Origin of the sequence: Halostagnicola kamekurae (assembly GCF_900116205.1) — an archaeon.
GTDB lineage: Archaea > Halobacteriota > Halobacteria > Halobacteriales > Natrialbaceae > Halostagnicola > Halostagnicola kamekurae.
This window is the reverse complement of the sequence record NZ_FOZS01000001.1, coordinates 450,113-507,783: the sequence shown is the minus strand read 5'-3', so window position 1 is coordinate 507,783 and position 57,671 is coordinate 450,113. Positions and strand designations below refer to the sequence as shown.

The 57,671-nt window shown below is 63.6% G+C and carries 48 protein-coding genes and 3 pseudogenes (2 of these 51 running past the window's edge); 21 read left to right on the top strand and 30 right to left on the bottom strand.

Annotation, left to right across the window (positions count from 1 at the left end; genetic code table 11):
• Window positions 1–311: the final stretch of an ABC transporter permease gene (locus tag BM348_RS02525; RefSeq protein ID WP_092901527.1), read on the top strand. It extends 1,339 nt beyond the left edge of the window; only the last 311 of its 1,650 coding nucleotides appear in the window; its start codon lies off the left edge, out of view; its stop codon occupies window positions 309–311.
• Between the two features lie 55 nt (window positions 312–366).
• A complete protein-coding gene (locus tag BM348_RS02520; RefSeq protein ID WP_217642001.1) occupies window positions 367–1,479 on the top strand; it encodes an ABC transporter ATP-binding protein in 1,113 nt (370 codons plus the stop codon).
• A 61-nt stretch (window positions 1,480–1,540) separates the two neighbouring features.
• Here the strand turns inward: BM348_RS02520 and BM348_RS02515 are convergent, their stop codons facing one another.
• The 5 genes from BM348_RS02515 to BM348_RS02495 form a co-directional block, all read right to left on the bottom strand.
• Window positions 1,541–3,370 (bottom strand): asparagine synthase-related protein, encoded by a 1,830-nt coding sequence (locus BM348_RS02515; RefSeq protein WP_092901522.1) that lies wholly within the window; start codon window positions 3,368–3,370, stop codon window positions 1,541–1,543.
• A 1-nt stretch (window position 3,371) separates the two neighbouring features.
• On the bottom strand, window positions 3,372–4,736 hold the full coding sequence (locus BM348_RS02510) for a lysine N(6)-hydroxylase/L-ornithine N(5)-oxygenase family protein (protein ID WP_092901519.1): 1,365 nt from the start codon (window positions 4,734–4,736) through the stop codon (window positions 3,372–3,374).
• Complete coding sequence (locus BM348_RS02505) at window positions 4,733–5,323, bottom strand: GNAT family N-acetyltransferase (RefSeq protein ID WP_092901516.1); 591 nt, start codon at window positions 5,321–5,323, stop codon at window positions 4,733–4,735. The genes BM348_RS02510 and BM348_RS02505 overlap by 4 nt, the downstream gene beginning before the upstream one ends.
• A gap of 195 nt (window positions 5,324–5,518) precedes the next feature.
• Complete coding sequence (locus BM348_RS02500) at window positions 5,519–6,739, bottom strand: glycosyltransferase family 4 protein (RefSeq protein WP_092901513.1); 1,221 nt, start codon at window positions 6,737–6,739, stop codon at window positions 5,519–5,521.
• A gap of 122 nt (window positions 6,740–6,861) precedes the next feature.
• Complete coding sequence (locus tag BM348_RS02495) at window positions 6,862–7,788, bottom strand: hypothetical protein (RefSeq protein ID WP_092903552.1); 927 nt, start codon at window positions 7,786–7,788, stop codon at window positions 6,862–6,864.
• 162 nt (window positions 7,789–7,950) lie between these two features.
• Here BM348_RS02495 and BM348_RS02490 point away from each other — a divergent pair, with 162 nt between their 5' ends.
• Together BM348_RS02490 and BM348_RS20505 are read left to right on the top strand one after the other, a co-directional pair.
• On the top strand, window positions 7,951–9,171 hold the full coding sequence (locus tag BM348_RS02490) for a glycosyltransferase family 4 protein (RefSeq protein ID WP_175507084.1): 1,221 nt from the start codon (window positions 7,951–7,953) through the stop codon (window positions 9,169–9,171).
• Between the two features lie 101 nt (window positions 9,172–9,272).
• Window positions 9,273–9,536, top strand: coding sequence for a hypothetical protein (locus BM348_RS20505; protein ID WP_139231125.1), 264 nt, complete (start codon window positions 9,273–9,275; stop codon window positions 9,534–9,536).
• On the opposite strand, the gene BM348_RS02480 is transcribed toward BM348_RS20505, so the two are convergent.
• From BM348_RS02480 to BM348_RS02470, 3 genes are all read right to left on the bottom strand, one after another.
• Window positions 9,426–10,658 (bottom strand): hypothetical protein, encoded by a 1,233-nt coding sequence (locus BM348_RS02480; RefSeq protein ID WP_092901504.1) that lies wholly within the window; start codon window positions 10,656–10,658, stop codon window positions 9,426–9,428. The genes BM348_RS20505 and BM348_RS02480 overlap by 111 nt on opposite strands.
• A gap of 94 nt (window positions 10,659–10,752) precedes the next feature.
• Window positions 10,753–11,868, bottom strand: coding sequence for a glycosyltransferase (locus BM348_RS02475; protein ID WP_092901501.1), 1,116 nt, complete (start codon window positions 11,866–11,868; stop codon window positions 10,753–10,755).
• A 150-nt stretch (window positions 11,869–12,018) separates the two neighbouring features.
• Window positions 12,019–13,503: an O-antigen ligase family protein gene (locus tag BM348_RS02470; RefSeq protein ID WP_139231124.1), complete on the bottom strand. Its 1,485-nt coding sequence runs from the start codon at window positions 13,501–13,503 to the stop codon at window positions 12,019–12,021.
• 233 nt (window positions 13,504–13,736) lie between these two features.
• Between BM348_RS02470 and BM348_RS02465 the strand changes: the two genes are divergently transcribed.
• The 3 genes from BM348_RS02465 to BM348_RS02455 all read left to right on the top strand — a co-directional run bounded on the left by BM348_RS02465 (window position 13,737) and on the right by BM348_RS02455 (window position 18,828).
• Window positions 13,737–15,254 (top strand): sugar transferase, encoded by a 1,518-nt coding sequence (locus BM348_RS02465; RefSeq protein ID WP_092901496.1) that lies wholly within the window; start codon window positions 13,737–13,739, stop codon window positions 15,252–15,254.
• A gap of 131 nt (window positions 15,255–15,385) precedes the next feature.
• Entirely contained in the window at window positions 15,386–17,191 is a 1,806-nt protein-coding gene (locus BM348_RS02460) for an ABC transporter ATP-binding protein (protein ID WP_092901493.1), read from the top strand.
• 122 nt (window positions 17,192–17,313) lie between these two features.
• On the top strand, window positions 17,314–18,828 hold the full coding sequence (locus BM348_RS02455) for a sulfatase-like hydrolase/transferase (RefSeq protein WP_092901490.1): 1,515 nt from the start codon (window positions 17,314–17,316) through the stop codon (window positions 18,826–18,828).
• Window positions 18,829–18,868: 40 nt separating this feature from the next.
• Here the strand turns inward: BM348_RS02455 and BM348_RS02450 are convergent, their stop codons facing one another.
• Entirely contained in the window at window positions 18,869–19,114 is a 246-nt protein-coding gene (locus BM348_RS02450) for a DUF7385 family protein (protein ID WP_092901487.1), read from the bottom strand.
• A gap of 235 nt (window positions 19,115–19,349) precedes the next feature.
• On the opposite strand from BM348_RS02450, the gene BM348_RS02445 reads away from it, so the two are divergent.
• Entirely contained in the window at window positions 19,350–20,168 is an 819-nt protein-coding gene (locus tag BM348_RS02445) for a CheR family methyltransferase (RefSeq protein WP_092901484.1), read from the top strand.
• 115 nt (window positions 20,169–20,283) lie between these two features.
• On the opposite strand, the gene mutL is transcribed toward BM348_RS02445, so the two are convergent.
• The 5 genes from mutL to BM348_RS02420 form a co-directional block, all read right to left on the bottom strand.
• Window positions 20,284–22,608: a DNA mismatch repair endonuclease MutL gene (mutL, locus tag BM348_RS02440; protein WP_092901481.1), complete on the bottom strand. Its 2,325-nt coding sequence runs from the start codon at window positions 22,606–22,608 to the stop codon at window positions 20,284–20,286.
• Window positions 22,601–25,312, bottom strand: a complete 2,712-nt coding sequence (mutS, locus tag BM348_RS02435) for a DNA mismatch repair protein MutS (protein WP_092901478.1) — start codon at window positions 25,310–25,312, stop codon at window positions 22,601–22,603. Before mutS ends, mutL begins: the two co-directional genes overlap by 8 nt.
• Window positions 25,313–25,420: 108 nt before the next feature.
• On the bottom strand, window positions 25,421–25,747 hold the full coding sequence (locus BM348_RS02430; protein ID WP_092901475.1) for a tRNA-binding protein: 327 nt from the start codon (window positions 25,745–25,747) through the stop codon (window positions 25,421–25,423).
• Window positions 25,748–25,796: 49 nt separating this feature from the next.
• Window positions 25,797–27,158, bottom strand: coding sequence for a bifunctional hydroxymethylpyrimidine kinase/phosphomethylpyrimidine kinase (gene thiD, locus BM348_RS02425; protein ID WP_092901472.1), 1,362 nt, complete (start codon window positions 27,156–27,158; stop codon window positions 25,797–25,799).
• Between the two features lie 64 nt (window positions 27,159–27,222).
• The gene (locus BM348_RS02420; protein WP_092901469.1) at window positions 27,223–28,296 is read right to left on the bottom strand and encodes an AIR synthase family protein; all 1,074 of its coding nucleotides are present in this window, start codon (window positions 28,294–28,296) and stop codon (window positions 27,223–27,225) included.
• A 1,113-nt stretch (window positions 28,297–29,409) separates the two neighbouring features.
• Between BM348_RS02420 and BM348_RS02410 the strand changes: the two genes are divergently transcribed.
• The 4 genes from BM348_RS02410 (at window position 29,410) to BM348_RS02400 (ending at window position 32,787) form a co-directional block, all read left to right on the top strand.
• The gene (locus BM348_RS02410; RefSeq protein WP_092903550.1) at window positions 29,410–30,876 is read left to right on the top strand and encodes an amidohydrolase family protein; all 1,467 of its coding nucleotides are present in this window, start codon (window positions 29,410–29,412) and stop codon (window positions 30,874–30,876) included.
• Between the two features lie 408 nt (window positions 30,877–31,284).
• The gene (locus BM348_RS02405) at window positions 31,285–32,049 is read left to right on the top strand and encodes a DUF6612 family protein (RefSeq protein WP_092901463.1); all 765 of its coding nucleotides are present in this window, start codon (window positions 31,285–31,287) and stop codon (window positions 32,047–32,049) included.
• 95 nt (window positions 32,050–32,144) lie between these two features.
• The gene (locus tag BM348_RS21055) at window positions 32,145–32,300 is read left to right on the top strand and encodes a hypothetical protein (protein ID WP_175507083.1); all 156 of its coding nucleotides are present in this window, start codon (window positions 32,145–32,147) and stop codon (window positions 32,298–32,300) included.
• Window positions 32,293–32,787, top strand: coding sequence for a DUF7384 family protein (locus BM348_RS02400; RefSeq protein ID WP_092901460.1), 495 nt, complete (start codon window positions 32,293–32,295; stop codon window positions 32,785–32,787). The genes BM348_RS21055 and BM348_RS02400 overlap by 8 nt, the downstream gene beginning before the upstream one ends.
• A gap of 19 nt (window positions 32,788–32,806) precedes the next feature.
• Here BM348_RS02400 and BM348_RS02395 read toward each other — a convergent pair whose 3' ends face one another.
• From BM348_RS02395 to BM348_RS02385, 3 genes are all read right to left on the bottom strand, one after another.
• The gene (locus BM348_RS02395) at window positions 32,807–33,703 is read right to left on the bottom strand and encodes a DUF5518 domain-containing protein (protein ID WP_092901457.1); all 897 of its coding nucleotides are present in this window, start codon (window positions 33,701–33,703) and stop codon (window positions 32,807–32,809) included.
• A gap of 105 nt (window positions 33,704–33,808) precedes the next feature.
• A complete protein-coding gene (locus BM348_RS02390) occupies window positions 33,809–34,357 on the bottom strand; it encodes an XTP/dITP diphosphatase (RefSeq protein WP_092903548.1) in 549 nt (182 codons plus the stop codon).
• 301 nt (window positions 34,358–34,658) lie between these two features.
• Window positions 34,659–35,312, bottom strand: a complete 654-nt coding sequence (locus BM348_RS02385; RefSeq protein ID WP_092901454.1) for a helix-turn-helix domain-containing protein — start codon at window positions 35,310–35,312, stop codon at window positions 34,659–34,661.
• A gap of 82 nt (window positions 35,313–35,394) precedes the next feature.
• On the opposite strand from BM348_RS02385, the gene BM348_RS02380 reads away from it, so the two are divergent.
• Window positions 35,395–37,077: an NADH-quinone oxidoreductase subunit D gene (locus tag BM348_RS02380; protein WP_092901451.1), complete on the top strand. Its 1,683-nt coding sequence runs from the start codon at window positions 35,395–35,397 to the stop codon at window positions 37,075–37,077.
• A 35-nt stretch (window positions 37,078–37,112) separates the two neighbouring features.
• Here BM348_RS02380 and BM348_RS02375 read toward each other — a convergent pair whose 3' ends face one another.
• The gene (locus BM348_RS02375; protein WP_092901448.1) at window positions 37,113–37,409 is read right to left on the bottom strand and encodes a DUF5808 domain-containing protein; all 297 of its coding nucleotides are present in this window, start codon (window positions 37,407–37,409) and stop codon (window positions 37,113–37,115) included.
• Between the two features lie 166 nt (window positions 37,410–37,575).
• On the opposite strand from BM348_RS02375, the gene BM348_RS02370 reads away from it, so the two are divergent.
• Complete coding sequence (locus BM348_RS02370) at window positions 37,576–37,935, top strand: MarR family transcriptional regulator (RefSeq protein WP_092901445.1); 360 nt, start codon at window positions 37,576–37,578, stop codon at window positions 37,933–37,935.
• A gap of 358 nt (window positions 37,936–38,293) precedes the next feature.
• On the opposite strand, the gene BM348_RS02360 is transcribed toward BM348_RS02370, so the two are convergent.
• From BM348_RS02360 to BM348_RS02350, 3 genes are read right to left on the bottom strand one after another with little or no spacing between them, the layout of a single operon-like run.
• Window positions 38,294–40,024 carry a bifunctional N(6)-L-threonylcarbamoyladenine synthase/serine/threonine protein kinase gene (locus BM348_RS02360; RefSeq protein ID WP_092901439.1) on the bottom strand — a complete coding sequence of 577 codons (1,731 nt, stop codon included), beginning with the start codon at window positions 40,022–40,024 and terminating at the stop codon, window positions 38,294–38,296.
• A 3-nt stretch (window positions 40,025–40,027) separates the two neighbouring features.
• Window positions 40,028–40,162, bottom strand: coding sequence for a 30S ribosomal protein S27ae (locus BM348_RS02355; protein WP_092901436.1), 135 nt, complete (start codon window positions 40,160–40,162; stop codon window positions 40,028–40,030).
• Window positions 40,163–40,495 carry a 30S ribosomal protein S24e gene (locus BM348_RS02350; protein ID WP_092901433.1) on the bottom strand — a complete coding sequence of 111 codons (333 nt, stop codon included), beginning with the start codon at window positions 40,493–40,495 and terminating at the stop codon, window positions 40,163–40,165.
• Between the two features lie 361 nt (window positions 40,496–40,856).
• On the opposite strand from BM348_RS02350, the gene BM348_RS02345 reads away from it, so the two are divergent.
• Complete coding sequence (locus BM348_RS02345) at window positions 40,857–42,683, top strand: asparagine synthase-related protein (protein ID WP_092901430.1); 1,827 nt, start codon at window positions 40,857–40,859, stop codon at window positions 42,681–42,683.
• A 115-nt stretch (window positions 42,684–42,798) separates the two neighbouring features.
• Here the strand turns inward: BM348_RS02345 and hisS are convergent, their stop codons facing one another.
• From hisS to BM348_RS02325, 4 genes are all read right to left on the bottom strand, one after another.
• Window positions 42,799–44,097, bottom strand: coding sequence for a histidine--tRNA ligase (gene hisS / locus BM348_RS02340; RefSeq protein WP_092901427.1), 1,299 nt, complete (start codon window positions 44,095–44,097; stop codon window positions 42,799–42,801).
• An 83-nt stretch (window positions 44,098–44,180) separates the two neighbouring features.
• On the bottom strand, window positions 44,181–44,771 hold the full coding sequence (locus tag BM348_RS02335) for a DUF7411 family protein (protein WP_092901424.1): 591 nt from the start codon (window positions 44,769–44,771) through the stop codon (window positions 44,181–44,183).
• Window positions 44,771–45,121, bottom strand: coding sequence for a DNA-binding protein (locus BM348_RS02330; protein WP_092901421.1), 351 nt, complete (start codon window positions 45,119–45,121; stop codon window positions 44,771–44,773). The genes BM348_RS02335 and BM348_RS02330 overlap by 1 nt, the downstream gene beginning before the upstream one ends.
• 150 nt (window positions 45,122–45,271) lie before the next feature.
• Window positions 45,272–45,727, bottom strand: a complete 456-nt coding sequence (locus BM348_RS02325) for a 30S ribosomal protein S19e (protein WP_092901418.1) — start codon at window positions 45,725–45,727, stop codon at window positions 45,272–45,274.
• A 129-nt stretch (window positions 45,728–45,856) separates the two neighbouring features.
• On the opposite strand from BM348_RS02325, the gene thiL reads away from it, so the two are divergent.
• Window positions 45,857–46,801: a thiamine-phosphate kinase gene (gene thiL, locus BM348_RS02320; protein ID WP_092901415.1), complete on the top strand. Its 945-nt coding sequence runs from the start codon at window positions 45,857–45,859 to the stop codon at window positions 46,799–46,801.
• A 98-nt stretch (window positions 46,802–46,899) separates the two neighbouring features.
• Here the strand turns inward: thiL and BM348_RS02315 are convergent, their stop codons facing one another.
• From BM348_RS02315 to BM348_RS02305, 3 genes are all read right to left on the bottom strand, one after another.
• Window positions 46,900–48,075 (bottom strand): site-2 protease family protein, encoded by a 1,176-nt coding sequence (locus BM348_RS02315; RefSeq protein WP_092901412.1) that lies wholly within the window; start codon window positions 48,073–48,075, stop codon window positions 46,900–46,902.
• 254 nt (window positions 48,076–48,329) lie between these two features.
• Window positions 48,330–48,569 (bottom strand): DUF7123 family protein, encoded by a 240-nt coding sequence (locus BM348_RS02310; RefSeq protein WP_092901409.1) that lies wholly within the window; start codon window positions 48,567–48,569, stop codon window positions 48,330–48,332.
• A 254-nt stretch (window positions 48,570–48,823) separates the two neighbouring features.
• The gene (locus tag BM348_RS02305) at window positions 48,824–49,657 is read right to left on the bottom strand and encodes a molybdopterin synthase (protein WP_092901406.1); all 834 of its coding nucleotides are present in this window, start codon (window positions 49,655–49,657) and stop codon (window positions 48,824–48,826) included.
• A 201-nt stretch (window positions 49,658–49,858) separates the two neighbouring features.
• Here BM348_RS02305 and pyrH point away from each other — a divergent pair, with 201 nt between their 5' ends.
• The 4 genes and pseudogenes from pyrH (at window position 49,859) to BM348_RS02280 (ending at window position 56,520) form a co-directional block, all read left to right on the top strand.
• Window positions 49,859–50,584 (top strand): UMP kinase, encoded by a 726-nt coding sequence (pyrH, locus tag BM348_RS02300; protein WP_050051238.1) that lies wholly within the window; start codon window positions 49,859–49,861, stop codon window positions 50,582–50,584.
• Window positions 50,581–52,269, top strand: a complete 1,689-nt coding sequence (gene lysS / locus BM348_RS02295) for a lysine--tRNA ligase (RefSeq protein WP_092901403.1) — start codon at window positions 50,581–50,583, stop codon at window positions 52,267–52,269. Before pyrH ends, lysS begins: the two co-directional genes overlap by 4 nt.
• A 103-nt stretch (window positions 52,270–52,372) precedes the next feature.
• A complete protein-coding gene (locus BM348_RS02290) occupies window positions 52,373–54,223 on the top strand; it encodes a site-2 protease family protein (RefSeq protein ID WP_092901400.1) in 1,851 nt (616 codons plus the stop codon).
• Between the two features lie 974 nt (window positions 54,224–55,197).
• Window positions 55,198–56,520: pseudogene (locus tag BM348_RS02280) on the top strand (ISH6 family transposase).
• Between the two features lie 10 nt (window positions 56,521–56,530).
• Here the strand turns inward: BM348_RS02280 and BM348_RS21760 are convergent.
• Together BM348_RS21760 and BM348_RS02275 are read right to left on the bottom strand one after the other, a co-directional pair.
• A pseudogene (locus BM348_RS21760) lies at window positions 56,531–56,804 on the bottom strand (IS6 family transposase); the annotation flags it as partial.
• Window positions 56,805–56,910: 106 nt separating this feature from the next.
• Window positions 56,911–57,435 (bottom strand): annotated as a pseudogene (locus tag BM348_RS02275) (PadR family transcriptional regulator).
• Window positions 57,436–57,554: 119 nt separating this feature from the next.
• Between BM348_RS02275 and BM348_RS02270 the strand changes: the two are divergent.
• Window positions 57,555–57,671, top strand: the 5' portion of a protein-coding gene (locus BM348_RS02270) for a heme-binding protein (protein WP_092901397.1). The gene runs 1,410 nt beyond the window's last position; 117 of the gene's 1,527 nt are visible here — the first part of the coding sequence; the start codon lies at window positions 57,555–57,557; the stop codon falls past the right edge of the window.

The window sequence follows — 57,671 nt, the reverse complement described above, 5'->3', positions numbered from 1 at the left end:
TGCGCCGCGTCGACAAGAGCTTGACCGAAGCCGCTCGGACGCTCGGCAGGACGCCGGCGAGGGCGTTCCGAGAAGTCACCCTCCCGCTGATCGCGCCGGGCGTGATCGGCGGTGCGGCGCTGGTCTTTCTCACCACGATGAAGGAGCTGGACACGACATTGATGCTTAACCCGATCGGCTTCGAAACGCTCGTCACCTACATCTGGAGCGTCCGCGAATCCGGATACTACGGGTTCGCGGCCGTCCCCGCGCTGGTGTTGATCGTCGTTTCGGCGCTCTCGATGGTCATCATCCTCTCACAGGAGGAGTGAACTCATGCAAGGAAACAATCACTACGATAGATCGCTCGCACCGACAGAGTCGGCGATGTCGTCCGCCGATCTCGACGACGACCCCGAACAGTCGACGGTGCTCGAACTCGAGGACATCGTGCGGTCGTACACGAGCGAGACCGCGGTCGAAGACCTCTCGCTGTCGGTCGGCACCGGGGAAGTGCTCACGCTTCTGGGACCGTCGGGCTGTGGGAAGACCACGACCCTGCGGCTGATCGGGGGCCTCGAGCGCCCCGACGCCGGCACCATCGAACTCGGAGACCGCGTCATCGCCGGCGACGACGGGACGTTCGTCCCGCCCGAGGAGCGCGGCATCGGGCTGGTGTTTCAGGACTTCGCGCTCTTTCCGCACCTGAGCGCCGCCGAGAACGTCGGCTTCGGACTGTCGGAGTGGAACGAGAGCGAGCGCCGGGCCCGCGTCGAGGAGCTGTTAGAGCTCGTCGACCTGGCGGACCACGCCGACGACAGTCCGAGCGAACTCTCGGGCGGTCAGAAACAGCGCATCGCGCTCGCTCGCTCGCTCGCGCCCGAACCCGACGTCCTCCTGCTCGACGAACCGCTCTCGAATCTCGACGTGAGCCTCCGCGTCTCGATGCGCGAGGAGATCCGCCGGATCATCGACGAGACGGGCGTGACGGCGATCTGGGTCACCCACGATCAGGAAGAGGCGCTGTCGGTCGCCGACCGCGTCGGCGTGATGCACGACGGCCACCTCCAGCAGGTCGGACGACCCGAGAAGGTCTTCGAGCGGCCGGCGTCGCGGTTCGTCGCCTCCTTCCTCGGTCGCGCCGGATTCCTCTCCGCGACGGCCGAAGACGACACGCTCGTGACGGACGTCGGTCGGCTCGACGCGGACGCGCTCGTCGGAGTCGAGCGATCGGACTGGGGGACGCTACTCGAGGAGGCGACAGTTGACGTATTGGTCCGTCCCGACGACCTGCGCGTGACGCCGACGACTGAGAACGAAGCCGACGGCACGATCACGCGACGCCAGTATCAGGGGCCGTCATTTATCTACCGCGTCGAGACCGAAGGCGGCGACACCGTGCAGTGTCTCCACGGCCATACGGAGGTGTTCGACGTCGGCGAGACGGTTCGGGTCGATCTCGTCGCGAACCACCCGCTGGTGTGGTATCCTCACGAGTAACGCACTCCCGACAGTTCGATTCTCGACGGCTCACTGCACTGACAACCCATTTCTCGAGGACTCACTCACCGACGACTCGCTCCGTCAGCGGCATCTCGAGCACGGTGACGAGCCGGTACAGTTCCTCCGCAGCGTCGATCTCACCCGCGCGATGGCGGCGATACGTCTCGCGGGCTGCGTCCATGTCGATGCCGGGGAGCCGACGGCCGACGGCTTCGTTCGCCTCGAGGCTTCGGCCCACGAAATCGTCGGTTCTGACGACTTCGTCGCGGTCCTGCCACGGGCCGTCCGTCCGGTAGGAGTTCGACCGGCCGAGTTTGTCGAGCTGATTCGTCACGCGAGCGCCGAGGACGTGTGCCGCCTTCGGGTACTCGATCGGGAGCCGGCTCGAGGCGTGGGGGAGTTCCGCGAGCGAGCTATCGAATTTCGCCATCGCCCGGTGGAGCGGGTCGTGGCGCAGCCGGTACTTCAGCGGCATCGAGAGCGCCAGATCGACCAGCCGCCGGTCCAGGAACGGGTTCCGCGTCGGCGCGATCTGGAGGGCGCTGTAGAGGTCGAAGCCGATCCCGTTGGTGATCGGGTACAGCGTCGAACTCAGACTCAGCTGTTCGACCGACTCGTAGTCGACGCCGTGATAGTCGACGCGGCCGTTCCGAGAGCGGACGTTCTCGGCCAGAACGTCCTCCAGCGGCTTCGACTCGAGAAACGCCGGCTTTCGCGTCGGTCCCGCGGCCACCTGGTTTGCCACGAAGTCGGCCGTCGTCGACGGCAGCCGCTCGAACGGGAGCCAGAACTGCACGCCGAAGGGCAGTCGGAGCGTCGCTTGCGGGACGCTCCACGAGCCGAAGAGGTCGTCGCTGTACAGGCCCGTCAGCAGCGTATCGACCTCCGCGTCGATCTCCTCGGCGAACCCGAGCGCGTGCCCGGTGTGAAACGGGCCGACGAACTCCTGGATCGGCGCCGCGCGCTCTAACAGCGTCGCGTGATAGTCCGGGCCGCGGTTCAGGAGGCGAAACGCCGCTCCCGCGGCGTCGGCCGCTCGCTTTGCGATCCGCGCCTCTCGATTCCACCCGTCTCCCAGATGAAAGGCCGTCGGCGGCTCGTCCGCGGCGGCGAGCACCGCACGAGAGTCGCTGCCGCCGCTCAGCAAGACGCCATGCTCGCGATCGTCGCTCGTCCGGTCGGCGACCGCCCGTTCGAACCGGTCGGCCAGTTCCCGCGTGAAATACGAGAGGGGTTCGTCCACCGGCCGGTATCGCGGCTCCCAGTAGCGGTGTTGCTCGGTCGTCTTCGACTCGAGATCGTAGGTCAGCACCGTCGCCGGCGGGAGCTGTTCGATCCCCTCGACCGGCGTTTTCGTCCCGAGCGTCCGCCGACAGTAGAGATACTCGGCCAGGTACCGCTCGTCGAATCGCGGCTCGAATTCCGGAACCAGCGGGACCGTCTGGACGCTCGTCGAGAAGGCGAACCCATCTTCCCCACTCCAGTAGTAAAGCGGCCGCGCGCCGAGTCGGTCGAGAAAGAACGAGACGGTACCGGCGTCAGCGTCGTATATACAGCCGACGAACTCCCCGTCGAGTCGGCTGATGAACTCGAGACCGTGTTCCGAATACTGCCTCGCACAGACACGCGCGGACTCGGCTGGGTCGACCGTCGTCCGAGCGCCGGCACCGTCGGTGACGCTGTAGACTTCTCCCCAGACCCACACGAGCCCGCCGTCTGCGGCCTCGACGGGCTGGTCCGTCGCCATGCCAGCGTGAAACGCCGAGCTGATGGTCACGCCTCGCTCGCGGTAGCGATCCGTGACTTCGCCGCCGTCGATCGTCGGCGGAACCGTCTCGACGTCGCAACTGCCGGCGGCCTCGCCGAACGCGCCAGAGATCCCGACCATCTCAATCGTCGGTCGGGATCTGCGAGCGAGTTTCCGGGAGCCGTCGAGCGCCGCGCCTGTCGACGAAATCGTCGACCGTGAAGCTCTGGAAGGTGTCTGCCCTCGTATCGTCGTATACGTCCTCGCCGACGATCTCGTTGACGATTGTCGCGTTCCGATAGGGACCCAGACCGAGATCGGGGGCGTTGACCCCGTGAGTGTGTAACTCCGCGTTCTGGACGAATATCTCGCCGGCACTCAGGTCGGTCTCGAGCCGGAAGTCTTTCGTGATCTCGAGGCGGCCGTCCTCATCGCGGTGGATCCGATCCTCGAGGGGCGCGAGAAACGGCGGGTCGGTGCGGTTGTAGCCCGTTCCCAGGATGACCACCTCGCTCTCGTGGACGAACTGTTCGGCTTCCTGCCACTGTTCGCAGATCAACTGGTAGCCGTCCGAGTCGGCGCGAGCGGGTCCGATGTCGGTGACCGCCGTCGCGGCGAGGAGCCCGACGTCCGGGTCGTCGTCTCCGATAGAACGCTGGTACAGCGCGTCGTAGATCTTCGCGCTCGTCGCCTCATCGATGCCCTTGTACAGGAGGCCCTGGTCGGCGAGGAGTTCGTCTTTGGTCTCCTGATCCAGATCGTAGAAGTACTCCGTGTAATCGGGCGTGAAGATCATGTGACCCAGCTTGGCGTCAGTCATCTGGAAGAATCCGCGGGACCGAGTGAGCCAGTCGAGGCTGTACGAGCGGTCCGCCTGTCGCTCGAGGAGATCGCGAAACACCTCCGCGGCGCTCTGGCCGGAGCCGACGACCGTGATCGAGTCCGCCTCGAGACAGCGCTCGCGGTTGTGGAGATAGGACGCCGAGTGGAACACGTCCCGCCCGAGGTGGTCCTCGAACTGCTCGGGGATGTGTCGCTGCGTCCCGATCCCCATGACGACGTCGTCGGCGACGTAGCTCGAGCGCTCGCCGGAGGTCGGATCGACCGTTTCCACGGCGAAGGCGTCGCCCTCGACCCTGACGTCGGTAACGCGCTGATCGAACTCGAGGGTCGGCAGTTGATCTGCGACCCACCGACAGTACTCGTTGTACTCGCGTCGGGGAATGAAAAACTCCTCGTAGAAGTAGAACTCGTACAGGCGGTTCCGTTCGCTGAGGTAGTTGAGATAGCTGTAGGGGTTCGACGGGTCCACCATCGTCACCAGATCCGCGAGGAACGGGACTTCGAGCGTGGTCTCCTCGATGAGCATCCCCTCGTGCCAGTTGAACTCCGGTTCCTGCTCGAGAAAGCAGACCTCGAGGTCGGCCGAGGCGTCCTCGAGGAGCGCGGCGAGCCCCAGATTGAACGGTCCGACACCGATTCCGAGGACGTCGTAGCCGTCGGTCACGGGTCTGCCCCCGCTTCGAACCCATCGCGTTCGCAGATCATGAGCAGACCCGTCTTATCGGGCAGGTCGACCTCGCGGACGGGGTCGAAGCCGCTCTTTTCGAAGACGCGAATAGCGCGGTCGTTTCGGACGTCCGGTTCCGTCACGATACGATCCGTTTCGGCGTGACGGAACTGGAACGCGACCATCGCCCGCACTAACGGCGTTGCGTACCCCTTCCCGAGGTATTCTTCGGGGCCGATGAGCAGGTGAAAGCCCTGGTCGGCCGGACGCGCGTCGTAGTAGTCCCCGATCCGATCTTCGTCCGCCCAGTAGGACTCCCAGTAGCTCATCGGCGTGTGGTCGAGGTAGCCGATGTAGAGCGTCTGATTGGGATCGGTCGCCCGCTCTCGAATCGTGTCTCGAACGACCGGAAGCGGATCGTTTTGCTCCCAGTACGGGAGTACGTGCTCGCTGTTCAACCAGGTGTGGAGTCGTCCCAGATCGCGCTCTATGTCCACCTCCCGGAAGCCGATCGATTTCCCGATAGCCGCTTCGGTGGTGAAATAACTGTACTCCGAACTGATACGTTCCCGTGGCCCAGTCATGCGTAAATAGATCGCTTTCCCGCCCGATCTGGGTGTCGTTCCGTGTGAATTACAGATTCCATACGCCTGCCCCGTTTGACTATGTGATTTTAGGCCATCCTCAAAACGATTGCGATTTTTAGGCCAACCAAAACAAAATCCGTGCCGAATTCGTGGCGGTGCTGACCAGAACCACCGAGCCTTGGTCGTTTCGTTTCACCGCGAGAGCGCCCGTTCGTACAGTTCGACGAGTTGCGGGACGACGACGTCGGCTCGATACGCTTCGGCCCGCCGTTTCGCGGCGGCCGAGATCGACTCCAGTTCGTCGGCCGCGAGGAGTTTTAGAACGGTTTCGACGAACCCGTCGACGGTTCCGTCGGTGGTTCGCCCGCCGTCGGCGACGATCGATTCGACGCTCCCGACATCGCTGGCGACGACCGGCGTCCCGGTCGCCAGCGCCTCGAGGAACACCCGCCCGAACGGCTCGTCCCACTGGCCGGGGTACAGGAACATGTCGTGGGCGGCGAACACGCTCGGCAGGTCCTCGTTCGGGAGCCAGCCAGTGATTGAGACGGCGTCTTCGAGCCCGTTCGCCGCCACCTGTCGTTCCAGATCGGACCGGAGCCCGCCGTCGCCGACGACGGTCAGGCGAAACCGCGCGGACGAGCGCCGGCACAACGCTGCAAGGATCGGAATCAATCGCTCGACTCCCTTATGGCTATCGAGCGAGCCGACGTACAGTAGTTCGTAGGGCTCGTCGAAGTCGCTCTCGTGGGGCCGGGAAAACCGGTCGTCGAGAATGTTCGGGATCACCTCGAGTCGATCCCGCGGGAAGCCGAAGTCGGCGTACGTCTCCCGTATGTGTGGCGACAGGGCGTGGTAGGCGTCGATTCGATCGGCGTTTCGCTCGCCGTCTCGAACCAGCTTGAGGTAGCCGAGTCGGCTCGCCGATCGGTAGAGCATGCCGTCCTCGTCGTGGCCGCCGCTGGTCGCGATCGAGCAGGTCGCACACTTCGCGAGCCCGTTTCCGGTACAGGGCTCCCGGTCCATGTAGCGGAGGTCGTTCTTCGCGCAGATTCCGCCGTAGGCGTTTAACGTCACGACGGTGGCCGCCGACGTCTCCGCGGCGATCTCTCCCAGCGCCGGGAGCGCGTTCATGACGTAGCTGTGGACGACGTCGTACGCCTCGAACTCCGCGCGTCGGTCCCGGAGCGCTCGATCCAGTTGGAGGCCCGTGTGGTACGGATAGCCCGAGCGCTCGAGGGATCGAATCGACAGGTCCGGGTGATCGCGCCCCGTCTCGGGCGGCGATTCCCGACAGTAGACGGTCACGTCGTGTCCTCGAGTCGCTAACTCGGAGACGATGCGGGAGGCGCTCTGGACCGCTCCCGTCCCCTCTCCCTGCGGATAGCTCGGGTGGATAAATCCGATTTCCATGCGTATCTCGTCCCGTCTCGTCGGCAACTGGCGACCGGAAGCCGATGGTCCGGCCGAGTCGTCGTCGGCAACTGACGACAGGAGCCGCTTTGCTCTATCGGTTTCACTCGCTCGAGTCGCCGTCACTCGGCGTATCCGAGACCGCGGAGCCGGTCGACGACCACATCGTCGGTCGCGCCGCGATCCCGGTCGGTCGGATCGTCCGCGCGAACCTCACGTCGAGGCCCGTTCTCGTGGACGAGCCACGGAACGTCGACTAGCTCCGGAGTGTAGATCCCGCGCGGATGGCCCCACTCCCGGATCGGGATCGGGGACGCCCGCTCGCCGACCATGTTCCCGTGGTCGGCCGTGACGACCGTTTTCCCCTCGAGTTCGGTCACGAGCGTCTCGACGTGTGGCAGGGCGCGAGTCAGGTTCTCCTCGTAGATCCGCCAGATCTCCTCGCGATCGACCTCGAGCGTGCCCTGAAGCAACTGGTTCCAGACGTTTTCGCCGGTCCACTCGGCCGTCTCGAGGTGGTCCTTGTCGAACTCCGTCTGCGAGCCGATAAACGGGTAGTGCGGTTGCATGTAGTGGACGACGATGCGCTTGTGCGGGTACCGCTCTGTGGCTCTGAGCGCGCGCTCCGTGACCGTCTCCGGGAGGACCGTCCCGTGCTCGTCGTTCCAGCCGTCGTCCCGCCAGATATTGATTACGTCGTGGAACCTGGCGTCTATCGACTCGCGGTTCCAGTACAGTTGCGGGTTCGCCGTCACGTATACGGTGTCGCGGAGGTCCCGCCCGTCGACGTTCGCCCGCAGAAACTCGACCGTCGCGGACGCCTTTGATCGGCGGCGCTCGAGTCGGCCGGGCAACTGCGACCTGCGCGCGAACATGTCATACCGGCAGGCGTCGAGGATCGCCAGCGTGTCCCAGTCCGCCGCGAACGGATCGATCCCCTCGGGGTTGTGCTCGTGGAGGCCGAACCGCCGATGGGACAGGCGATTCGCGTGCCTGAGAAACAGAATCGGAGCGTCGATCGCTCGACGAATCCTGGAACGTGCCTTCATTTGGTCTGTATCGTGTGTGGAACCGTGATCTGTGTTTCGGTGCCGATCTGTGTTTCGGTGCGCCGCTTGCGCCCGCGCGATTCGGTTACACTCGCGGCCCCAGCGCGGGACGGGCCCCGTCGGAACGGAAACGATTACGGGGCCCACCCGAAACACCGACCTATGCACGTGCTGCTCGCGACGAACAACCTCTTCCCGGAACCGAGCGCCACCGGCTCCGGGCGGTACAACTACGAGGTCGGTCGACGGCTGGTCGAGCGAGGCCACGACGTCTCGGTCGTCACCAGACGGCGAGATAGCGCACCGGTTCGGGAACGGGTCGCGGGAATGGACGTGTGGCGCTACGACGCATCGATTCCGCGACTCCCGATGACGCTTCGAACGATCGATCGATGCGTCGCCTCCATCGACTCGGCCAAGCCGATCGATCTGGCGAGTTTCCACGGCGCGCTGAGCTCGTTCGGCGTGGACCGGGCGCTTCCGGACCGAATCCCGCGAACGTACACCCTCCACGGTCTCTGGGCGGTGGAGTACCGAGAGCGGACGGACGCGACGAGCGCGTGGGAAGCCCCGTGGCATCGGCTCAACCGCAAGTTCCGCCAGCGGATCGAAGGCCGCGTGATGGGCAACTGCGAGACGGTGATCGTCCTGAGCGAGTTCATGCGAAAGCGCCTCGCCGACTTTCACCCGCGGGTACGCTCGAGCACCGTGATCCCCGGCGGCGTCGACGTCGATCGATTCGCTCCGCGAGCGGGATCCGACGTCGACCGCGTCGACCAAGCGGCGTCCGAGACCGACCACTTCGACCCGGACGCCTGCAACTTTCTCACCATCCGCCGGCTCACGCCGCGGATGGGCCTCGAGACGCTGCTCGACGCGTTCGCCGAGGTCCACCGGGAGAACGGCGACACCCACCTCTACATCGGCGGCTCCGGCCCGCTTCGAAGCGAGTTAGAGTCGCGCGCTGTCGACCGCGGCATCGACTCGGCCGTGACGTTTCTGGGATACGTCCCCGACGACCGGCTCGCGGCCGCCTACGCCGCGGCGGACGCGTTCGTCCTCCCGACGCTCGAGCTCGAGGGGTTCGGGCTCGCGACGCTCGAGGCGCTGTCCGCTGGAACGCCCGCGATCGGGACGACCGCCGGCGCGACGCCGGAGATACTGGAGGACCTCGAGGATGAGCCAGCGGTTCCGGAGTCGTTGCTCGTTCCGCCCGGCGACGCGGACCGAATGGCGGCCCTGATGAGCGCCTGGGCGCGGGTACCGCCCTCCGAGCGAGCGGCGGCGGGCGAGGCGTCCCGCTCGTACGTCCTCGAGTCGGGCTACACGTGGGAAGCTGTCACCGACCGGGTCGAGCGGCTGTTCGAACGGATCAGCGCCTGAAACCGGTTTTCGGTTCGTCGCGCGGAGCAATCGATCCGACTCGTCGCGGCTCATCGGCGGTGTTTATGTGGCCGTCGCCCCTGGTTCCGGACACGAAGGGTATGGGAGTTCTCGAGTTCGTTTCGGAGTCGAAAACGTATCGGATGCTGCGGACGGTCCGGCGGTGGGCGGCAAACAGCGTTGTCCTGTCGATGCTCGGCCGGGAGCGGGTACAGGCCGGACTCGTCAGCGCGTTCGCGCTCGCGAGCGTCGTCTCAGTGTTCGCGACCGACCTCGGTGCCGGCGTCAAGTTCCTCAGTTTCCTGCTCCTTTTCGTCGGACTGTCGCTGCTCGCCACGCGCGTCGTCGACCCGCCGGCGGACTGACCGGAGCCACGACTCGAACACCGGCGCGCTGAACACGCCGAGCAGGAACACGAACAGGATCCGGTGGCGAATCGTCGTTCCGAAGTTCGAGTCGATCAGCCCGTAGCCGAGTATCCCGCCGAAATAGAAGATCAGCAGGGAGATCTCGACGACCGGATCCGTCTCGGCGGCGCGCAACGACAGGAAGGATGTCGTGACGAGGACGATCAAAATCGGGAGCGAGAGGGCCGCGAGCAGATCGAACAGCGAATCGACGTGGAGCGGAAACGGCGCGAACTGGAAGTAGATCGCGCGGACCGGCGCGGCGAGAACCACGTCGAACCACGACTCGTAGTGCATGGGCTCGAGGTAGGCCGCCCCGCCCACAGACCGGTACTGCAGTCGAGCGTTGAGGATGTCGACCGGGAACAGCCGGGAGAACAACGCGAATCCGGCGAGGCCGATCGGGGTCGCGACCAGCGAGAGCGACGCGAGCGAGAGTCGTCCACCGGTGAGTTCCGTGGCCACCGCGACGAGAATCGACCCGGCGGCCCCTAGGAGGATGAGCAGGGCGAGTTCCTCCCGAAGCAGGAACAACATCCCCCAGAGCGGCGGCAGAGCGGGCGCCGACCAGTACCGGCCGTCGACGAGAACCCGAACGACGAGCGCGATCAGCGCCAGCGCGAGCAGCGTCGACAGCGCGTCGCGCATGGGGAGGCTGTTGAACACGAACGGGGCGGGGAGAAAAAGCAAGGCGAGCAGGAGGCCGTCAGTCGACTCGAGCGACCCGTAGAGCCGATCGGCGAGATAGCACGCGGGGAGCGGGATGAGCACCGCGAACAGTCCGTTGACGATCGCGAGCGTCGTCGGATCGGCGCCGAAGAGCGCGTATACGAGCGCCTGAACCGTCCCGAAGGCGTCGAGGACCGACAGCGGCGCCGTCTCGCCGCCGGCGAGTATTCGCATCGCGTTCTCGTGAAAGAGCGGAACGTCCCACTGGTAGGGAAGCCGGGGAACGACGGCGACGGCGACGAAAACGTGCCCCGCGAGCGCGACGCCGCCGGCGTATCGATAGACCCGCGAACGGTGTCGGCTAACCAGCGCGAACAGACACGCCACGACGACGGTCGCCAGCACTCCCATTCGGGGCGTGTCTACGTGAGTGGCGTATAATAACTCGGGGAATCCCGGCAGGAGGACCAGCGAGGGGCGCTCGAGACGAGTGGTCGGTCCGGATTCACGCGCGCTCTAGCACGTCTCGATAGACGTCGGCGGTTTGCTCGAGCATCTCCTGCTCGTCGAACTTCGAGATAACGCGACGCTGTGCGTTGGCCGAATAGCGACGATACCGATTGTCGTCTTCGAACAGCGTTCTGGCGGCGTCGGCGATCTGGTCTGGTTCGCCCGGGTCGACGGTGAGGCCGGTCTCCCCGTCGACGCTCACGAAGGGGACGCCGGTCGGAAGCGCCGTGTTGATGACCGGCAGTCCGTGGCTCATCGCCTCGAGTTGGACGATGCCGAACGATTCGTTTTCGCCCGCCGACGGCAGGACGAAGACGTCCGCGTCGCGGTACAACTGCTCCAATCGCTCGTCTGAGACGAAGCCCTCGAACGTCACTTTCTGCGAGACGCCTTCTGCCTCGGCGTGTCGCTCGAGACTCTCTCGAGCGGGACCTTTTCCGACGATCGAAAGCGACGCGTCGAGGTTCCGCATCGCAGAGATGAGGTATTCGACGCCCTTGAACTCCACCAGTCGACCGACGAACAGGAGCCTCGTTCCCTCGCGGGTCCGGGGCTCGACCGACGTCTCGTCGACGTCGATCCCGAGCGGGATCACCGTCGTTTTCGCCGAGAATTTCGAAATGCGAGCGCACTCGTCTCGCATGTTCGGCGAGGAGACGATGATAGTATCGACCCCGCGGAGGAACCGATCGAGCACCCGGTTGTACGGATAGACGAACGGCTCCTTGTCGATGATGTCGTCGTGAAACGTCACGACGACCGGAACGGCCGCTCGATTGAGCAGGTGACTGACTGGACCGAGCGGAAACGGCAGGTGGTAGTGAACGACGTCAGCCCACTCGAGTTGTTTCCGTAGCAGATACGGAAACGTCGGGCTGATCGGCGTCGACGCGACGGCGCCAAGACTCCCGGCCCGGACGACCGTCGTTCCGTCGACCTCGTCGACGCTGGGGCGTCCGCGGGGCTGTGAGGCGAGAATGCGAAACCGGACGGAGTCGATTCCGGTAACCAGACTCTCAACGACGTTCTGTATACCGCCGGTAAACGGGTAGTAGTACGTACACACCTGCAGAACGTTGACCGCGTCGTCGGTTGCTGTGTTCGGTGACATTGATCGAGTGGAACGGATCGCGGAGTCAGTCTCTCACGAGCGGCGTCTCTCGAGCGGCCATAATTTCGCTGCGTATGAGGTATTGAAAAGGACTTCGATTTGCGGACTGACACAAATTTCCCGGGAGAACGCGGCGTCTGGCACCGGTCGTCACTGACCTCCCCACGAGGCCCCGATCGTGGTCCCGACGAGTATCCAGTAGACCGCGTTCAGCGTCTCCCGCTGGAACGCGATCGTCCAGAACGCGTACGCGTAGAATCCGAGCACGGCGGCGAGGACACCGACCCAGATCCACCGCTCGTCGAGGCCAGACCGCAGGAGTCGTTCGACACAGAGCCAGGTTGCACCTATCACGGAAAACACGTACGCCAGAAAGCCCGGAACGCCCGTCGCGACCAGATTCGCCAGAAACAGGTTGTGGACGCCCCACCGTCGGTCCATCAGCCGTTCGAAGTTTTCGCCCCCACCGACCCCGAACAGCGGATACCGGGCGGCGACGTCGACGGCGACCGCATACTCTCGCAGGCGGACGCCCAGATGATTCGTCTGGACGAACAAAATCTCCTCTCGTCCGGCCGCGATCGCGCCGATTCCCCAGAGGATCGCGATCGCCCCGACGAGCATCGACAGCGGGAGGAACAGCGACTGGGCTCGAGACAGCCCGTAGCGTCCGAGAACGACGTGACACCAGTAGACCGCGACGACCGCGATCGCAACACACAGGGCGATATACGCCGAATCCGCCGTGCTGGCAAGAACGCTCACGACGCCGAGTACGCCGGCGACCGAAAGCGCCGGGTGCAGTCGCGAGCGTGCCACCGCCGCGACGACCAGCGGGACGAAAAAGATCGCCATCCCGACCACGATCCGATTCTGACCGACCGGCGGGCCGGCGTAGAGAATCGACGAATCGACCGGAAACGACGTGAGCGACGGCGTCGGCCAGATTCCCTGCAGCGTCGTCCCGAGAGCGCCGAAGTGGCTCGGATACCCGCTCGCGCCGGAGAATATCTCGTCGACGGCGAACGCGAGCGAACCGCCGAGCGCGACGACGAGCGGATAAAGGACGGAGCGGACATCCGTCGTCTCGACGAGCAGGGCCGCCGTCACGCACAACAGCCCGTATCGGAACTGTGCTCGAGCGTACAGAAACGCCGCTTCGCTCGAGGGGCCGTTCCCGACGACGCCCGCGAGAAACGTCCAGAGGACGAAAATCAGGAAGAAGGCGACGATCAGCCGACCGCTCTTTCGGAGGCTCGAGAAGGGCGCGTACTGGCGGCGGGCGAGTAGCCAGCACAGCGTCCCAACGAGCAGTACGTCGACGATGCGGACGGAGCGGCCGCCGGTGACGGGAACGACCGCGGAGGCGGTTATATTGAAGACCGCGAGGACGATAACCGCCGCACAGGCTCCCTCGAAGGCGGCGTCCAGCCAATATACCGCGAGGGCGTACGCGAGAACCGCCGCGACGAGCAACCGAAAAACGGAGAAGTCCGTCACGATAGCAACCGACGGGACGACGAACACGAAGAGCGCGGTCAGGAGGGCTGCAGATGCGGTATAGGGGCGACTACTCGAGGTCGAGGAACGACCGAGGGGCGAACGGGGGTCCGGGATAGATGACCTGCTTCCCATGGCCCATCTGAGTGTGAGACACTTCACACGAAGATAACCCTGACTATACCGAGGGGACGTCGATACGAACATCGCGCCCGAACGGGTGCTGGTCGCTATCTATCGTGAAACGGTCGTGGGACCTGAACCGACGGACACGGCGAATTATCGGACGGAAACGTAACTCTCTCGACATTTCGGCTCGCGACGACGAAACCTGCACACTTTTATTTTAGGTATGCCTAAAACCTCCAATGACCGCGGACGCACAGTCGCAATCGTCGGTGACGATTGGGGGGGAAGAGAGTGGCGTGCATCCGAAAACCGCCTATCGCGCGCTCGCCGTCACGGGTACGGCTACGATAACGGTGCTTTGTTTTCTCCTCGTAAATACCCCCCTGATTCGGGCAGTACTCGACAGGGACCTCTCACCGACGAGCGGACCGTCCGAACAGTCCGTCGCCAGCGCCGAACCGCTACTGGCGCTCGGAGTGGTGGTCGCCGTGGCGGTCGCCGGAATGGCGCCGCTGTGCAAACCGAAGTCGCGGCGCGTTCTCGAGACGGTTCGAACGACACTTCGATCGCTCGCCCTCGTCGGCCTCGTTCTGGGGACGATCGGCTACGTCGGGTTCGCAGTTCGTCTCCCACCGAAGACGCTCGCGCTCTCGATCGGGTTTCTGGCTCTCTCGCTGTCGCTTTGGTTCGTCGGCCTCCAGCGCTTCCTGCGCAACCGAACCGAGGGAACGCTGATCGTCGGCACCGATCCGAGCCAGATCGAGGCCGCGATGCGGGCGACGACGAAACCCGTCGTCGGCTACACGTACACGTCGGTCCGCTCGGGCGAGGACGGGCGGACGAACCGAATCAGTACCGACGGGGGCGTCGAGCGGTCGGTGCCCGAACTGGCGAACTTCGACCGACTGAGCGATCGCGCAGCGCTCGAGGAAATCCTGGCGCAGTCGACCGTCGGAACCGTCATTCCGGCCCTTCCCCGAGCCGACCGAAACGAGTTCTTCGGCGTTCTCGAGGCGTGTCACCGTCACAACGTCGAGGTCGAGACGCTCGCGGAACACGACCGGAGCGTGCTGGTAGAAGACGAGCGGGCCGGCACGGACGCGCGTTCGAACCTCGTCGGGATCGACCTGCAGCCATGGGGGTTTCGAAGTCGTGTCGGAAAGCGGCTGTTCGATCTGTGTTTCGCCGGGCTCGGGCTCCTCTGTGCGCTCCCGGTGATGGTCGTCGTCGCCGCCGCCGTGAAACTCGACAGCCCCGGTCCAGTCTTCTACACTCAGGAGCGAACGACACAGTTCGGCGACACGTTCCAGGTCTACAAGTTCCGGAGCATGCTCCCGGAGAGCGAATCTGCGACGCCCGGCCAGCCTCGCGACCGCATCACGCGGGTCGGGTGGGTCCTTCGGAAAACGCACCTCGACGAACTGCCGCAGCTCTGGGCCATCCTCACCGGGAGGATGAGCGTCGTCGGACCGCGAGCGGCCTGGACCGAAGAGGAACGACTCCTCGAGGAGGAGGTTCGAACGTGGAAGAAACGGTGGTTCGTAAAGCCGGGCCTGACCGGACTCGCACAGGTGAACGACGCCTCGAGCGAGACCCCCAGAACGAAACTGCGATACGATCTGGCGTACATCGAGACCCAATCGCTCTGGCTCGACGCGAAAATCGTTACGCGACAGGTCGGGCGAGTGCTCCGCGACGCGCTCTCGCTACTCGTTTCGGGGGTTTCGAAACGAATCGGTCGCGAAAACGGACGGTGAAACGAACCTGGCATATCATTCGGCGAGCCTAAACAATAACATTCGGACGATAATATCGGATAGATTCTGAAATAGATGGATTTATACGCCAGTCTCGGAAGTGATGTTGTACGAACTATCCCCTCGAGACCATGGTAGCAGATGTCGATACGCCGACCGCGTCGAGACGAGAGAAGATCGACGCCCTGATCAGCGTTCTCAAGTACGACCCGCGACTCACGGTACTGATCGTAGGCGTCGGAATCGTCGCCGCCGTGTTGGAGGGAGTGGGGCTGAGCTTCTTGCTGCCGATCATCGAGCTGGTCCAGTCAGGCGGCCAGCCCGGACAGAGCGGAAACCTCGGCGCGTTCGCGACGGTGTATCAGACCGTGAACGTTCCGCTGACACTGGGGACGGCGGTGATCGGCGTCGCCGTCGTCATGACGATACGGTTCGCGGCGAGTTTTCTCGTGGCGTGGCTCCGCGAAATCCTCCGGATGTCTTACATACGAGACCTCCAGACGGAGGCGTTCGCGAACGCGTTCGAGGCCGAGATCGCGTACGTAGACGACGTCGGGTCCGACGACACGCTGAACGCGATCATCACCCAGACGTTTCACGCGGGACAGGTTATTCGGCGGCTGGTGTTGTTCCTCGAGCAATCGTTTCTCGGGGCCGTCTACGGACTCATCGCGTTCGTCATCTCGCCCCGTCTGACGGTACTTACCGTCGCCGTTCTCGGGAGCGTGACGCTGTTACTGCGAGTCGTCATCGAGCCGGACGGCGACATCGGCGACAGGGTCGCGGACGCGAACGAACGGCGCCAGCAAACCGCCCAGGCCGGCATTCAGGGGATGCGAGAGAGCCGGATCTTCGGGCTCGTCGACGAGTTGTACGGGGATTTCGTCGACTCAGTCGAGCAGTATACGAGCGCACGAATCAAGCTCCGGCGAAATCAGGCCGCGATCAACAACTTCTATCAGCTGACCGTCGCGGTGTCCGTGTTCGCGCTCATTTACGTCTCGCTCACCTACGTCGACCTGACGCTCAGCTCGCTCGGGCTCTTTCTGTTCGCGATGTTCAGGCTGGGGCCGAAGGCGAGTCGGGCGAACGAGCTGTTCTACCGGATCGGCCACGACCTCCCCCACCTAGTGCGGACCCGCCAGTTCACGCGCGATCTCGCCCAGAACGCCGAACCGGACACCGCCGAACGCGCGGTTCCAGACCGGGTCGAGTCGATCACCGCAACCGACGTCACCTTCTCGTACGACGGCGAGACCGACGTGCTGAAGGAAGTGGACTTCGCCGTCGAGCGAGGGGAGTTCGTGGCGTTCGTCGGACAGTCCGGGGCCGGAAAGTCGACCGTCGTCTCCCTGCTCTCGCGCATGTACGAGCCGACCGGCGGCGAGATCAGGGCGAACGGCGTCCCGATCGGGGAGATGGACATTTCGGCCTGGCGCGACCGGATCGCGGTCGTCAGCCAAGACCCGTACATCTTCGACGACACGCTCCGGTACAACCTGACGATCGCCGACAGGGACGCCACGGATGCCGAGATCGACCGAGCCTGCGAACTCGCGCGGGTGGACGAGTTCCTCGAGGACCTCCCGAACGGCTACGACACGTCCGTCGGCGACGACGGCGTCCGCCTCTCCGGCGGCCAGAAACAGCGCGTCGCCATCGCTCGAGCGCTCATAGACGACGTCGACGTGTTGCTTTTGGACGAAGCGACGAGCGATCTGGACACGAACTTAGAACGAGAGGTACAGCGCGGATTCGAGACGATGGATCGAGAGTACATCGTCGTCACCGTCGCCCACCGCCTCTCGACCGTCCAGAACGCGGACCGCATCTACACGCTCGACGACGGCGTCGTCACGGAAGTCGGCTCGCACGACGAACTCGTCGAAAACGACGGGGAGTACGCCGATCTCTACGCCGTACAGGGCCGCCGATGAGACGAGACCCGGATACGGGATCGGGGGCCGAGACGGGGTCACGAGAGCGATAGCCGACGGGCGTCCCGTCCTCGAGTCGATCCGGTGCAAGCGTTAACTGGTCGTGCGGTGTAGCCGGTCGGATGGCCGAGACACCGCCGAACGTCTTGCTCGTTCTCACCGATCAGGAGCGCTACGACTGTAGCGCGCCCGACGGACCGCCGGTCGAGACGCCGACGATGGACCGACTCTCGAGTGAAGGGATGCGCTTCGAGCGGGCGTTCACGCCGATCAGCATCTGCTCGAGCGCGCGCGCGTCGCTGCTGACCGGCCTCTTTCCCCACGGTCACGGGATGCTCAACAACTGCCACGAAGCGGACGCCATCCAGCCGAACCTACCGACTGAACTGCCGACCTTCTCGGAACTGCTCGCGGATGCCGGCTACGAGCTGACCTACACCGGAAAGTGGCACGTCGGGCGCGACGCCACCCCGGACGACTTCGGTTTCTCGTATCTCGGTGGCAGCGACAGACACCACGACGACATCGACGAGGCGTTTCGTGCCTACCGCGACGAACGCGGCGTTCCCGAAGACGACGTCGAACTCGAGGAGGCCATCTACACCGGCGACGATCCGCGAGACGGTAGCGAGGGGACGTTCGTGGCCGCGAAGACGCCGGTCGACGTCGAAGATACGCGCGCCTGGTTTCTCGCGGAGCGGACGATCGAGGCGATCGAAGCCCACGCGGACGAGGACGGTAGCGGCGAGCGAGAACACGCTGGGATCGAAGCCGACGGTGACCGTCCGTTTTTCCACCGGGCAGATTTCTACGGCCCGCACCACCCCTACGTCGTCCCCGAGCCCTACGCGTCGATGTACGACCCCGCGGAAATCGAACCGCCGGCGAGCTACGCCGAGACCTACGACGGGAAGCCGCGAGTTCAGAAACAGTACCTCGAGTACCGCGGCGTTGCCGACTTCGACTGGGAGCTGTGGGCCGAGGCCATCGCGAAGTACTGGGGGTTCGTCAGTCTGATCGACGACCAGCTCGAGCGGATCCTCGCGGCGCTCGAACGGGCGGGACTGGCCGAGGAGACGGTGGTCGTCCACGCGTCCGACCACGGCGATTTCGCGGGGTCACACCGGCAGTTCAACAAGGGGCCGCTGATGTACGACGACACCTACCACATCCCATTGCAGGTCCGCTGGCCGGGCGTCGTCGAGGGCGGGTCGGTCTGCCAGGAACCCGTCATGCTCCACGATCTGGCGGCGACGTTCCTCGAGATCGGCGACGTGTCGGTTCCCGACTCGTTTCACGCGCGGAGTCTCGTCCCGCTGCTCGAGGGGGACCCCGAGCGCGAACGCGAGCGAGATCACCGCACAGAGTGGCCGGACTCAGTGTACGCCCAGTACCACGGCGACGAGTTCGGTCTCTACACCCAGCGGATGGTCCGCACGGATCGGTACAAGTTCGTCTACAACGGCCCCGACGCGAACGAACTGTACGACCTCGAGGCGGACCCGGCGGAACTCCACAATTTGATCGAGCATCCGGCCTACGAGGAGGTTCGAGCGGAGATGAGCGACCGACTGGTCGAGTGGATGGCGGAAACCGACGATCCGAACCGGGCGTGGGTTCCCAAGACGCTCGAGTAGGCCCCAGCATCGGTCGTCGAGCACCGCTGGATCTCCCAACTCAGTGTGTCATCAACAGCAGCTTCGCCTCCGTTCGGGCGAGACAGAACGGCCGTTCGGGTGGTGTGTCGAACGACGCCGTCGCGTCTTCGGTGACGAACAGCCGATCAAACGCCCGCCCGCAGGCGGGACAGCCCAGTTCCGCGCGGTTCTCGAGCGTTCGCGTCTCTCCGTCGTCGTGTAAGAGCTTCAGTTTCGCCCGGTAGTCGTGAATGCTGAAGCCGCCGGTGATGTCGATCCGTCCCATATCGTTCACAGTGTACGTCCCGGCGAACCCATTTGAGTGTCACTGCTGGCGGGACCCACACTGGATGATAGATGGCACGCCGACGTTCGTGTGGCGAAATCACGCTCCACTCGAGTGACCATCCCTTCCCCGTCGTCCGTTCCGCTCGAGAACGTGTAATATCGTCGTACTTTCCGGTTGCCGGTACGTATAAGGCCACCGGTTACATGGGTCGATACGTCTCGCATCGCGTGCTATGAGTACATCAGATACTATTCAGCCGATTCTCAGGTTCGTCGAGGAGGAACTGTCCTTCGCGACGAGTTACTACAACGAACGCTACCTCGACCGGCGCGTCTCCTCTCGCATGCGTCGGACGAACTCCGACTCCTACGGAGAGTATTACTCGCTACTGAAACGCGACGAAGCCGAACAGGCGGAACTGCTCGACGCCCTGAGCATCAACGTCACCGGCTTCTTTCGGAATCCGAGCGTCTGGGAGGGGATTCAGGCGCTCCTCCGGAAACTGACCGCCGAAAAGTCCTCGGTCCGCATCTGGAGCGCGGCGTGTGCGGACGGCCGCGAGCCCTACTCGCTGTCGATGCTCGCCCACAGCGACCGGGAAATCGACGACTCCCGCATCAGTATCCTCGCGACCGACATCAGCGAGGACGCCCTCGAGACGGCCCGCGGCGGCGTCTATCAGGACCTCCAGACCGACGACGTTTCGAGCCAACTGGACTTTCTCGAGCGCCCGACCCAGTACATCACGAAGCGGGAAGACTCCGTCAAAGTCGCCGAGACGATTCGAGAACCCGTCGAGTTCGAACGCCACGACCTGATCAACGGCAGATCGAAGTCCGGCTTCGACATGGTCGTCTGTCGGAACATTCTCATCTACATCAACGACGAGCACAAGACGCCGATCTTCGAGACGATTCGGGACTCGCTCGTCGACGGCGGCTACATGGTCATCGGCAAGTCCGAGACGATCCCGATCGGGATGCGAACGGAGTTCGACTCGGTGAACGCGGGCGATAAGACCTACCAGTATCCCGGCGACGCGGAATCGTAATCTCCTCCCAGCGATCAGCATCGTAACTTCCACCCACCGACGCGGAATCGTATCCGCCTCGTGGAGACGTGCTAGTAGCACGTTCCGAGCGCGTTCGAGGTCCCCGCACTCGAGATCAGCCGCCGTGGCCCGGATAGTCCCGCTCGAACCGGTCCTCGATCTCGGCTTCGTCGAAGCGAACGATCACCGGGCGGCCGTGCGGGCAGGCGTAGGGGTTCTCGCAGGCGTCGAGCGCCTCGAGCAACTCGAGAACGGATCCCTCGGTCAGCGACGTGTTGCCGGTGATCGAGGGGTAACACGCCAGATCGCCGAGGAAGTCGTCGGCCAGCGCGTCGACCGTCTCGGAGCCGGCCTCGCGGTCGCCCTCGACGAACGACGCCAGCACGTCGCGCAGCCGGCTCGGCTCGAGGGTCTTCTCGAGCACCGCGGGGACGGTCGTCACGGCCACCGTCCTGTCGTCGGTCCGGTCGGCGTAAAAGCCGAGGCGCTCGAGCGCCTCGCGGTAGTGTTCGAACGCCTCGGCTTCGGCCGCCGTGAGCTCGAGTTCGACCGGCGAGGCGAGTGCCTGCGCCGTCGAATCGTCGGCGAAGGCCTCCTGAAGCCGTTCGTAGTTCACGCGTTCGTCCGCTGCGTGCTGATCGACCAGTGCGAGCCCGTCGGCGGTTTCACAGACGAGGTAGGTCTCCCGTAACTGCCCGAGAACCCGAAGGTTAGGAAGGGTATCGAACGACGCCTCCTCGCCGGTCGCGGCCTCGCCCGCGAGCGTCCGCTGTTCGGTGTCGCCCGAGAACTTGCGCGCGGGCTCGAGGTCGCCGCTCCGCCCGCCACCCAATCCGGCCGACCCAGTTTCGGAAGCGGTTTCGGAGCCCGACTCGATCGGATCGGGACGCTCGGATGACTGCGTCTCTTCGCTCGCGGCGTCCACCCCCGCGTGCGTTGTGACGGACTCCGTCGCGTCGTCCTCGGTTCTCGAGGTTCGTTGCGTTCGAGCCGTCGCCGCCGAGCGATCGGAACCGCGCGCCGTCGTGGAGTCGTCGCCAGCCGTCTCCGCGTTCGCCGTCGATTCCGCGCTCGTCTCCGACCGAACCGTCGAATCAGACCGCGCGTTCGTCGCTCGAGCCGATTCCGACTTCGCGTTCGGTCCTCGAGTCACCTCGCCGTCGCTCGTTTCGTCCGCGTTCTCCCCGGCGGCGTCGGTCTCGAGCGCTCGCCCCGATTCGTGCTCGTTTGGTTCGCCATATCCCCCGCCAGACCGATCCGGCTCGATTCGGGTTTCGCGCGGCGCAGAACGGCCCCGCGGCGCGCTCGAGCGGAGCAAACCGTGCTCGAGGAGCGCGGATTCGACGGCCGAATCGACCGCTCTGCGCACCGCATCGTCGTCGTCGAAGCGAACCTCGCGCTTGCGCGGGTGAACGTTCACGTCGACGGCCTCGCCTGGCACCTCGAGAAAGAGCACGACAAAGGGGTAGCGATCGCTGCCGAGTTGCGTACCGTAGGCGCCCATGATCCCCTCCCGGATGGCGTCGGAGGTGACCGCCCGGCCGTTGACGTACGTTGCGAGGTAGTCCCGGCTCGAGCGGGTCGTCTCGGGGTGGGAGACGAGCCCCGTCACGGACTCGAGCGGGCCGACGGGGAGTTCGTCGCCGTCGGCCTCGACGGGGATCATCGCCTTCGCGACCTCGCGGCCGTACACCGAGAGGATCGCCTCCTGCAGGTCGCCCTGGCCCGTCGTCGCGAAGACCTCGCGGTCGTCGTGGGTCAGCGAGATAGCGACGTCGGGATTAGCCAGCGCGTAGCGGGTGACGACGCGATTGACGTGGGCGAACTCCGTCGCCGTCGTGTTTAAGAACTTCCGGCGGGCGGGCGTGTTGTAGAACAGGTCCGCCACCTCGACGGTGGTTCCCTCCGGACAGCCCGTCGGCTCGACGGCGGTGACCTCACCGCCTTCGTAGACGAGTTTCGTGCCCGCCCCGGCCGCTTCGTCCCGACCGGTTCCGTCGCCGTCGGCTCGAGGTCGCGTCTCCACGGTCAGCCGGGACACCGACCCGATCGTGTGCAACGCTTCGCCGCGGAATCCGAGCGTCGCGACGCCGGACTCGAGGTCCTCGAGGCCGTCGATCTTGCTGGTCGTGTGCTGGCGGACCGCCGCCCGGACCGCCGATTCGGTCATCCCACGGCCGTCGTCGGCGACCCGGATCAGCTCCGTCCCGCCGTCCTCGACGGCGATGTCGATCCGCGATGCATCGGCGTCGAGGCTGTTCTCGAGGAGTTCTTTCACCGCGCTCGCGGGTCGCTCGACGACCTCGCCCGCGGCGATGCGCGCGACGGTGTCCTCGTCGAGTTCGCGGATTTCGTGGCTGCCGGAGTTGGTGTCGCGGGCGTCAGAATCGACCTCGCGGCCGTCGGGAGCGCGGTCGTCAGCGCCGTTTTCGTCACTCATCCTCGAGCCTCCGTTGCCACTCCTGTACCTTCGAGAGCAACTCGACGGGTGACGTTTCGTTCACGTCTACCTCCTCGAGATCCGCGAGCACGTCGGCTTTCTCGGGCTCGAGTCCGGTTTCGCGGTCGGCGTCCGTCTCGCTACTCACCGCCGTCTCGAGACTGGCCCGGGCACCCGATTTCGACGCGGCCTCGCCGCCGTCGGTCGTCGCCGAGCGTTCCATCGTGCCACTCGAGAGGTCGAAGACGGCCTGGACCGGCTCCGAGGAGCCGTCGCCTTTCGCCTCGATGGCCTTCTCCTCACGCAGGCGTCCGAGCACGTCCCGCGCCCGGTCGACGACGGGGTCCGGAACCCCGGCGAGGTCGGCGACGTGGATGCCATAGGAGCGGTCCGTCGGGCCGTCCCGAACCGTTCGGAGAAAGGTCACGTCGCCGTCGCGTTCGTCCGCCGCGACGTGGACGTTCGCGACCCGCGGCAGGTGCTCGGCGAGTCCGGTCAGTTCGTGATAGTGCGTCGCAAAGAGCGTCTTCGCCCGAATCTCGTTGTGCAGGTACTCGGTCGCCGACCACGCGATCGAGATGCCGTCGTAGGTCGCGGTACCCCGACCCACCTCGTCCAAAATCACCAGCGACTCCTCGGTCGCGGTGTGGAGGATGTTCGAGAGCTCGCTCATCTCGACCATGAACGTCGAGCGCCCCTGTGCCAACTCGTCGAGGGCCCCGACGCGGGTGAAGATGCCGTCGACCAGCCCGATCTCGGCCTCTCGAGCGGGCACGAAGCTGCCGACCTGCGCGAGCAGGACGATGCAGGCGACCTGGCGCATATACGTCGATTTCCCGGACATGTTCGGACCCGTGACGACCAGAAAGCCCCGGTCGTCGGTCATCCGCACGTCGTTTGGCACGAACTCGGTCGTCTGTTCGACGACGGGGTGGCGGCCCTGATCGATCTCGAGGTCGCCGTCCCGGCGCAGGTCGGGCTGAACCCAGCCGTTTTCGGCGGCGTGGGTCGCCAGGCTCGAGAGCGCGTCGACCGTCGCGAGCGCTCGCCCGACGTCCTGCAGGAGCGCCGCCTCCGCGGCGACGTCCTCGCGGAGTTGCTCGAAGAGTTCGTACTCCAACTCGCCCCGTCGCTCCTCGAGTCGCAACACTTCGCGTTCTTTCTCCTCGAGTTCCGGGGTCGTGAACCGCTTCGAATTTTTTAGCGTCTTGATCTGCTCGTAGTGGTCGGGCACCGCGTCGGCGACCGACTTGCCCACCTGAATGTAGTAGCCGTCGGTCTTGTTCCGGTCGACGGTGACGTGGCTCAGGCCGTGTTGGCGCTTCTCGCGGTCGGCGAGGTTCTTGAGCCACCGTCGGACCTCCTCGTGGCGGTCGATCACCTCGTCGAGTTCCTCGTGGTAGCCCCGCTGGAGCAGGCCGCCCTGGGTCACCGTCGATGGTGGGTCCGCTGCGATCGCTTCCTCGAGCATCTCCCGGAGGTCGGCGACCGCCGTTCGATCCGGCCGGTCGACGATCGACGCGAGCGGTGACTCGCCTAACTCCGCGTCCGAGTCGATCACGTCGGCAATCTGTGGCAGCACCCCGAGGGTCTCTCGAACCGCGACCAGGTCCTGCGCGTCGGCGCTCCCGTGGGTCGCCTTCGAGGCCAGTCGCTCGAGGTCGTAGGCGGCTCCGAGCACCTCGCGGAGTTCGTCGCGAGCCAGCGCGGCCGAGGCGAGCGCCCCGACGCTTCGCTGGCGCTCCTCGAGGACCGACAGCGACCTGCGCGGTCGCTGGAGCCACTCCTTTAGCAGCCGGCCGCCGGCGCTCGTCTCGGTGCGGTCGACGGTCGCGAACAGCGACCCCTCGCGGTCGCCCTGCATCGTCTCCGTGAGCTCGAGGTTGCGCTGGGTCGTCCCGTCGAGGGTCACGTGGTCGTCGCTGTGGTGAGTCGCGATCCGGGTCATCGACGCGAGTACGCCGGCTCCGGTCTCCTCGACGTACGAGAGGATCGATCCCGCCGCCGAAATCGCGGGCCGGGGAACGTCGAGGCCCTCGAGCGGTTCGCGCCCGAACTGCTCGCGAACGACGTGTTCGGCGCGTTTCGGGGCGAACGACTCGGCCTCGTGGAGGGTCAGCGTCGCGTCGGTCCGCTCGCGAATCTGCTGGACGAGTTCATCGTCGTTTCGAACCGCGGGCCCCGGCAGCACCTCGACGGGATCGAACCGATAGAGTTCGGTCAGCGTGTCGGCCCTGTCCTCGCCGGCCGCGACGAGGAAGCGTCCCGTCGTGACGTCCGCGAACGCCAGGCCGTACGATGGGGTATCGGCGTGAGCGCCGTCGGAACCGTCCTCGACGACGGCCGCGAGATACTGGGCGTCGGCGTCGCTCGTCTCGAGGAGCGTCCCGGGGGTCACGACGCGAACGATTTCGCGTGCGTGCCCGTCGTCGGTCTCGTACTGGTCGGCGACGGCAACGCGGTAGCCGCGCTCGACGAGCGCCTTGAGGTAGGGCGTCAGGTCGTCGAGCGGCACGCCGGCCATCGGGTACGACGACCCGTGGGAGGACTTCTGTGAGAGTTTGAGGTCGAGTTCCTCGGCCACGAGTTCGGCGTCAGCATCGAAGAACTCGTAGAAGTCGCCACACTGCATCGCCAGCACCTCGGCGTCGGTGGTCTCCTTGAGCGAGAGAAACTCGCCGACGATACCCGTCGCCTCTGTCATACACGGGGACTGTCCTTCCACCGCAAAAGACCTGCGGGTTCCGGGGCGAAAGTGGTCGCTCGCTTGCACGGCGCACTCGCTTACATGGTGACAGCCCCGTCTCGGCACTCAGAACAGTACGCCGCCGAGGGGAACCGCCTCATCAGGTTCGACGAGCACCGGGAATCCGTCTTCGTCTGGCACGCCGACGGTCAGGGCTTCGGATTTGAACCCGGCGATCCGGACGCTGCCGAGGTTCGTCGCACAGAGGACCTGCCGACCCACCAGTTCGTCGGGCTCGTAGTGGTGATCGAGCTGTCCGGCCGACTGAATCTCGCCGTCCTCACCGAGATCGATCCACAATTTCGTCATCTTCGGTTTGTTCGCCTCTGGAAACGATTCGGCCTCGCGTATCTCGCCAACCTGAATTTCGGCGTCGAATGGACTCTCGACCATACGGTACTGGACAAGACCGGGGGACAAAAACGACGGCGGAACGACGCGTTCACTCGGCGAACTGATCGGAGAGTTCGAGAACCCGATCCGCCAGCGTCTCGGCCTCCGTCGCGACGAGACACGTCATCGCCTCCTTGCCGACCGTGCCGCGGTCGACGACGGCGGTGGGGTGCTCATCGTCGCCGTCGAAGAGTCCCTCGACGACCGCTGGCGGCATCCACTCGTCCGTTTCAGGACCGTTCCCGGGGTCGGACTCGCGGGGCAGTTCCGTCGTCCGCCACTCGAGTTCCTCGAGCGCGTGCTCTACGTCCTCGTTGAACCGGAGGTTACACGCGAAGCGCACGTTCGGGCACACTTCCCGCGCGTCGAGGACGAATCGTGCGACGTTCCGCGAGGCACCGAACCGAACCGCGCCGTTGGAACTGATCCCGGCGAGTGTGCGAGTGATCCGCCCCTCGACGGCCGCGATCTCCTCGAGGGACTCGGCGTACGGCGTCGCGCCGACGACGTTCGTTCCGACTTCGGGCACGAGCGGCGAGATGTCTGCCTCGACGATCCGGTTCACGGCGTTTCGGACCGATTCCGCGGTCACCTCCATGGCCGCCCGGTTTCGCTGTTCGACGCCGTGATTGACCGCGCCAGGGCCCCTCCCGACGTCGTAGTGGTATCGAACCGCGCGAGTGAGGAAGTCGGTCGCACCGCCGACGGCGGCCTCGAGCGACTCGCCGCGGGCGAGTCGGGCGGCGACGGCCGCGGCGAGCGTACAGCCCGAGCCGTGGGTCGCGTCGGTGTCGACGCGGGCGTGTTCGAACGTCGTGGTTCCCGTGGCGGTGACGAGCACGTCGCTGATCGTCTCGCCGGGGACGTGCCCGCCCTTGATCAACGCGGCGTCTGCCCCCAGCTCGAGGAGCGCGTCGCCCGCCTCGATAGCGCTCGGCTGGTCTTCGACCGCGACGTCGGTCAGCACCTCGGCTTCGTCCGCGTTCGGCGTGACGACTCTCGCCTCGCCGATGAGGTCCTCGTACGCTCGCTCGGCCGCCGGCTCGAGCAGCCGATCGCCGGAGGTCGCGACCATCACGGGATCGACGACGAGCGGGAACTCGAAATCCGCCGCCTCGCTCGCGACGGCGCTGACGATTTCGGTCGTCGCGAGCATCCCCGTCTTGGCAGCGCCGACGTCGAAATCGTCGGTTACCGCGGCTAGCTGGGCTTCGACCTCCTCGAGGGGAAGCGAATAGGAGCGTTCGACGCCGCGACTGTGCTGGGCCGTGACGGCGGTGATGGCGCTGGTCCCGTAGACATCGTGGGCGGCCATCGTCGCGAGGTCGGCCTGGATGCCGGCACCGCCGCCGGAGTCACTTCCGGCGATCGTCAGGGCGATCGGTGGCGTCTCTGGTGCTGGCGTGCGCATACCTGCTCTATTCCTCCGCTATATAAATCGGTGGTGGGCTGGCGACGACTCCTAGTCAATGGGATTACTCGTCGGCCAACTCGGCGTACGCGGCCCACGAGGGGTCGACGTGAGGATGGTCGACCCGCGTTCCGTCAACGAAGACGGAACCGCCGTCCGGGTCCGTCCCTGCTTTCCCAACCTCACCCAATCCACCCTCGTCGACCACCCGTCCGATCTCGGCGACGACGGTGTCCCGTTCCTCGAGCGCGTCGCGAACGGCGTCGACGCCGCCCGGGTCGACGGCGATCACGAGCGAGCCGCAGCTGGTCGCGTGCCACGGGTCGATCTCGAGGGCGTCACAGACCTCGGCCACACCGGGGCGCATCGGAACGGCCGCGCCGTCGATTTCGAACCGAACGTCTCGCTCGGCGCTGGCCCGCTGTGCGCCGTCGGCCATCTCGTTGAGCGCGCCCGCGAGGCCGCCCTCGGTGACGTCGTGCATCGCGGTCACGGGTCCCGCCGCGGCGGCCGAAAGCGCGTCGCGGACGCAGTGGACGTCCTCGAGTCGTTCCCGCGCGTCCTCGAGGACGCCTTCGGAAAGATCCAGTTGGTCGCCGAACAGCGTGCTCAGCAGGCCGACCGACTCGACGCCGGGGCCGGTCGTCAGGAGGAGTCTGTCGCCGACTCGAGCGCCGTCGGGGCGGACGATATCGTCGTGGTCGCCCACGCCCATGGCGGTCGCCGCGCCCACCCACGGGTAGGAGGGGTCCGAGTAGCGGGCGGTGTGGCCGGTGACGACGGACACGCCGAGGGCCTCGCATTCGGCGTGGATCGTCTCCCAAACGGTCCCGAACGCCTCGTCGCTCATCGACTCGGGGAGCGTAAAACAGATCGAGAGGTGCGACGGCGGGACGCCGCTGACTGCGACGTCGGCGAGCACCAGGTCGAGCGCGAACCGCGCGGCGCGCTCGAGACCGAGCGCCGGGAGGATCGACAGCGGGTCGGTCGCGGTGACCAGCGCACGCCCGTCGACGTCGAGGACGCCGAAATCGACGCCGTGCTGGGGACCGATCGAAACGTCGTCTCGCCGCGCGCCGAGATTCGAGGCGACGCGGCGCTCGAAGAACGTGCGGTCGATTTTACCAAGCTCGCTCACGCGATGGCGTTTCCGTCGCGCCCTCTTATCGGTACTGATCGAGTCACAGCGCCGCTGTAAGCGAGAGTTACAGGAGTGATGTTGGTCAGTTTCTGGGCGAGAGGCTGTCAGAGAAATATTCTCCCGGGAGACATCCACCGATAATAATGAAAAGTATCTTTGTTGAATGTTTCAGTTTATTGGTAGTTTTGAGAGAGATTCTAAGTGCGGGAGAATTATCCATCGCTCCGTACGATCAGAGCGAATAATTATAATTCAAAAATAATAAGACGGTTGTCGGTATCTCTAACACGCTATGGATCTGGCGTTCCCAGAGCGGTCCCAAATCATTCTGGGCATCGGTATCATCTGTCTGGTAGCGGGTACTGGATTATTGTATCTCGGCTTCCCAACGCACACTACCTCGATAATCGAACAGGAACCAAGCGAGGAAGCGATGGCTACCGTCGTGGAATCGTACTCTGCATCTGAAAGTAACATTATCGAATTTTCCACGCTTTCATCGGCAGAACAGACAGCCGTTACACGTGCCAGTCAATCCCCGCAACTGACCTATACAGATCGTGGGGCGTCCGATAGTGGAAGCCATTTTGAGTACCGAAACGACGTTGTAAACCGTTATTTCGTCAGTCATGATGGATCAGTATATCTAGTACACGTCGTCGTAGTGATGAGTCCGTTGTCGATGGGAGGCGGTGTTCTCAGTGGAATCGCCGGAATTACGCTCGTTGTTGGTGGAGTATGGAATGGCCGTCGCAGTGACTGACACACAACCACTAACCGAAACACACAGCGGTCCCCAGTCGCAGTCAGTACGTATCTGTAGTGTACGTGTGTTCCAGATTCGAACACCCCTGAAGAGGAGGACCTCAACAGAGTCTGAACAGCCGCTACTGGACGGCAACTACATATGCGAATGTACTGCCGATTAACCTGCCAGCTGCGACAGATGTTCTTCCTTTGATGCGAGATATAGCGTGCGAATGTCGCACGAGATTCTGATTGATTGCCAGGGTGGAGATTGTTCAGTACAGCGCGAGAAGTGAATATTGTGTCAATAAGGACAAATTATTTATCAAGAGAATATTAATTAACATTTGGGTGATAGATTTGATGAGTCATGATATTGTGATTCATGATGCGTACATCCTTACGGTCAACGATAAGAACCAACTCTATGAACGGGGGACACTCCTTATTGAGAACGGCCGCATCACCGAGGTACGAACTACTAGGGAAGGCGATCAGCACATCTCTGCTGATCATGTTATCAACGGTGATGGGATGGTTGCGATGCCCGGACTGATCAATGCTCACACACACCTCGAAATGACACCGCTCATCGGTGCATTCAGCGACTTCGATCTGATGGAGATGATGGGTCATATGACGGCCCTCATCAATCGCCTTGAGGATGGAAAGTATGAGTACCTCGCGGAAGCAGGATACGAACTCGCTGCGCTCAACTTCCTCGCCGGTGGTGTCACCACCGTCAACTCACAAGATGTCCACCCGAGTGCCGCTGCCAAGACATTTGGTGAGGCGGGCCTCCGTGGATTCTTCGGACCGATGATCTCCGACCTCTTCTGGGATGTGCCTGTGGACGAGCAGTTTGCCCGTGCCCGCAAATTCATTGGTGAATACCATGACACGTACGACGGGCGTATCCGAGCTACGATCAACCCACACGATGACTGGTCGTGTACCCGGGAGTTATGGGATCGAACCGCCGATCTCGCTGCCGAGTTCCCCGACCTGCTCGTCCATACTCACCTGCTCGAACTCGAAGAGAGCAACGTGATGGCACGATCGAACGGTGCAAAGGACTCGCTTGACCTGCTTGACGATATCGGTCTCCTCAACGACCGGCTGGTAGCTGCTCATTTCCGCCTCGCTGATGACGATGACATCCGACGGACTGCTGACACGGGCGCGTCGGTCGTGCACTGCCCGTCAGTGTTCTGTTACTGGAATCCGGGCGGCGACATGCAGTGGACACCAGTGCCGGAACTCCGGGCAGCGGGTGTCGATGTTGGGTTAGGTATTGATGACCACTACTGGCATGACTCATACAACTTGTTCGGTGAGGCTCGACAGGCACGGCTCGCGGCGAATCTCAAACGGTCAGCTGGTCAGTTCACTTCGATGGAACTAGTACGAATGCTCACGATTGAGGGAGCTCGTACCCTCGGTATCGGAGACAAAATTGGGAGTCTTGAGCCAGACAAGCATGCTGATGTGATTCTTCTTGATGTGGAGAAGCCGAAGTTCACACCACTTACGAATCTTCCCGCACATATTGTGAACAATGCAACACCGTCTGACGTGGAAACTGTTATTGTAGATGGTGAGATTGTGATGCGAGACAGTAATGTCAGAACGATGGATTCAGAAGGAGTGCGCGAGGCCGTTAAAACTTCCATTAACCGCTTGAATAAGGAGACAAGTTGGAACCTAGATATCGGTGGAAGTAACCCGCCGAGTGAATTGGAAACCACTCGTAACCTACCGAAACGTGGCCCGGTACAACTACTTGGACGACTCGCGTTTCAAAAACTGAAAGATAACTCACCGTTATAGAATCAGTTGAGTAATACGGATCTCTTTATTCAAATCGGGAGTGAAACACGCGCTCAGTACGCAAGTCTACTGAACGGATGGTTCGTCGGTTTCGGCACGAAACAAAAGGAAAGTGGCGTGCTGTACTCATCCTCTATATTTTGCAGGTGGTTCTTGACAGAACTCGGGAAGATTTCGATCCCAACCGGTATGTGAGTCTGTACTTATCGGTGAACAGACCCAATGGGGAAGATACGAGAACTGTTGTCTGCTCCCCTCGAGACAATGGGGATAGTTGTGGAATGTTACTCAGCATCACGGGAAGTGCTGGTTTGTTTTGCTGTTTATCACGTTTACATGACTGTCTTCTCTCGCTGAGTGAACCGCGGGACAACCGTTTAGATGCAATCTGTTGAGCCTTCACAGAACGTGACACACTCAACCCGAACTGGCGCGATCCTCGCCGTCGTACTGGTCGTGGCGCTGGCCGGCTGCTCCGGTGCGATGCCCGGCGGCCAGGAATCCGCCGACGAAGACGAAGTCGCACAAACCGACATTCTCGAGGAGATCGAGGCGGTCGACTCGTATCAGTACGAGATGACGCGGACAGTCGAGACTGAAGATGGCGACGAAACGATCGTCTCCGAAGGACGGATCAACGAGTCCGCGAACCGCTCGCACGTGAGTTCGACGGCCGACACCGAACTCATCTCGGAGAACGAGTCGGTTCGAATCGACGAGTACATCGTCGAGGACACGCTGTACGCGTCGATCGGCGGCGACTGGTTCCAGATGGAACTCGAGGGCAACGTCTGGGAGGAAAGCGCCCAGCTCGCGGCTCAGACGGACTTTATCGAAACCGGGACGCTGACCGAGGAAGGGACCGAGACGGTAAACGGGGTCGAAACGACCGTCGTCTCGGTTGAAGCAACCGACGAACTGAAATCGGAACTCCAGAACTCGCCGACCTTTCAGGCGACCGGTGCGACCGTCGACGACGTCTCCTACGAACTCTACGTCGACGAGGAGACGAACTACATCCACAAGATAGACACCGAGTTGACGACGACAACCGGCAACCAGACGACCACCTCCTCGACGGAGATGACGATCACCGACCACAACGAACCCGTCGACATCGAGCTGCCGGCCGACGCCGAGAACGCGGAGGAAGGCGCGCCGCCCACGCCATAGTCCCTCGAGTAGGGCGTTTAGACGCCCGCAGTGTATCGGCCGTCCCCCGCCGAACAAAGCACACCCCTTTTTCGCTCCGTCCCCAACCCGCATCCATGACGACGACCTGGGCGGACCTCTTCGAACGGGCCGAGACGATCGACGCCGACCTCGAGACGATCCGGGAAACCCTCGAGGTCCAGCGCGACGGCGATGGATCGGACGATCCCGAACCCCACCCTGCGGGAGACGAGGTGAGCGAGGATGAGTGAGCAACCGAACCCGACCCGCGTCGTCGCGGCCACCGACGTGCTCGCGGCCGACCTCCTCGTCGACGGCGACGCCCGCGCGGCGCTCGATCACGTCCGACGCCACTCCTGGGTCGACCTCGTCGCGAGCGACGAACTGCTCGCCGAGACCGAGCGCCTCGTGGCCGCTCTGGCCGACGCGGACCTGGCGGCCGACCACCGCGAGCGACTCGAGGCCGAACGCGTTCGGGTCGAACAGCCCCCGGAGGACCACCCCGCGCTCGCGTCGGCCTATCAGGGCGACGCCGCACACCTCTTGAGCTACGACGAACGGCTCGGGTCGGCGAAAGCCGGGTTGACGCTCCAGCCTCGAGTCTCGGTCAGTGTCCGACCGCCGGACGCATTCGCGACTCTCTTCGATCCCGAAAGCCTGTACAGAACGGTCGAGGGCCACGACGGGGAGTATCCGGGCCCCGATCGGGATCCGCGAAACGGTGAGCCATTCGAGTAGTCGCGTTTCCGGCCAGCAGTTATCGGATCCTCCCGCCGACGTGGCGGTATCTGGCGATAAGGTACCCGACGGCGGTCACCCAAAGTGCGACGATGAACCCGTAGATGCCCGGTGCAGACGGCGTCGGAATCCCCTGATACGCCGCCACCAGGTAAACGAGGGCGTAACCGGTGATCGGGAGACCGACGTACACCCACATACTCGGGATCCACGTGACTCCGTCCGGTCGCGGTTCAGTACCGTCGATGAACAGCGCGACGAACGCGACGAACGACAGCGGTATCAGTACCAGCAAGAAGAGTGCCGACAGCAGGAACCAGCCGTCGCTCTGTCCCTCGCTAACGATCAAAACGACTGCCGCCGGCGGGGCCAGGAGCACGTACGCCGCGAGCGGGATCCACCAGCGCGAGTCCCGAACGTCGCGCGCTCGAGTCTCCCCCGGTGGAACGATCCGATGCTCTCGATCGAGTCGATTGACCGCTCGAGCGGTGATCGCCGCGATCACCGCCGTTATCGCTGTGGTCAGCCCGACGCCGAGGATGAGGGCGGGCGGCGTGAAGACGGCGGCGAACACGGTCATCTCCTGCGATCCGGTCCACATCGTGGTAGCCGAGTTCGCGAGATAGAGGAGGACCGTTCCGATCGAGCCAACGAGCCCGGTCCAGACGCCGGCGCGGCGACTCTCCGTTTCGCGGTCGCTGTAGCGGTAGCCGACGACGACCGCGGCCACCAGTAACGGCAGTCCCGAGACGGAGCCGCCGACGACGACTCCGTCGTCCGGAACGGGTTCCCAGGACAGAAGCAGGGTGAACGGAATCGTCGCGAGTCCGGCAAGGATCGCAAATCGGAGCGAGTCGTCCGTCAGGCCGTCGCGGACGGGTTGAAGCGAGGGAAGGGCGGATCGAAGCGGAGCCATGTGTGGCTGGTTTTTTGTTGACACGTCCTCTTGAAGATACTGTTCGCATCAGTCGGTATTGGTGAGAAAGCCGGAGAGAACAGCTTCGCCAGTGGCTCCGCCGAACTATCGTTCGTCGGCGTACCACTCGGCGAACGTCGCCAGCGCCCGGCCGCGGTGGGAGATAGCGTTTTTCTCCTCGGTGCTCATCTCGGCCATCGTCTGGCCGTTGTACTCGAAGATCGGATCGTAGCCGAACCCGCCCTCGCCTCGAGGCGCGACCAGCGTCCCGGCCACGGAGCCCGCGAACGTCTCGGTGCCGTTCTCGTCGCAGTAGGCCAGCACGGTTCGGAATCGCGCGCGGCGGTCGTCCTCTTCGCGGGCCAGTCGCCAGAGGCGCTCGACGCCGACTGTGTCCTCGACGTAGGCGGAGTAGGGGCCGGGAAAGCCCCCGAGTGCGTCGACGAACAGCCCCGCGTCGTCGACCAGCACCGGTTCCTCGGCTCCCAGTTCCTCGTAGGCCTCGAGCGCCCCCTGGGACGCGATAGCCGCGAGGTCATCGCTCTGGATCTCCGTGTAGTCGTAGTCGACCTGTTCGACGGGTTCGATCCCCTCGAGGTAAGCGGTCGCCTCGCGCACTTTTCCCTCGTTTCCGGTGACGAACTGGACGGGCATACGAGAGGGGGCGTCCGGGAGGGCTAAAGCGTCGTCGGTGTCTCCCGATTCGGGTCGCTCATTCAGATCGGGTCGCTCGTTTCGGTATCGGGTCGCGAGATCGATCGGCGAGCGCCCTACTCGCACGGGCCACAACGAGTACCGGGCCTCGCCCTCCCCAGCCGACTCGTTCGCTCGCTGTCCCGCGCCGCCCCGCGTCGCTCGCTCACTCGCCCCTCGCGCGCTGTGTCGCGGCTCACTCTCCGTTCGCCCCAACACAGCGCGCACCACCGTCTGTCGATACTCCTTTCCAGTCGCCAGATCACAGCTCGAGGCTGCGTATCACCCTCGACTCGGCTTTCTGAAGGTGTTCTGCTGCCGTCCCCGGGGAGACATCCAGTTCCGCGGCGACGTCCTCGACGCTCGCCTCGCGCGGAACCGCGTAGTACCCCTCGTTTCGAGCGATTCTGAGCGCCTCACGCTGTCTCCGTGTCAGGCCGGTCGTTCCCGAGCCAAGGGGGCGTTCGTACTCACCGACCCGTTTGACGTCCGCCCTGATGCCGTCCGGAATCGACTCGAGGGCCCGTTGGAGGTCGGTCGGTTCGCCAACGACCGAGAATCGAAGCGTCCAGTCCGAGCGATACTCGAGCGGCGGCAAGGCGACGAGCGTCCCCCGAGTGAACGTCTCGAGAAGCTGTTCGCCGACGTCCTCGGGAACGTCGCGGACGTAGACCGAAAAGGACCGTTCCCCTAACTCCGTCAGGTCGTACGAGACTGTTCCACCGAACTCCGCAATGGCTCGTTCGTAGGCCGCAGCGTCGCCGACGACGTGAAAGATAAACGAGCGCTCGTCGTCATCCGTGAGGTTGCCGTGTACCATCCGGTAGGAGTCGAACGCGTCGCTCTCGGCGACGAACCGATGCATGGGGTGGATCGTCTCGGCATCGTGGTGAAGCGTCAGCCGAACCGTTTTCATCGTTCGCAGATCCGCTCGAGTATATAAATAGCCTAGTGGCTGATGCAGAATCGACTCCCGAGGGTCGCTCCCATTCGAAACTATGTCGACGGGTTCTGAATCCGAGGCGCTCGAGACGAGTGGGCGAACCGAAATCGAGGACCGGGAGGACGGAATCGATCTCGAGACCCTGCTCGGCGGGGCGATCCTCGCTCGAGACGATCACGACAACGCGCCGGGAATCGTGGTACGACCTGACGAAGTGGTGGCTGTACTGGAAACCCTTCGCGAGGAGGCAGGGTTCGATCACTGCGCCTGCGTGACCGCCCAGCAGTACCACGATCGGTTCGAGACGATCTATCACCTCCGATCGTACGCCGATCCGACGCGGGAACTGAGCGTCGTGGTTCCCACCGCGGTCGACGACCCGGTGAGCGATTCCGCCGCGTCGGTGTACCGGACCGCAGAGTGGCACGAGCGCGAGGCGTTCGACCTCCTCGGAATCGATTACGAGGGCCATCCTGACCCGCGACGAATCCTCCTGCCGGAAACGTGGCAGGGCCATCCGCTCCGTCTCGATTACGACCAGACGAAACCGCAGGTCGTCACGCTCTCCGAGAACGCGAACCCGATCGCGGGCGACGAACGCGATCCCGAGTCGGAGACGATGTTCCTCAATATCGGTCCGCACCACCCCTCCACGCACGGCGTGCTCCACGTCGAGGCCGTGCTCGACGGCGAGACGGTGATCGACGCCGACCCGGACATCGGGTACATCCACCGCTGTGAGGAGCAACTGTGCCAACAGAGCACCTACCGCCACCAGATCATGCCCTACCCCGACCGCTGGGACTGGGTCTCGTCGGGACTGTTGAACGAGTGGGCGTACGCACGGGCCGCCGAGGATCTCGCGGATATCGAGGTGCCGGAGTACGCACAGGTCATCCGGACGATGGGTGCGGAACTCTCTCGAATGGCCTCGCACTTCATCGCGCTCGGGACGTACGCGCTCGACGTCATCGGCGAGTTTACCGTCGCCTTCCAGTACGCGATCCGCGACCGCGAACTCGTCCTCGATATTCTGGAGGACCTGACCGGCCAGCGGATGATGTTCAACTACCTTCGACTCGGCGGCGTCGTCTGGGACCTCCCCGAACCTCGCGAGGAATTCGTCACACAGGTGCGTGACTTTCTCGCCGAATTACCCGCGAAGATCGACGAGTACCACAACCTGCTCACGACCAACGAGATCTTCCAGATCCGCTGTGTCGATACCGGGATCCTCGAACCCGAAGTCGCCAAAGAGTACGGCTGTACGGGCCCCGTCGCACGCGGATCGGGGATCGACTACGACCTCCGGCGCGACGACCCCTACGGCTACTACGAAAATCTCGAGTGGGACGTCGTCACCGAAGACGACGGCGACAACTACAGTCGGCTTCTCGTCCGAATGCGGGAAGTCGAGGAATCCGCGAAAATCATCGAGCAGTGTCTCGACCTGATCGAGGAGTGGCCCGAGGACGAACGAACGGTCCAGGCCAACGTCCCGCGCACGCTCAAGCCCGACGCGGATTCCGAAATCTACCGCGCCGTCGAGGGAGCCAAGGGCGAACTGGGGATCTACATTCGGGCGGACGGCACCGACACGCCAGCACGGTTTAAAATCCGAAGTCCCTGTTTCTCGAATCTCTCCGTCCTCCCCGAGATCTCCCGCGGCGAGTACGTCGCCGACCTGATCGCCTCGATCGGCAGCCTCGACTGTATCATGGGTGAAGTCGATCGGTAGCTAGAAAACGGCGGAGTCGACCCGTGCAGCGGCGATCAGTCGTCGTTGTCGTCGTCGACGATCACTTCGACCGGTTCGTCCTCCGTGTCGTCCTCGAGGTCGTCGGCGTCGGATTCGCTCGTTTCCTGTTGATAGAGCAACGCGCCCGCGACGAGGACGACGACCCACGACCGCCAGTTGGCGAGGTTCAGGGTGTAGCCGACGCCGAAGGGCTTCTCGACGAGCATGCCTTCGCCCGGTTTCCAGTACGAGGAGAGCATCCGGCCGATACTTGGACGTTCGAAGTTGTACGGTACCCCGAGAATCTCTCCGGAGGTCGGCTTGTCTGCCATGCACGGGCTTACGGCCTCGCCTGATAAGAATATTGTGTGACTGTCTCGGCTTTCGAAGAATCGTCCCCAGCGCCGGCGGTATCGTCGCCGATCGCCCGATCGAATTATCCAAGAACGAGAAGGATACCGACGATACACCTAATACACTCGAAGACAACCCATACACATGCCGATCGATATCGAGACGTTCGAATCCTCCGGCGAGGATCGCCTCACTGCTGGTGGCGAGACGAACGCTGAACGGGTCATGCACTTTCTTGCGACGAACCCCGATAAAGCGTTCACGCAGAGTGAAATACGCGATTCGACCGGGGTCAAAGCCGGTAGCATCAGCGTCGTCCTCTCTCGTCTCGAGGACCGCGACCTCGTCCGACACAAGGGCAACTACTGGGCGCTCGGTTCGAGCGATGATATCGCAGCATACGCAGACACGCTCGAGAGCACGCGCGCTGCAAACGACCGGTTCGGCGAGGAGGATATGGACGAGTGGCTGGAACATGCGGTCGAAGACGAGGACCACGAATGAGCTATCGGCGAGGCGATGTCGTCTGGGGACCTGACCCTTTCAAATCGACTGAAAATCCTCGCCCATGGCTTATTCTCAACAACGATACGCATCCGTTTGGCAACGAGCAGTATATGACCGTGACACTAACGACGACGCCGCACGACGGCACCGTCCCGATCGAGTCTGAGGACTGGGTGGAGGGGGGAATGCCTCGACAGAGTTACGCATCGCCGTGGTCGACTGCATCTCCGAAACACGCTGCGATCGTGCGCCGACAGGGCCGTCTGCGCGAGACGTTCGTACAGACTGTGGTCGAGTCGATGCAGACGTATCTCGCTCCGCAACTACACTCGAGTAAGACCGCTTCTCGGTCCGGTTAGGACTCCGAGACATACCGTCCGCGCCCTTCGACGTCCGCGAGTCGCTCGAGAACGCGCACTTTGCCCTCGCTTCGGTACCCCTCGCGAAGCGCCGCTCGGAGGGGTTCGGGCTCGTCGGCCGTCCCGACGAGGCTCTGGTCGAAGACGTGAACGTCCATCGCGTAGTCCTCGACGTGATCGGTGTGATAGCCGAGACCGAAGTCGATCAGGAACGTCCGCTCCGGGGCGACCCGAACGTTTCGCGTCGTCGGATCGCCGTGGACGAACCCCGCCCGGTGCAGTTTCGCGAGGTGGCGGCCGACGGTGCGAACCCGCTCGGTAGACAGCGACTCGCGGAGGTCTGTCTCGCCGACGTACTCGAACGCGAGGGTCGCCTCCCGCGCGTCGATATCTGTCAGCACCGGCGTCGGGACGCCCTCGCGTCGCGCCAGGTTCGTCAGTCGCGCCTCGATTCGCGTCCGCTCGCGGCGCAGTCGCTCGTCGAGTTCCGGGTGGCGATAGGACTTCGATCGGCGATTCTTGGTCACTCGGCCGAGCTGTCCGCGATCCGGCTCGAGGGTGACCAGCGCCTCGGCACCGCGAACGTCGCCGCTCGTGTCCTCGTCTCCGTTCTCGACCCGTCGTTCGGACCGCCCACGCCACGTGACCGGCACCTGATCGGGCCGAAAGTCCGGATCGACGTGCGAGTCCTCGATCTCGAGCGTGTCACCGGCCTCGTACATCTTCGCCCCGAGGACGGCGATCATGCCCGCGTTGTCCCGCAGGAATCGCGGATCGGGGGCGTGAAACTCGGCCCCGCGCTGGTCGCACATCTCGGCGAGCATCTCGCGCAGGCGTTCGTTCTGCCCGACGCCGCCCCCGAGGACGAGTTCGTCGCTGCCGGTCAGCGAGAGCGCGCGCTCTGCGACTTCGGTGAGCATGGCGAAGATGTTCTCCTGCAGCGAGTAACAGATGTCCTCGACCGCCACTCCGTCGTCGGACCGCTGTTTCGCCGCGCTCATGATCCCCGAGAAGGAGAAGTCCATCCCCTTGACGACGTAGGGGAGGTCGACGTACTCGCCGTCTTCGGCCGCGGCCTCGACTTTCGGCCCGCCGGGGTGACTCCAGCCGACGTGACGGGTGAACTTGTCGATGGCGTTGCCGACGCCCGTGTCCATCGTCTCTCCGAGCACGCGATAGCGCCCGTTCCGGTAGGCAAGCAGATGCGCGTTCGCGCCGCTCGCGTTCAAACACACCGGCGAGTCGAACCCCGACGTGTGACGGCCGATCTCGAGGTGGGCGACCATGTGGTTGACGCCGACCAGCGGCACCTCGAGTGCCTGGCTCAGCGCGCGGGCCGCGGTTCCGACGATCCGGAGGCAGGGACCGAGCCCCGGCCCGCGCGAAAAGGCGACGGCATCAACAGGCGCAGCCTGTTGGCCCGACGAGCGATGCTCGGCGAGGTCGTCGGTCGTCGGCCCGCTCGCCGCTTGCGCGTTCGTGTCGCGATCGGCCGCCGACTCCTCCAGGTCTCGAGCGTGCTCGAGGGCCGTCTCGACGACGCGCGGGATCGCTTCATGCATGTGTTCGGCGGCCTCGCGCGGGTGGATGCCGCCGCTTTCGGGTTCGTACGCGTCGCTCTCGATGAAGACCGCGTCGGAAGAATTCGCCCCGCCGGCGTCAGCGTCGGAATCGTAGACGGCCGCGCTGGCCGCCCAGGCGGTGCCCTCGATTCCGAGGATTCGCATTCGTTACTCCCACTCGGTGTAGCCGCACTTGCCGCAGTGCTGGCGGTCACCGTGGTCGGCGAGGAACGTGTCGCCACAGCGCGGACAGTGTTCGCGGTCGGCCGAGCCGTCGTCGTTGTAGATGTCGTGTCGGGCCATTTATGCTTCCTCCGCCTCGGCGGCTTCTTCGGTCTCGGCGTCGCCCTCGGCATCGGCGACGATCTTGTTGCGCTCGAGCATGTGGTCCTGTTCGACGTCTCGAGCGAAGTCCGCGGTTTCGTAGACCTTCGCCTGACCGACCGTCTTTCGCATCCCGAACTTGGTGTCGAGTTTGCGGATGACGACTTCGCCGGCTTCCTTGTTCAGTTTCGCCGCGAGACTGTCACGGACCTGGAGACGAGACGGCGTCGCTTCGTCGTGGGTCAACTCGAACGTGACGTCCGTTCGGTGCAACATGGGATTCTCCGATTCGGAGATGATGTCGACGTCCATGATATCACTCAGTTGCTCTAGTATCCCTCTGTAGCGCCTAAAAGGATTTCGAAGCCGGGGACGACGCTGGTTTGGGCCGCTTCGAGGGCGTGAACCGACCACCCGTGTCGGGTCCGCGGTCGAACGCCATCGCGAAAGCTCGTTTAGCGGCGACCGGATTTCGGCGGCGACCGGCTCACCGAACGCCGATACGCCGGTCGTCGCTCGAGCCAGATTGGAACCGACGGATGGAAAATGATTTTAGGTTAGCCTAAATAGTGGTCGAACGAGATACCGACGATGCAGCAAGTCAGGAGAAACAGACGTACTATCGAGCGCTCTCGAGCGCCGCCGACCGCGTGGGGACCCAACCGATCCTGAGATGGTGGGGCTCTCTGGCGTCGTCGGCGAACACGGGGGACTCGAGGTCGAGACGGTGCGACCGACGGTGAGCGACGAACGAACGAACAGCTATCGCGACGAGCGGATCGTCGTCCGAACGGCGTTTCACGAGGGGACGACGGTCGAGCAACCCGTCGAAACCGAAGGCGGCCCGCTCGTCTGGGTGTGGGGCGAAGTCTTCGGCGTGACCGACGACCGGGGCGAGCGAACGCGAGTCGACCCGTTCGAGACCGCGCGGGTGTGTGCCGACCTGTACGACGAGTACGGCGACCGGTTCGTCGAACGCCTCGACGGAGAGTTCATCGTTCTGCTGTACGATCCGAGCGCGGAAACGGCGACGTTCTTCTCCGACCGCGTCGGCGCGCGCCCGCTCTACTACGCCGTCGGCGACGACGCCATCGCCTTCTCGACCAGCGTTCAGGCGGTGCCGGAGATCCCCGGCTACACGCCGACGTTTTCGGAGTCGTATCTCGCGGAGTATCTCTACTCCCGGCGCGTTCACGGCACGAAGACGCCCGTCGAGGGGATCGAACAGATCGCTCCGGCGACTCGACTGAGCTACGATCTCGAGGCCGGCGTTCTCGACGAGCGGCAGTACTGGGAGCCCAGGTACCGGCCCGTCGACAAGCCGCTGTCGTACTTCGTGTCCGAACTCGCCGATCGGTTCGAGCGGGCGGTCGCCGATCGAATGCCGCGAGACGACGGCGACGCCGGCTTGCTTTTGAGCGGGGGGAGCGACTCTCGGTCGGTGCTGGCGGCCGGCGGCTCCGAGCTGACCTGCTTTCACATGGGCGATGGGTGGAATCGCGAGGCCAGATACGCCAAACAGGCGGCGAACGCGGCCGGTGCCGAGTTCGAACTCCTCGAGCGCGGTCGCGACTATCACGCGACGCTGTTAGAGCGTGCGGCGCCCATTCAGGAGTTCGTCGGCTCGTTCCAGTCCGGCCACATGCTCGGGTACGCGGAACGGCTCGCCGAGATGGACGTGCTGTTCACGGGGTTGTACTGCGACGTGCTCTTCGGATCGTGGGGGGTGCCACAGCGCGAGATCTCCCTCCCCTTCGGCGTCACGCTCTGGCCGCCGGTCTCGCAGGTCCCCACGACGACGGACGAGTTCGTCGCCCGCCGGGTCGCCGACGATCCGACGCGCCAACCGCCCGCGCTCCGCGCCCCCTCCTACGAGGAAATCATGACGGAGAACGTCGGCCGGAAGCCGAACGGACGCGTCTCCGATCACGGCGTCGAGTACGAGTCGCCCGAAGCCATGTCGCTCAGTACCTTCCTCTACCCGATCACGAACGGCATCGGCTTCGACCTCTTCGCGTCGTCCCAGATCACCCGGACGAGAACGCCGCTGCTGGATCGCCGGCTCATCGACCTCCACCTCGAGATGCCGCTGAAATACCGGCTCCGGTACGACCCGGTCCACCGGGCGATGGCGAAACTGGACCCGTCACTCGCCGCCGTCAGGGACGCCTCCTCGGCCGTTCCGGTCTCCTCACACAAGGCGGTCCACATGGTTGGCAACCGGGTCACGAACCAGCTTGCGAAGGTGCGCGGGCCGGAATCGTTCCGAACGGAGGGGCCGCTACAGGACAAGGACGAAGTGATCCGCGCGACCGACTTCCTCGAGACGGCCCTAGAGCGCACCGAATCTCGAGGACGCGCGCTGTCCTCGCTCGAGTGGTCGCAGGTTCGGGAGACCTACCGACGCCACCGGGCGGGTGAGATAGACGCCGGTGAGGACCTCTACCGACTCATGACGGTCCTCGAATCCCCGATCGGGGCGCGGATCCTCGACTCGTAATCGGGTCGATCTCGTTGGCGCTCGGGCTTGTGCAGGCCATACACGATGGTGATCGCTCTACTTCTCTCGAGTCGCTCGTGGGCGGTATCGGAATTCGGAGACGACCGGACCGGTGTCAGGAGAAGTCCGCAGCGGTCGGCCGCTTGAGGTCGCCGGGGAACTCCTCGACGGGAGCCTGAACCTGGTCGCCCGACTCCATCTCCTTGATCGTCACCTCGTCGTTCGCCAGGTCCTGCTCGCCGACGATGACCGTCGTCTCGGCGTTGATCGAGTCGGCGTACTCGAGTTGCGCGCCGAACGATCGGCCCGCGATATCGGTCTCGACGACGTGACCGCGGTCGCGGAGCGCGCGGGTGATCCGCGCGGCTTCCGAGCGCGTGTCGCCGACCTGCAGGACGTAGTAGTCAGTTTGCACCGCCTCTTCGGGCCAGACGTCCGCCCGCTGTAAGAGCAGCGACAGGGTCGCGTGTCCCGGCGCGACGCCGACCGCGGGCGTCGGCTGGCCGCCGAACTGCTCGATGAGGTCGTCGTAGCGACCGCCGCCGAAGATGGATCGCGAGACCTCGCCCGCGGAGTCGAAGCACTCGAAGACGATCCCCGTGTAGTAATCGAGCCCCCGCGCGGTCTCGAGCGAGATCGTACAGTACTCCCGAACGCCGAAGTCCTCGGCGGCCTCGAGCACGTTCCGGAGGTTTTCGACCGCGTCGGTGACGCGTTCGGTGCTGGCGAATTCCTCGACAGCCTCGAGGTCGCCCGCCGCGATCAGGTCGTCGAATTCCTCGGCCTGCTCGGCCGTGAGCCCGGCGCCGACGAGCAGGTCGTGATACTCCGCTCGAGGAATTTTGTCGGACTTATCGACGGCGCGGATCGCCGCCTCGGTGTCGATGTCGGCGTCGTAGGTCTCGAGGACGCCTCCGAGGATGTCACGGTGGGAGATACGAAAGTCGAAGTCCGCCGCGTCGAGCCCGAGCCCCGTCATCGCGTCGGCGGCCCACGCTAGAATCTCGGCGTCGGCCTCGGGCTCGCTCGAGCCGAAGATGTCGACGTTCGTCTGGTAGAACTCGCGCTGGCGGCCCTGCTGGACTTGCTCGTAGCGCCAGAACGGCCGCGTCGAGAACCACTTGATCGGTTTCGACAGCTCCTGTTGCTTGGCGACGACCATCCGTGCCACGGTCGGCGTCAGCTCCGGCGTGAGCGTGACGTGGCGGCCGCCCTGATCCTCGAAGGAGTACAGTTCGTCGACGATGTCGTCGCCGCTTTTGTCCGTCCACATCGCTGCCCGCTCGAGGGCCGGCGTTTCGATCTCGCGAAAGCCGTACTGGCGGGCCGTCTCCTCGATGGTGTCGATGGTCCGCCGTCTGGCGGCCATCTCGTCGGGGTAGACGTCACGAAAGCCCTTGATCCGGTCGTACATAACCACCCGTTCGGGCAGCGCGAACTTCTAACCTTTCGTTCGCGGACGAGACGAGCGCTTCTCCGCCCAAAGTCGTCGCCTTCTCACTGCAGATCCGTCACGTACGTCTGCTCGTGGTCGGGAAAGCACTCCTCGATCGCGGCCTCGCCGTCCGCTTCGACGAGAAGCGCTCTGAGTTCGGCCTCATAATCCGCTCGCGTGATCTCCTCGCTCGGACCGACGGTCACGTCGAGCGTGTCCTCGACGATCCGGTCGACGGCAGTCCGTCCGAACCCGGAGAGCGGCGCGATGTAGTCGACACCGTGTCGGTCCTCGAGGCTCTGGGCCTGCGCGCGCGAAACTGTCGGCACCCGGTCGTCCCGGCGCGTGCCGTCGGCGACCGCGTCGTACCCCGCTTCGGCCGCCCGTTCTAAGGCGTGCTGGTGGACGAGCTGAATGCCGTTGCGGGGAAAGCCGTCCTCGCGGATCCGGCCGACGGCCTCCTCGGCGACGTCCGGGTCGAGCCGGAGGCGTTCGAACGGAAAGTCCGTCGCGCGAGCGGTCGCTCGAGCGTGTTTCCAGTCGTCGGTGACGCCGAAGTGGGCCGTCACCAGCGTCACGTCGTAGAACCGATCGAGGAGGACGGCCGCGAGCGTCGAATCCTTGCCGCCGCTGTAGAGCACTCCGAGCCGCATCAGCGCCGCTTGATGTCGAAGCTCTTCTTCTCGGGCTGGAGTTCCTTGAGCAGCTGTTTCATCTTCTCGTCGTCGATCTTGCCCTGAATGCGGCCGCTCTGTGCGAGCGCGACGACCTGGCGTTCGACCTGTTCACCGAACTGCTCTTTGCTCATCTTGACGGTGTTGAGTCGCTTTCGAGCGTCGTCGGTCAGGTGCTGGCGGAGCAATGCCTGTTTCTGGGCGTCGGCCTGCTGCTGGGCGGCCTCCTGGGCCTGTTCGTTGCCCTGATTCTCCGCGCGGTTCTGTAGCTCCTCCATTTTCTGCTTTCGAAGCTCTTCGATGTCGTCGTCCGAAGGCGTGCCACTCATACGCGCATCTACTCTCGCGGCGGGGAAAATGATTACGGACCGGCCTAATCGCTCGCCGGGCGGTCAGTTCGAAACCGAGTCGACCGATACGTTCCTCGCTCGTCTCGCGGCCGGTAGAAGTCCGCGTGAGGAGCGTTCGAGAAGGTGTCGTTATGCGTAGCGCTCGAGTTCCGGACGATCGAGGTCTTCGAGGACGTCGCCGGCGGTCTCGTCGAGGAGGCTGCGTCCCTCGGCGGTGATTCGGCGGCCCTGTCCCTCCGCGGTCTCGACGAGGTCTTCCTCTTCGAGTTGCTGGAGGATGGTCCGGATCACGTTTCGCGAGCCGTCGGTTCGCTTGTCGGCGGAGACCTGATAGCGGTTCGTGCCGCCTTTCGCGCCGCCGTACTCGGTCGAGAGTCGCTCGACGCCGACCGGGCCGGTGTCGGCGACCTTGCGGAGCAGACTGGCAGCCCGAACTGCCCAGAAGTCCTCCTGTTCCGGCGGAAGCTCGCGGCTCGCGCCGGTTTTCGTGAACTGTGCCCAGTCGGGTTCGTCGAGTCGGTCCTCGAGGTCCGCGGCGAGCGCCTGAATCAGCGCGTCCGCCGGAACGTCGTACATCGTAGCCATTGGCGTTTGGTTCCCTTCCGCGGCATTTAAGACCATCGTTGTGGCCGTCGCTGGCGCTCGAGTCGATCCACCGCGTCACAACTGCGCAAACGTCGGACGATTTTTCGCACTCGAGTCGAAAGGAGGGGTATGGACGAACGGGCCGCGCTGGCAGTGCTCGAGGACGAACTCGGGCCGGTCGGGGACGATGCTGCCGTCGTCGACGACCTCGTCGTGACGACGGACATGCTCCACGAGACGACCGACTTCCCGCCGGGAACCACCCGATACACCGCGGGTTGGCGGGCCGTCGGCGCGTCGCTCTCCGACGTCGCCGCGATGGGCGGACAAGCGACCGCTGCCGTCGCGGCCTACGCCGCGCCAGAGTTCGACGAGGAGGAGCTACTGGCGTTCGTTCGCGGCGCGAGCGACGTCTGCGAGCGCGTCGGCGCGGAGTACGTCGGCGGCGACCTCGACGGCCACGAGGAGTTCACCGTCGCGACGACGGCGTTCGGAACGACGGACGCACCCGTCCGCCGGAGCGGCGCGGCGGTCGGCGACCGCGTCTGCGTCACCGGGACGCTCGGCCGCAGCGCGGCCGCCCTCGAGTTGTTCGACCGTGCTAAACTCGAGCGCGACGACGGATCCGGTGACTGGTCGGGTAGCACCGAAACGGACGCGAACGAACGAGACGCCGCGCTCGAGCGGGCGAACGAGCTGTTTCGGTTCGAGCCGCGAGTCGGGGCCGGACGGGCGCTCGCCCCTCACGCGAGCGCGATGATGGACTCGAGCGACGGGCTCGCCCGGTCGCTCCACCAGCTTTCCGAAGCGTCGGACTGCGGGTTCGCCGTCGACGCCGAGACGATCCCGGTCGACGACGCCGTCTTCGAGACGACCGAAACGGACGAGGCGGCCCTCGAGCGCACGATCACCTTCGGCGAGGACTTCGAACTCGTCGCGACGATTCCAGAGACTGCGCTCGAAGCCGCACAGGCCGCGACGACGGTGCCGCTCACACCGATCGGGACCGTCGTCGAGAGCGACATCACGATCGACGGCGAACCGCTCTCGGATCGGGGATACACGCACGGCTAGCTCGAATCGATCAGTCGAGTCGCCGATTTCGAGCGGTCAGTCGAGGTCGGAGCACCGACTTCGGGCGATCAGCCGAGGTCGAGGCATCCTTCGAGCGGTCAGCCGACGATCATGACCGGAACCGGCGTGAAACAGAGGAGTCCGACCCCGAACGTCACCGCGCCGAGCGCGAAGCGCTTCGGGTCGAGCGGCTCGTCGTGGACCGGCTGGGCGGGACCGGCGGCCGCGACGAAGAGCGTGATCAGTCCCCAGAACCCCCAGATCGTGACCGTGTTGAGGCTGTGATCGCCGACGTAGTAGAGATAGCCCGCGAGCGCGAACAGCGCGCCGGGGACGATAGCGGCGATCGTTTGCTGGACGGATCCGGCCATGGAACGTAGGATGTGTCCGCCATCGAGTTGGCCGACGGGGATGAGATTCAAGAACGTGACGAATAGCCCGACCCAGCCGCCGATCACGACCGGATTGACGTCCCTCGCGGGATTGTTTCGGTACAGCGGCTGGTCGAACGCCGATGCGAGAAACTCGAGCAACGGCGGATAGCCGAGTTGGATCTCGACCGTGTTCGGATTATTGAGAAGCGCGTCGGGAACGGTGACCGGCGGCAGGTGGAGGCCGACGCTGATCACGCCGACCGTCGCGACGAGTCCCGCGAGCGGTCCAGCAGCGCCGATATCGAACAGCGCCTTTCGATTCGGCATTCGACCTTTCATCTTGATCACCGCACCCATCGTTCCGATGAGCGTCGGAATGGGGATGAAATAGGGAAGCGAGGCGCTGACCCTGTGGTACCGACTCATCAGGTAGTGTCCCATCTCGTGAACGCCGAGGACGCCGAGGATGGCCGCGGTAAACGGCCAGGCTCGCCAGATCTCCGTCGGATTCGAAAACGGATCGATGTAGTACCACATGGAACCGGCAAACAGCGTCGAGACGACCGTCGCCACGAACAGAAGGATGTTCGTCCAGGGGATGCCGCCGATTCCGAGGCGAGTCGGCTCGGCGACGATAACGTACCGGCCGTCCCGAACCGTCAAACGCGCCTCGTAGCCGGCTTCGCGAAAGACCGACCACAGTTCGCGCATCATCGACTCGGGCGAAACGAGCGGCGTCCCGACGTACAGAAGCGTCTCGCCCTCCCGTCGTGTTTCGGAAACGACGAACGTCGACTCGATCCGCTCGAGCGGCGGTCCCTCGTCGGGCGGATCGGCGGCGTCGTCGTTCGCGGAGGAATACCAGTGTCGTCCAACGGCGGACGAATCCGGACCGTCCATCACCGGAGGTTCACCCTCGTGTCGTATAAATCGACTGCCGGACGGCAGCCGCTGACGATCGATCGACGGGGGTTCGAACGAGGCCGACGCGCCGGGTGTCGGATCGGGTCACGGCGTCCAATACGAACAGAGGGGAACACTGTGTGATCGAATAGTGAGTGTGTGGTCGTTCAGTGCGGTGTAGTCGTTCGAGCAACCGTATTATCGTCGAGTTGGAGTGTAGTCGTTCGTGTAAACGGAGATCGAGCAGCCGGTTACGCGGACTCGACGCGCCAGGTGGTCGCGCTCGTGTAGGACCACTTCTCGACCTCGAGGTCCGTCGCGGACTCCGAGAGTTTGACCATCATCGCGCCGATCTCTTTGGGGGACATGCCGACGTCGTCAGCGATGAACTTGCCTTTGAAGTACAGTTCGCCGTCTTCTACGCGTTTGCGCAGGTAGTTCTTCAGGCGACGTTCCTTGCTTTCCGTGGAGGGGTGGGCTGTAGTGCTCATCGACGATTACGCCTTGTCGGGGAAGTATGTTATAAAGGGAGGTCGGTTAGCAGATTTTCGGATATATTCAGGCAGAAAGGGGTGAATAGACGTTTCACGACCCTTTATACACACCTCAAGGACTGTTTCATATCGAGTTAGAAGTTTTATAACCGAATCTAATACATTATCGATTATTTGAGCTTCACGGAAACCATATATTTCAATTCCTATGATTATGTAGTTGTTGTATATGTGTCGAAACAGAGTGAAACTCAACTGGTCCGGTCGTGCACCCAGAATTCGTCCTCAACGGTGACCTCCTTTTTGAACAGCGGGACCTCGTCTTTCAGCCGGTCGATCCCGTCTTCGACCGTCCGAAACGCCTCCGCACGATGTCCGGCGAGGACGACGACGAACACGATGTCTTCGCCGTCTTCGACGATACCTGTTCGGTGATACATGCGGACCTCGTAGACGCCGTCTCGAGCCTCGAGTTCCTCGCGAATCGCCGCCATCCGCTGTGCTGCGACGCCCTCGTACTTCTCGAACTCGAGGTACTCCGTCCGGTCGTCCTCGGGGTCGTCTCTCGCGCGCACCCGGCCGGTAAACGTCGCGATCGCACCGGCGCGATCGGCTTTCGGCGAGCGCTTTAGCTCGCTGACGAGGGAGTCGAGGGTTTCGTGCGGTTCGTAGCCCTCGAGTTCCTCGCGGAGGGGTACCGATTCCAGGTCGGCGGGCGAGGCGATCGACGCGAGGACGGGACCGCTCTCCTCGTTGGAGTCCGACTCGCCGACCACGATCGACGGATACCGCGGCATCGAGACGCCCACGACGACCGCGTACGCGCAGTCTCGAGCGAGCGTATCGAGCGCGTCGCCGATCGAGAGGCCGGTGCCGGCGGCGGCCCAGTCGCCGTCGGCCCCCAGTTCGTAGGTCACGTCGCCGCCGGGAGTCAGCGATTCCTGGGTCCCGTCGGCGATCGTCGCGTCGTAGCGGACGACGCCGACGCGCCCTGCTCGAGAGAGGCGATCGACCACGCGGTCGACGACCGCCTCGAGGCGCGCCGGATCGCTCGAGGCGCGGTCGAGAACTCCGAGTACGTGCATACGAGACAGATAGCGTGCGTTCGCGTTTGTAACTGTCGCCCGCGCCGAAGTTCCTACCGCCCGCGCCGAGGATATCCCGCCCGGAGGCTCCGACGCGGCGACTGAGACCGACCAATCGCTGAGTGAATGTAAGAGACTCACACCCTCTCGCGAGCGGGCTTGATAATCCTTAAGCCCGCCACCACGCTACACCGCTGTAGTATGAAAGTGGTCGTTTCTATCGGTGGCAGCGTTCTCGTGCCGGACCCGAGTTCGGCTCGAGTCGCAGAACACGCCGACGTCGTCGAAACCCTCGTCTCGGAAGGGTGTCGCGTCGGCGCCGTCGTCGGGGGCGGCGGCGTCGCTCGGGACTACATCGGCGCCGCCCGCGAACTCGACGCGAACGAGATCGAACTCGATCAGCTCGGGATCGACGTAACCCGGCTGAACGCCCGATTGCTCATCGCCGCACTCAGCGAGGAGTCGGTCACCGCGCCCGCACACAACTACGAGGAAGCCAGTGAGGCGCTGCGCCGGGGAGACATCTGCGTCATGGGCGGCGTCGCACCCGCACAGACGACCGACGCCGTGGGGGCGGCCCTCGCGGAATACGTCGACGCCGACCTGTTGATCTACGCGACGAGCGTCTCGGGCGTCTACAGCGACGACCCCAACGAAACCGACGGCGCCACGAAGTACGACGAACTCACCGCGAGCGAACTCGTCGACGTGATCGCGGGCCTCGAGATGAACGCGGGGGCGTCCGCGCCAGTCGACCTGCTGGCGGCCAAAATCATCGAGCGGTCGGGCATGCGCACGATCGTCCTCGACGGCACCGACCCGGACCGAATCGCGGAGGCCGTTCGACGCGGGGAACACGACGGGACCGACGTCATTCCGGAGCGAGCGGGCGAGGAGCCGACCTACTGGGCGAGCGACGAGCAATGAGCCCCGAACCGAACGCCGACGAAACGACCGACTCGAGCAGCCCCTACACGCTCCAGCACGAGGACGGGAGCGAGACCCACCACGCCTTCTGGGCCGACGACGTTGCAGACAGGGTCGAGGACCGAGACCCCGACGAACCGATCGTGATCAAGGGCGGCATCTCGCCGTCGGGCGTTCCCCACCTCGGAAACGTAAACGAGATCATGCGCGGCTACTTCGTCGCCGAGGTCCTTCGGGAACGCGGCCACGAGGTCACGCAGGTGTTCACCGCCGACGACCGCGATCCGCTTCGCGGGCTCCCGCGAACGCTCTGTGATCTCGAGGGGAACCTCGTCGATTTGGGCGAGGTAAACGCCGGCGCGCTCGGTCGAAACCTCGGCTCGCCATACACCGACATCCCCGATCCCTTCGGGTGCTGTGACTCCTACGGCGAGCACTTCTCGCGGATCATCGAAGACAGCGCGGCGGCCGTCGACGTGCCGATCGAGTTCGTCTCGACCACCGAACTCTACGAGAGCGGCGAGCTCGAGGAGATCACCCGACACGTCCTCGAGAACCGCGACACCGCCCGCGAGGTACTCTCGAAGTACCAGGACAAGGTCGACGAAAACGGCGACTACGTCCCCTTCAATCCGATCTGTGCCGAGTGTGGCAAGATAACGGAGACGGTGACCGACGTCGATCTCGAAGCGGGAACCGTCGAGTACCGCTGTACGGACATGGACGCCGGCGACCAGACGATCGAGGGCTGTGGCCACGAGGGAACCGCCACACTCCGAGACGGAAAGCTGCCGTGGCGCTTCGAGTGGCCGGCCCAGTGGCAGGCGCTGGGCGTCGACTTCGAGCCGTTCGGCAAGGACCACGCCGAAGGCTCGTGGCCGAGCGGTATCGACGTCGCGGAGAACGTCCTCGGCATCGAACCGCCCGTTCCGATGGTCTACGAGTGGTTCACGCTCGACGGCGAACCCTTCTCGTCGTCCGCGGGGAACGTGATTCTTGTCTCGGACGTACTGGAACTGATCGAGCCGGAAGTCCTCCGATACTTCTTCGCGAAGGATCCGAGCAAGGCTCGAGACTTCAGCGTCGAACGGCTCGACCTGCTGGTCGACGAGTTCGACCGCTTCGAGGCGGTGTATTACGGCGAGGTCGAGGCGAGCGAGGACGAGCGGGCGTTCGCAGAACGGGTCTATCCGCTGGTCGTCGACGAGCCGGACGAAGACCGAATCCGGCTGCCCTACACCTTCGCCGCGGTGCTCGGCATGACCGACGATCCTGACCTTCGGGAGGAGATCGCCCGCCGAGAGGGCCACATTCCGGAGGACGCATCGGAGCAGGCGATCGCAGACGCGCTCGGTCGCGTCGAGCAGGCTCGCAACTGGGCGCGTCGCACCGAGAACGAGTTCGACTACGAACTCAAACGCGAGGCGATCCCGGACCACGACTTCGACGAGACGACCGAAGTCGCACTCGAGGAGCTCGCGGACTTCGTCGAGGAGGGCCACGGCCCCGACGAGATTCAAGAGGAGATCTACGAGACGGCAAAGCGCCACGAGGTCGACATGGGCTCCTTTTTCGGCGCGGGTTACAGGCTCTTTTTCGACGAAGAACAGGGACCCAAGCTCGGACCGTTCCTCGCGAAGGTCGATCGGGAGTTCGTCGTCGCCCGCCTGCGGCGCGAACGATAGGTCGGCAGGACATACGAACGACTCGCGTTCGAGCCGTCATCCGCCGGTCGACTGACGGTCACAGACAAAAGCCATTTGAGAACGCCACCCCGATAGAGTGATAATGGAGTACGGTCCCCTCGCAGCCGCGTCGCCCGCGTTCCTCGAGCCGATCACGTCGGGCGGAATCGTATCGTGGATTCTCGTGGGTATCGCGGCCTACTGGCTCGGGATCATCGCGCTTCGGAATCGAGGGTGGCTCCCGTCGTACGTCGAGACGCAGGGGCCCATTCTGACGGTTCACACGAAACGCGGGCGAGCCTTCCTCGACTGGCTCGCGAAACCGAAGCGGTTCTGGCGAGCGTGGGCGAACTTCGGCGTCGGCATCGCCATCGTGGTGATGGTGAGCATGTTCGTCTTCCTCCTGTTCGCGGCCTTCGGTGCGATCATGTCGCAGGAGCCCTCGAGCGTACAGACGCCCCGAAACGTGCTGGTGATCCCCGGCGTCAACGACTTCCTCCCGCTCTCTGCGACGCCGGGTATCGTGTTCGGACTGCTCGTCGGATTGGTCGTCCACGAGGGCGGACACGGTCTGCTCTGTCGCGTCGAGGACATCGAGATCGACTCGATGGGCGTCGCGATGCTCGCCGTCCTGCCGATCGGCGCGTTCGTCGAGCCCGAACAGGAGAGCTCGAGAAACGCGAGCCGCGGCGGGCAGACGCGCATGTTCGCCGCTGGCGTGACGAACAACTTCGCGATCACGATCGTCGCGTTCGCGCTGTTGTTCGGCCCGGTCGCGGGCTCGATCGCCGTCGCGCCCGGCGCGACGATCGCCGGCTCGGCACCCGGCTCTCCGGCTGCGACCGCCGACATCGGCGCGAACGATCGGATCACCGCCGTCGACGGCACGCCGGTCGAATCCAACGGCGACCTCGAGAGCCTGCTCGCAGAGACCGACAGCGAGGAAGTCGAGATCGAACTCAACGGCGAGGAAACGACGACCGTCGAGCGCTCCTTGCTCGTGACCGCCGCGATCGAGGGCGGCCCCGTCGACGTCGGCGTCGGCGATCGGATCCTCGAGGTCGACGGAGAGGAGGTCGGCACTGAAGCCGGCTTCTACGACGCCGTCGGGGACGCCGAAACCGTCGCACTCACGGTCGAACGCGGCGACGGCGGAGAGACGATCCAGCTCGAGGACGTGCCGATCGGTTCGACGGTGCAAGTCGCCCCCGACGCGCCGCTTGCCGAGGCGGGCGCGTCGACGGACGAGCCGCTCACGATCACGGCGCTCGGCGACCAACGCATCCAGTCGACCGAGGACCTCAGCGACTTCCTTTCGGAGACCGAACCCGGCCAGGACGTCGCCGTGTCGGGCTACGCCGACGGTGAACGCGTCGAGTACGACGTGACCCTCGACGAACATCCGGAGTTCGACTACGAACTAATCGGGGTACAGAGCACGTTCGAGGAAGCGTCGGGAATCTCGATGAGTGATCTCGGTGTGCAGTACTACCCCGCGGGCGACTACCTCGCGATTCTCGGCGGCGAGCAAAGCGGCGGATTCGGCGGCGGGATCGTCGACTCGTTCCTCGGAAAGGCCGCCCTCGTGTTGTTCCTCCCGATCATCGGCATCACGCCGATGATGCCGTTCAACTTCGCCGGCTTCACCGGCGGGGTCCAGAACTTCTACGAGGCACAGGGAGCGCTTGCGGCGTTCGGCGACGGGCCGGTGTTCGTCGCCGCGAACCTGCTTTTCTGGACCGGGTGGATCAACGTCCAACTCGGCTTTTTCAACTGCGTCCCCGCGTTCCCGCTCGACGGGGGCCACATCCTCCGGACGAGCACGGAAGCGATCGCCTCCCGGTTACCGTTCGAGGCGACTCGAGGCATGGTCCGTGCGGTCACGACGGCCGTCGGCATCACGATGTTGGGGAGCTTCCTCGCGATGTTGTTCGCGCCGGGAATGTTAAATTGAATATTACTAAATTGAGTTATGATCCATGGGGAATATTACATTCAAACACATTATTATATTGTATATTAACGGGATGACCGCTTGAAGTCACTAATTGAGTCGAAACAGTTAGTACCGCTTCAACTGTTGATTAATAGTTGAAACCGACAGCCGATATTGATTCCACCAATCATTTCAGGCTTGGAACGGTACTAGTGAAAACGAGTCTATATCAGCTCATAGCATTGACCTTCATCTTCATCCCACCTATAAGCGTCATTAGCCTGGCATATTGTCTTGCCAACATATGGGAGAATAACAGCCCCGGGATCACAAATAATGCATGTGGTGGTAACCTCCCCAGACCTCATATTTTCGTCTGGTTGGTTAGGTGATGAACTAGTAATAGCTGGTGACGCTGCTGCTGGCACAACCAAAAGCATACTCATCAGTAATAGCGCAATACAACAATTGATTATTTTTCTCGACATCACTTACTTATTACCATCCATATTGATAAACGTTTCTACCATTACATTATATGGAAATCAGTCTTGTGAAGAACATTGTTAATGAGTCAGATAGAGATTAGCAGACTAGTTCATATCCGCAGGACGCATAAAGTGTCTCATGACGACGTGGGGCGGCAAGTTGGAGGGTATCAATGAGGAGCAGTTGCTACAGCAACTACGCATGGAAACCGATGGGAAAGCAGTCAAACGTCTCACGAGTGCTCTGCTATATCGACAGGGGAAATTACCGGCAGAAATTGAGAATTGCTCGGATTTCCCGAACAAACGGTGTACGATTGGCTTGGCACTGTCGCCCCGGTCAATCTACTCATCTCACTAAAGACCAGTGGACAGAACCGACGGCGACGGCTGGCGGCGTCGCCATCGGAAGCGGGCTACGATAATCCGACATGGACGCCTATAGCTCAATGCCGTCAATACGAAGTCGTAGCTGACACCTATAAGAAAGAGAATAGTTCTAGTATGCACACAGGAACGCCCCGAATTGAGCTCACACTCACCAGTCACTTCATTCTGTCCACTGATCCGACCGAGCAGTATCCCCTTGACGCCTTTGCGGAGTTTCTCACCGACCGGAGTGTCGGATCAACACTTCTTGAGGCGCTCGTTGAGACGTACTGCGGCGATAAACACGTATATATCAACGGGAACAAACGATTCCAACGTCCGGCAACCATCACTCGCTCGGCGGTTACCACCGCCGGCAAGCACCAATTCACCCTCAATTACGTCGAAGACAGGGCTACCACTAACGATGAATCTTCTCACTTCTGCACTATCGAAGACCTCATCGACTCCGATAGGAAATGACGCTATTAACAGGTATCCCCGCCCAAAGCGTCGATATAGATACCACACTCTCCTATCGCGACGCTGCTTCTCATGGTGACCGCTTCGAAACGATGCCGTCGTCCAGTACCAACCACTGCCGCGTCAAGGAATACGGCAACGAACTCAGAGAGTTTATCGCAGACCATCTCCCCGGCATAGACACCGATACCGGCATTCCTGACGGCACAAAGTGCTATAATCAGGACGACGGCCGTAACTACCACGACATCCAAGTGGCCCTCTAGGAGGATACCACCGAAGACACGCAGTCTTTACTGGACGTCTCGATCAATGCTAACTGGAATGAAACGGCAACTTCGCTTGCTGAAACCAATGCGATCACTGACGACCGTCACATCGTCAGTGACGCAGAACAGCGTCTCGGCACGGCATTTACCGATGGCTCATGTGCACACAACTCAATTTAGCTCATGTCCCACGAACACTCAGCTACAAGCTGTGGGACGATGGTGGCATCTCATTAGATGACCGCAAAAAGATCGTCTCGGAAGTTGCAGGAGAGATTTTCCATCTGAAGAATTCTGTTGAGAAACACGGTTCGAAGGGAACCATGTGGCGATCCGCTCGCAGATCGCCCGAACAATAGAGGGGTGAGGAGGATAGCATAGCAGTTAGAGCCGCTCTCGTCTCCGAACGCTGCGGAGTATCTGCTACGAGGGTGCCGTCGATAGTGACGTTTGTGGAGGATACACTCACCGGATTCGAGGTCCACGGCACCTCGAATCCTGTGGGGCGGACGATGGGTGAAGTCGCCAAGCGGTGCAAACGCGATGGACTGAGATGTTCAAAAGACGGGTTAGAGGTCCTGTTGCAACTGTACCTCGTGAAATATGCTGTCCAGGCCGCTACCGATCATTTTTCGATGAGTTCCTGCAGCGGTCAGTTCACAGCAAGATTCGTTGCACCGTTTCGGTCACAGCCACCGGAGGTTAAGTCTAAACGGTTCGTCGAGTCGGATCACGGTTTCGTTAACCGCAACGTGATCTGTATTCCGACCAGAATCGAGCTGTAATCGGCTTTGAGAACCCAGTTATGAACGGTCGGTCGAGCACGTCCAACACCGAAAATCGCGAGAAATTAAACAGTCTTCAAGAGCGAAAGACCGGCAAGATATAGCTGAATACTAAATCACATCAACAGCAGCGGTGTTGCTTCTCGCTCTACAAAACCCAATCCAACTTACAGATAATAGGACAGATACGTGCGTTTTCGGGTATGAATCACTTTGAAAACGCTACGTTTCATTCCTTCAACCTTAGCTGAACACTGCCGCAAGAGCTCAAGCAGATCCACGCCGAACAACTGGTCCGGATACGTCCGTACTTACTCGTCGGAATCGACGCCGTGTCGCTCGTAGAACTCCTCGGGCGTGTCCGCTACGCGTTCGAAATCGGTATCGAAGTAGTGTTCGTGGTGGCGGACGACCTGTTCGACGACCCAGGCGCTGAACTCCTCGTCGAAGCGTCACTCGCCCTCTATATCCGGGATCTCGAACCTGTCGTCCGTCGAGAAGGCCGCGTAGACGTGGAAAAAGCCGAGGATGACGTCGGCGAAGTCTCGAGCCTTCTCAGGGCCGCTCGCGCGCCGTTCTTCGAGTTCCTCGAGGCCGGCGTCGGTGAGTTCGAAGTACTTCCGGTCGGGTTCGTCCTCGCGCTCGAGTCGTTCGGCCCACCCCTTCTCCTCGAACTTGTAGAGGATGGGGTAGACGGAGCCGTAGGAGGGCTCCCAGTGGCCGCCGCTGATGTCGCGAATCTCTTTGAGAATCTCGTAGCCGTACCGGGGCTTTTCCTCGAGGAGTTCGAGGACGAGATAGGCGATGAGTCCCCTCGGCGGCCCACTTTTCCGCATGTAACTCCGAGTTGATTCGGCGGCCGTAAATGGTTTCGGTCACCGCGATCGTCGCCCGGAATCGCCGGACGCCGGGGAAAACCCTGTCCTTCTTAGCGGTCCCGGCCTAACCCCGATACATGGAACGACGCAGACCGCCACAGACCGAGGAGGGTTGGTACGTCTTTCACGACTTCCGGGCGATCGACTGGGACGCCTGGCGAGACGCCCCCGAACGTCGCCGCCAGCAGGCGATC

Coding starts and splice junctions, on each gene's coding strand:
- BM348_RS02520 (WP_217642001.1), top strand. CDS start 367: ATGTCGTCCGCCGATCTCGACGACGACCCCGAACAGTCGACGGTGCTC.
- BM348_RS02515 (WP_092901522.1), bottom strand. CDS start 3,370: ATGGTCGGGATCTCTGGCGCGTTCGGCGAGGCCGCCGGCAGTTGCGAC.
- BM348_RS02505 (WP_092901516.1), bottom strand. CDS start 5,323: ATGACTGGGCCACGGGAACGTATCAGTTCGGAGTACAGTTATTTCACC.
- BM348_RS02500 (WP_092901513.1), bottom strand. CDS start 6,739: ATGGAAATCGGATTTATCCACCCGAGCTATCCGCAGGGAGAGGGGACG.
- BM348_RS02495 (WP_092903552.1), bottom strand. CDS start 7,788: ATGAAGGCACGTTCCAGGATTCGTCGAGCGATCGACGCTCCGATTCTG.
- BM348_RS02490 (WP_175507084.1), top strand. CDS start 7,951: ATGCACGTGCTGCTCGCGACGAACAACCTCTTCCCGGAACCGAGCGCC.
- BM348_RS20505 (WP_139231125.1), top strand. CDS start 9,273: ATGGGAGTTCTCGAGTTCGTTTCGGAGTCGAAAACGTATCGGATGCTG.
- BM348_RS02480 (WP_092901504.1), bottom strand. CDS start 10,658: ATGGGAGTGCTGGCGACCGTCGTCGTGGCGTGTCTGTTCGCGCTGGTT.
- BM348_RS02475 (WP_092901501.1), bottom strand. CDS start 11,868: ATGTCACCGAACACAGCAACCGACGACGCGGTCAACGTTCTGCAGGTG.
- BM348_RS02470 (WP_139231124.1), bottom strand. CDS start 13,503: ATGGGAAGCAGGTCATCTATCCCGGACCCCCGTTCGCCCCTCGGTCGT.
- BM348_RS02465 (WP_092901496.1), top strand. CDS start 13,737: ATGACCGCGGACGCACAGTCGCAATCGTCGGTGACGATTGGGGGGGAA.
- BM348_RS02460 (WP_092901493.1), top strand. CDS start 15,386: ATGGTAGCAGATGTCGATACGCCGACCGCGTCGAGACGAGAGAAGATC.
- BM348_RS02455 (WP_092901490.1), top strand. CDS start 17,314: ATGGCCGAGACACCGCCGAACGTCTTGCTCGTTCTCACCGATCAGGAG.
- BM348_RS02450 (WP_092901487.1), bottom strand. CDS start 19,114: ATGGGACGGATCGACATCACCGGCGGCTTCAGCATTCACGACTACCGG.
- BM348_RS02445 (WP_092901484.1), top strand. CDS start 19,350: ATGAGTACATCAGATACTATTCAGCCGATTCTCAGGTTCGTCGAGGAG.
- mutL (WP_092901481.1), bottom strand. CDS start 22,608: ATGAGTGACGAAAACGGCGCTGACGACCGCGCTCCCGACGGCCGCGAG.
- mutS (WP_092901478.1), bottom strand. CDS start 25,312: ATGACAGAGGCGACGGGTATCGTCGGCGAGTTTCTCTCGCTCAAGGAG.
- BM348_RS02430 (WP_092901475.1), bottom strand. CDS start 25,747: ATGGTCGAGAGTCCATTCGACGCCGAAATTCAGGTTGGCGAGATACGC.
- thiD (WP_092901472.1), bottom strand. CDS start 27,158: ATGCGCACGCCAGCACCAGAGACGCCACCGATCGCCCTGACGATCGCC.
- BM348_RS02410 (WP_092903550.1), top strand. CDS start 29,410: ATGAGTCATGATATTGTGATTCATGATGCGTACATCCTTACGGTCAAC.
- BM348_RS21055 (WP_175507083.1), top strand. CDS start 32,145: ATGACGACGACCTGGGCGGACCTCTTCGAACGGGCCGAGACGATCGAC.
- BM348_RS02400 (WP_092901460.1), top strand. CDS start 32,293: ATGAGTGAGCAACCGAACCCGACCCGCGTCGTCGCGGCCACCGACGTG.
- BM348_RS02395 (WP_092901457.1), bottom strand. CDS start 33,703: ATGGCTCCGCTTCGATCCGCCCTTCCCTCGCTTCAACCCGTCCGCGAC.
- BM348_RS02390 (WP_092903548.1), bottom strand. CDS start 34,357: ATGCCCGTCCAGTTCGTCACCGGAAACGAGGGAAAAGTGCGCGAGGCG.
- BM348_RS02385 (WP_092901454.1), bottom strand. CDS start 35,312: ATGAAAACGGTTCGGCTGACGCTTCACCACGATGCCGAGACGATCCAC.
- BM348_RS02380 (WP_092901451.1), top strand. CDS start 35,395: ATGTCGACGGGTTCTGAATCCGAGGCGCTCGAGACGAGTGGGCGAACC.
- BM348_RS02375 (WP_092901448.1), bottom strand. CDS start 37,409: ATGGCAGACAAGCCGACCTCCGGAGAGATTCTCGGGGTACCGTACAAC.
- BM348_RS02370 (WP_092901445.1), top strand. CDS start 37,576: ATGCCGATCGATATCGAGACGTTCGAATCCTCCGGCGAGGATCGCCTC.
- BM348_RS02360 (WP_092901439.1), bottom strand. CDS start 40,024: ATGCGAATCCTCGGAATCGAGGGCACCGCCTGGGCGGCCAGCGCGGCC.
- BM348_RS02355 (WP_092901436.1), bottom strand. CDS start 40,162: ATGGCCCGACACGACATCTACAACGACGACGGCTCGGCCGACCGCGAA.
- BM348_RS02350 (WP_092901433.1), bottom strand. CDS start 40,495: ATGGACGTCGACATCATCTCCGAATCGGAGAATCCCATGTTGCACCGA.
- BM348_RS02345 (WP_092901430.1), top strand. CDS start 40,857: ATGGTGGGGCTCTCTGGCGTCGTCGGCGAACACGGGGGACTCGAGGTC.
- hisS (WP_092901427.1), bottom strand. CDS start 44,097: ATGTACGACCGGATCAAGGGCTTTCGTGACGTCTACCCCGACGAGATG.
- BM348_RS02335 (WP_092901424.1), bottom strand. CDS start 44,771: ATGCGGCTCGGAGTGCTCTACAGCGGCGGCAAGGATTCGACGCTCGCG.
- BM348_RS02330 (WP_092901421.1), bottom strand. CDS start 45,121: ATGAGTGGCACGCCTTCGGACGACGACATCGAAGAGCTTCGAAAGCAG.
- BM348_RS02325 (WP_092901418.1), bottom strand. CDS start 45,727: ATGGCTACGATGTACGACGTTCCGGCGGACGCGCTGATTCAGGCGCTC.
- thiL (WP_092901415.1), top strand. CDS start 45,857: ATGGACGAACGGGCCGCGCTGGCAGTGCTCGAGGACGAACTCGGGCCG.
- BM348_RS02315 (WP_092901412.1), bottom strand. CDS start 48,075: ATGGACGGTCCGGATTCGTCCGCCGTTGGACGACACTGGTATTCCTCC.
- BM348_RS02310 (WP_092901409.1), bottom strand. CDS start 48,569: ATGAGCACTACAGCCCACCCCTCCACGGAAAGCAAGGAACGTCGCCTG.
- BM348_RS02305 (WP_092901406.1), bottom strand. CDS start 49,657: ATGCACGTACTCGGAGTTCTCGACCGCGCCTCGAGCGATCCGGCGCGC.
- pyrH (WP_050051238.1), top strand. CDS start 49,859: ATGAAAGTGGTCGTTTCTATCGGTGGCAGCGTTCTCGTGCCGGACCCG.
- lysS (WP_092901403.1), top strand. CDS start 50,581: ATGAGCCCCGAACCGAACGCCGACGAAACGACCGACTCGAGCAGCCCC.
- BM348_RS02290 (WP_092901400.1), top strand. CDS start 52,373: ATGGAGTACGGTCCCCTCGCAGCCGCGTCGCCCGCGTTCCTCGAGCCG.